The sequence below is a fragment of the Pseudoalteromonas luteoviolacea NCIMB 1944 genome (assembly GCF_001625565.1).
In the GTDB taxonomy this organism is placed as follows: Bacteria; Pseudomonadota; Gammaproteobacteria; order Enterobacterales; family Alteromonadaceae; genus Pseudoalteromonas; species Pseudoalteromonas luteoviolacea_F.
The window spans coordinates 1-57,671 of record NZ_AUXS01000097.1 but is presented as its reverse complement, the minus strand read 5'-3'; the positions used below and the strand labels follow the sequence as shown (position 1 = coordinate 57,671).

Annotated in this window: 51 protein-coding genes (1 of these 51 running past the window's edge); 20 read left to right on the top strand and 31 right to left on the bottom strand. The window is 41.6% G+C overall.

Annotated features, from left to right (window positions below):
- Both trpB and trpA read left to right on the top strand, forming a co-directional pair.
- Positions 1-924, top strand: the 3' portion of a protein-coding gene (gene trpB / locus N483_RS25325; protein ID WP_023400333.1) for a tryptophan synthase subunit beta. Its footprint begins 258 nt before the window's first position; only the last 924 of its 1,182 coding nucleotides appear in the window; its start codon lies off the left edge, out of view; the stop codon is at positions 922-924.
- Positions 921-1,727, top strand: a complete 807-nt coding sequence (trpA, locus tag N483_RS25320) for a tryptophan synthase subunit alpha (protein WP_023400332.1) — start codon at positions 921-923, stop codon at positions 1,725-1,727. The genes trpB and trpA overlap by 4 nt, the downstream gene beginning before the upstream one ends.
- A 6-nt stretch (positions 1,728-1,733) precedes the next feature.
- Here the strand turns inward: trpA and N483_RS25315 are convergent, their stop codons facing one another.
- Positions 1,734-2,009 (bottom strand): HU family DNA-binding protein, encoded by a 276-nt coding sequence (locus N483_RS25315; RefSeq protein ID WP_023400331.1) that lies wholly within the window; start codon positions 2,007-2,009, stop codon positions 1,734-1,736.
- A gap of 122 nt (positions 2,010-2,131) precedes the next feature.
- Between N483_RS25315 and N483_RS25310 the strand changes: the two genes are divergently transcribed.
- Together N483_RS25310 and N483_RS25305 are read left to right on the top strand one after the other, a co-directional pair.
- The gene (locus N483_RS25310; protein WP_023400330.1) at positions 2,132-2,743 is read left to right on the top strand and encodes an inner membrane-spanning protein YciB; all 612 of its coding nucleotides are present in this window, start codon (positions 2,132-2,134) and stop codon (positions 2,741-2,743) included.
- A 131-nt stretch (positions 2,744-2,874) separates the two neighbouring features.
- Positions 2,875-3,519: a CPBP family intramembrane glutamic endopeptidase gene (locus N483_RS25305; RefSeq protein ID WP_036976729.1), complete on the top strand. Its 645-nt coding sequence runs from the start codon at positions 2,875-2,877 to the stop codon at positions 3,517-3,519.
- Positions 3,520-3,552: 33 nt separating this feature from the next.
- Here the strand turns inward: N483_RS25305 and N483_RS25300 are convergent, their stop codons facing one another.
- Positions 3,553-4,977 carry a sodium-dependent transporter gene (locus tag N483_RS25300; protein WP_023400328.1) on the bottom strand — a complete coding sequence of 475 codons (1,425 nt, stop codon included), beginning with the start codon at positions 4,975-4,977 and terminating at the stop codon, positions 3,553-3,555.
- Between the two features lie 176 nt (positions 4,978-5,153).
- Here N483_RS25300 and N483_RS25295 point away from each other — a divergent pair, with 176 nt between their 5' ends.
- The 5 genes from N483_RS25295 (at position 5,154) to N483_RS25275 (ending at position 8,192) form a co-directional block, all read left to right on the top strand.
- Positions 5,154-5,453 carry a YciI family protein gene (locus N483_RS25295; protein ID WP_023400327.1) on the top strand — a complete coding sequence of 100 codons (300 nt, stop codon included), beginning with the start codon at positions 5,154-5,156 and terminating at the stop codon, positions 5,451-5,453.
- Between the two features lie 79 nt (positions 5,454-5,532).
- Positions 5,533-5,781 carry a PepSY domain-containing protein gene (locus N483_RS25290; RefSeq protein WP_023400326.1) on the top strand — a complete coding sequence of 83 codons (249 nt, stop codon included), beginning with the start codon at positions 5,533-5,535 and terminating at the stop codon, positions 5,779-5,781.
- A gap of 2 nt (positions 5,782-5,783) precedes the next feature.
- Entirely contained in the window at positions 5,784-6,458 is a 675-nt protein-coding gene (locus N483_RS25285; RefSeq protein WP_023400325.1) for a response regulator transcription factor, read from the top strand.
- Positions 6,452-7,795: an ATP-binding protein gene (locus N483_RS25280; protein WP_023400324.1), complete on the top strand. Its 1,344-nt coding sequence runs from the start codon at positions 6,452-6,454 to the stop codon at positions 7,793-7,795. The genes N483_RS25285 and N483_RS25280 overlap by 7 nt, the downstream gene beginning before the upstream one ends.
- Positions 7,779-8,192: a hypothetical protein gene (locus N483_RS25275; RefSeq protein WP_023400323.1), complete on the top strand. Its 414-nt coding sequence runs from the start codon at positions 7,779-7,781 to the stop codon at positions 8,190-8,192. Before N483_RS25280 ends, N483_RS25275 begins: the two co-directional genes overlap by 17 nt.
- Here N483_RS25275 and N483_RS25270 read toward each other — a convergent pair.
- A complete protein-coding gene (locus N483_RS25270) occupies positions 8,182-9,213 on the bottom strand; it encodes an AI-2E family transporter (protein ID WP_036976696.1) in 1,032 nt (343 codons plus the stop codon). The two genes, N483_RS25275 and N483_RS25270, sit on opposite strands and share 11 nt — an antisense overlap.
- A gap of 148 nt (positions 9,214-9,361) precedes the next feature.
- On the opposite strand from N483_RS25270, the gene N483_RS25265 reads away from it, so the two are divergent.
- Both N483_RS25265 and N483_RS25260 read left to right on the top strand, forming a co-directional pair.
- Positions 9,362-10,267: a TIGR01777 family oxidoreductase gene (locus N483_RS25265; RefSeq protein ID WP_023400321.1), complete on the top strand. Its 906-nt coding sequence runs from the start codon at positions 9,362-9,364 to the stop codon at positions 10,265-10,267.
- 288 nt (positions 10,268-10,555) lie between these two features.
- Positions 10,556-12,550 (top strand): EAL domain-containing protein, encoded by a 1,995-nt coding sequence (locus N483_RS25260; RefSeq protein WP_052027405.1) that lies wholly within the window; start codon positions 10,556-10,558, stop codon positions 12,548-12,550.
- A 238-nt stretch (positions 12,551-12,788) separates the two neighbouring features.
- Here the strand turns inward: N483_RS25260 and N483_RS25255 are convergent, their stop codons facing one another.
- Positions 12,789-13,070, bottom strand: coding sequence for a hypothetical protein (locus tag N483_RS25255; protein ID WP_023400319.1), 282 nt, complete (start codon positions 13,068-13,070; stop codon positions 12,789-12,791).
- 863 nt (positions 13,071-13,933) lie between these two features.
- Here N483_RS25255 and N483_RS25250 point away from each other — a divergent pair.
- The gene (locus N483_RS25250; RefSeq protein WP_023400318.1) at positions 13,934-15,508 is read left to right on the top strand and encodes a serine hydrolase domain-containing protein; all 1,575 of its coding nucleotides are present in this window, start codon (positions 13,934-13,936) and stop codon (positions 15,506-15,508) included.
- 159 nt (positions 15,509-15,667) lie between these two features.
- On the opposite strand, the gene N483_RS25245 is transcribed toward N483_RS25250, so the two are convergent.
- From N483_RS25245 to N483_RS25210, 8 genes are all read right to left on the bottom strand, one after another.
- Positions 15,668-15,889 carry a hypothetical protein gene (locus tag N483_RS25245; RefSeq protein WP_023400317.1) on the bottom strand — a complete coding sequence of 74 codons (222 nt, stop codon included), beginning with the start codon at positions 15,887-15,889 and terminating at the stop codon, positions 15,668-15,670.
- A gap of 424 nt (positions 15,890-16,313) precedes the next feature.
- Positions 16,314-19,124, bottom strand: coding sequence for a bifunctional aconitate hydratase 2/2-methylisocitrate dehydratase (locus tag N483_RS25240; RefSeq protein ID WP_023400316.1), 2,811 nt, complete (start codon positions 19,122-19,124; stop codon positions 16,314-16,316).
- Between the two features lie 555 nt (positions 19,125-19,679).
- Positions 19,680-22,364 carry a DUF349 domain-containing protein gene (locus N483_RS25235; protein ID WP_023400315.1) on the bottom strand — a complete coding sequence of 895 codons (2,685 nt, stop codon included), beginning with the start codon at positions 22,362-22,364 and terminating at the stop codon, positions 19,680-19,682.
- On the bottom strand, positions 22,354-22,635 hold the full coding sequence (locus tag N483_RS25230) for a YeaC family protein (protein WP_023400314.1): 282 nt from the start codon (positions 22,633-22,635) through the stop codon (positions 22,354-22,356). The genes N483_RS25235 and N483_RS25230 overlap by 11 nt, the downstream gene beginning before the upstream one ends.
- A gap of 2 nt (positions 22,636-22,637) precedes the next feature.
- Positions 22,638-22,964, bottom strand: a complete 327-nt coding sequence (locus tag N483_RS25225; RefSeq protein WP_023400313.1) for a hypothetical protein — start codon at positions 22,962-22,964, stop codon at positions 22,638-22,640.
- Between the two features lie 72 nt (positions 22,965-23,036).
- Positions 23,037-24,749, bottom strand: coding sequence for an alanine/glycine:cation symporter family protein (locus N483_RS25220; RefSeq protein WP_023400312.1), 1,713 nt, complete (start codon positions 24,747-24,749; stop codon positions 23,037-23,039).
- A gap of 66 nt (positions 24,750-24,815) precedes the next feature.
- Positions 24,816-25,943 (bottom strand): M14 family metallopeptidase, encoded by a 1,128-nt coding sequence (locus tag N483_RS25215; RefSeq protein ID WP_023400311.1) that lies wholly within the window; start codon positions 25,941-25,943, stop codon positions 24,816-24,818.
- 182 nt (positions 25,944-26,125) lie between these two features.
- Positions 26,126-27,568, bottom strand: coding sequence for a glyceraldehyde-3-phosphate dehydrogenase (locus N483_RS25210; RefSeq protein ID WP_023400310.1), 1,443 nt, complete (start codon positions 27,566-27,568; stop codon positions 26,126-26,128).
- Positions 27,569-27,899: 331 nt separating this feature from the next.
- Between N483_RS25210 and N483_RS25205 the strand changes: the two genes are divergently transcribed.
- Positions 27,900-28,709: a DUF2989 domain-containing protein gene (locus N483_RS25205; RefSeq protein ID WP_023400309.1), complete on the top strand. Its 810-nt coding sequence runs from the start codon at positions 27,900-27,902 to the stop codon at positions 28,707-28,709.
- 13 nt (positions 28,710-28,722) lie between these two features.
- Here N483_RS25205 and N483_RS25200 read toward each other — a convergent pair whose 3' ends face one another.
- The 3 genes from N483_RS25200 to N483_RS25190 all read right to left on the bottom strand — a co-directional run bounded on the left by N483_RS25200 (position 28,723) and on the right by N483_RS25190 (position 31,615).
- Positions 28,723-29,265, bottom strand: a complete 543-nt coding sequence (locus N483_RS25200) for an ABC transporter substrate-binding protein (protein WP_172642420.1) — start codon at positions 29,263-29,265, stop codon at positions 28,723-28,725.
- Between the two features lie 416 nt (positions 29,266-29,681).
- Positions 29,682-31,286, bottom strand: a complete 1,605-nt coding sequence (locus N483_RS25195) for a putative bifunctional diguanylate cyclase/phosphodiesterase (protein ID WP_231105493.1) — start codon at positions 31,284-31,286, stop codon at positions 29,682-29,684.
- Positions 31,287-31,372: 86 nt separating this feature from the next.
- Positions 31,373-31,615 (bottom strand): YdcH family protein, encoded by a 243-nt coding sequence (locus tag N483_RS25190; RefSeq protein ID WP_023400306.1) that lies wholly within the window; start codon positions 31,613-31,615, stop codon positions 31,373-31,375.
- 352 nt (positions 31,616-31,967) lie between these two features.
- Here N483_RS25190 and purM point away from each other — a divergent pair, with 352 nt between their 5' ends.
- From purM to N483_RS25175, 3 genes are read left to right on the top strand one after another with little or no spacing between them, the layout of a single operon-like run.
- Positions 31,968-33,020: a phosphoribosylformylglycinamidine cyclo-ligase gene (gene purM, locus N483_RS25185; protein WP_023400305.1), complete on the top strand. Its 1,053-nt coding sequence runs from the start codon at positions 31,968-31,970 to the stop codon at positions 33,018-33,020.
- A complete protein-coding gene (gene purN, locus N483_RS25180) occupies positions 33,020-33,664 on the top strand; it encodes a phosphoribosylglycinamide formyltransferase (protein WP_023400304.1) in 645 nt (214 codons plus the stop codon). The genes purM and purN overlap by 1 nt, the downstream gene beginning before the upstream one ends.
- Positions 33,612-34,373 (top strand): DUF3108 domain-containing protein, encoded by a 762-nt coding sequence (locus tag N483_RS25175; protein WP_023400303.1) that lies wholly within the window; start codon positions 33,612-33,614, stop codon positions 34,371-34,373. Before purN ends, N483_RS25175 begins: the two co-directional genes overlap by 53 nt.
- Positions 34,374-34,411: 38 nt before the next feature.
- On the opposite strand, the gene N483_RS25170 is transcribed toward N483_RS25175, so the two are convergent.
- The 3 genes from N483_RS25170 to N483_RS25160 form a co-directional block, all read right to left on the bottom strand.
- Entirely contained in the window at positions 34,412-35,176 is a 765-nt protein-coding gene (locus N483_RS25170; protein WP_023400302.1) for a class II glutamine amidotransferase, read from the bottom strand.
- 322 nt (positions 35,177-35,498) lie between these two features.
- Positions 35,499-35,858 carry a hypothetical protein gene (locus N483_RS25165; RefSeq protein ID WP_023400301.1) on the bottom strand — a complete coding sequence of 120 codons (360 nt, stop codon included), beginning with the start codon at positions 35,856-35,858 and terminating at the stop codon, positions 35,499-35,501.
- 9 nt (positions 35,859-35,867) lie between these two features.
- Positions 35,868-37,709, bottom strand: coding sequence for a methyl-accepting chemotaxis protein (locus tag N483_RS25160; RefSeq protein WP_172642417.1), 1,842 nt, complete (start codon positions 37,707-37,709; stop codon positions 35,868-35,870).
- A gap of 376 nt (positions 37,710-38,085) precedes the next feature.
- Between N483_RS25160 and N483_RS25155 the strand changes: the two genes are divergently transcribed.
- Complete coding sequence (locus tag N483_RS25155; protein ID WP_023400299.1) at positions 38,086-39,678, top strand: ABC-F family ATPase; 1,593 nt, start codon at positions 38,086-38,088, stop codon at positions 39,676-39,678.
- 34 nt (positions 39,679-39,712) lie between these two features.
- Here N483_RS25155 and N483_RS25150 read toward each other — a convergent pair whose 3' ends face one another.
- Both N483_RS25150 and N483_RS25145 read right to left on the bottom strand, forming a co-directional pair.
- Positions 39,713-40,930 (bottom strand): serine hydrolase domain-containing protein, encoded by a 1,218-nt coding sequence (locus N483_RS25150; RefSeq protein WP_023400298.1) that lies wholly within the window; start codon positions 40,928-40,930, stop codon positions 39,713-39,715.
- A gap of 150 nt (positions 40,931-41,080) precedes the next feature.
- The gene (locus N483_RS25145; protein ID WP_023400297.1) at positions 41,081-42,955 is read right to left on the bottom strand and encodes a DUF885 domain-containing protein; all 1,875 of its coding nucleotides are present in this window, start codon (positions 42,953-42,955) and stop codon (positions 41,081-41,083) included.
- Positions 42,956-43,451: 496 nt separating this feature from the next.
- On the opposite strand from N483_RS25145, the gene N483_RS25140 reads away from it, so the two are divergent.
- Positions 43,452-45,044, top strand: coding sequence for a polysaccharide deacetylase family protein (locus N483_RS25140; protein WP_023400296.1), 1,593 nt, complete (start codon positions 43,452-43,454; stop codon positions 45,042-45,044).
- 66 nt (positions 45,045-45,110) lie between these two features.
- Here the strand turns inward: N483_RS25140 and mltG are convergent, their stop codons facing one another.
- From mltG to yceD, 9 genes are all read right to left on the bottom strand, one after another.
- The gene (gene mltG, locus N483_RS25135; RefSeq protein WP_023400295.1) at positions 45,111-46,094 is read right to left on the bottom strand and encodes an endolytic transglycosylase MltG; all 984 of its coding nucleotides are present in this window, start codon (positions 46,092-46,094) and stop codon (positions 45,111-45,113) included.
- A complete protein-coding gene (pabC, locus tag N483_RS25130; RefSeq protein ID WP_023400294.1) occupies positions 46,091-46,855 on the bottom strand; it encodes an aminodeoxychorismate lyase in 765 nt (254 codons plus the stop codon). The genes mltG and pabC overlap by 4 nt, the downstream gene beginning before the upstream one ends.
- Before the next feature lie 59 nt (positions 46,856-46,914).
- Positions 46,915-48,153, bottom strand: a complete 1,239-nt coding sequence (gene fabF / locus N483_RS25125; protein WP_023400293.1) for a beta-ketoacyl-ACP synthase II — start codon at positions 48,151-48,153, stop codon at positions 46,915-46,917.
- Between the two features lie 81 nt (positions 48,154-48,234).
- Positions 48,235-48,471: an acyl carrier protein gene (gene acpP / locus N483_RS25120; protein WP_010374019.1), complete on the bottom strand. Its 237-nt coding sequence runs from the start codon at positions 48,469-48,471 to the stop codon at positions 48,235-48,237.
- 209 nt (positions 48,472-48,680) lie between these two features.
- Entirely contained in the window at positions 48,681-49,427 is a 747-nt protein-coding gene (gene fabG / locus N483_RS25115) for a 3-oxoacyl-ACP reductase FabG (protein WP_023400292.1), read from the bottom strand.
- A 12-nt stretch (positions 49,428-49,439) separates the two neighbouring features.
- Entirely contained in the window at positions 49,440-50,366 is a 927-nt protein-coding gene (gene fabD / locus N483_RS25110) for an ACP S-malonyltransferase (RefSeq protein ID WP_023400291.1), read from the bottom strand.
- Between the two features lie 156 nt (positions 50,367-50,522).
- Positions 50,523-51,563, bottom strand: coding sequence for a phosphate acyltransferase PlsX (gene plsX, locus N483_RS25105; protein WP_023400290.1), 1,041 nt, complete (start codon positions 51,561-51,563; stop codon positions 50,523-50,525).
- A gap of 11 nt (positions 51,564-51,574) precedes the next feature.
- Complete coding sequence (rpmF, locus tag N483_RS25100) at positions 51,575-51,745, bottom strand: 50S ribosomal protein L32 (protein WP_023400289.1); 171 nt, start codon at positions 51,743-51,745, stop codon at positions 51,575-51,577.
- 10 nt (positions 51,746-51,755) lie between these two features.
- Complete coding sequence (gene yceD / locus N483_RS25095; protein WP_023400288.1) at positions 51,756-52,280, bottom strand: 23S rRNA accumulation protein YceD; 525 nt, start codon at positions 52,278-52,280, stop codon at positions 51,756-51,758.
- Positions 52,281-52,401: 121 nt separating this feature from the next.
- Here yceD and N483_RS25090 point away from each other — a divergent pair, with 121 nt between their 5' ends.
- On the top strand, positions 52,402-52,998 hold the full coding sequence (locus N483_RS25090) for a Maf family protein (protein ID WP_023400287.1): 597 nt from the start codon (positions 52,402-52,404) through the stop codon (positions 52,996-52,998).
- Here the strand turns inward: N483_RS25090 and N483_RS25085 are convergent.
- Both N483_RS25085 and rluC read right to left on the bottom strand, forming a co-directional pair.
- Entirely contained in the window at positions 52,978-53,619 is a 642-nt protein-coding gene (locus N483_RS25085) for an HAD-IA family hydrolase (RefSeq protein WP_023400286.1), read from the bottom strand. The genes N483_RS25090 and N483_RS25085 overlap by 21 nt on opposite strands.
- Entirely contained in the window at positions 53,609-54,571 is a 963-nt protein-coding gene (gene rluC, locus N483_RS25080) for a 23S rRNA pseudouridine(955/2504/2580) synthase RluC (RefSeq protein ID WP_023400285.1), read from the bottom strand. The genes N483_RS25085 and rluC overlap by 11 nt, the downstream gene beginning before the upstream one ends.
- Positions 54,572-55,115: 544 nt before the next feature.
- Here rluC and rne point away from each other — a divergent pair.
- A partial coding sequence (gene rne, locus N483_RS25075; RefSeq protein ID WP_063383411.1) for a ribonuclease E occupies positions 55,116-57,671 on the top strand: 2,556 nt, incomplete at its 3' end.

Sequence of the window (57,671 nt, the reverse complement as noted above, 5' to 3'; positions counted from 1 at the left end):
CAAGTATTAGGTCAAGCGCTATTGACCAAGCGCATGGGTAAACAAGAAGTGATTGCTGAAACAGGCGCGGGTCAGCACGGTGTTGCCACAGCCCTTGCATGTGCACTACTGGGATTAAAATGTCGTGTATACATGGGTGCTAAAGACGTCGAGCGTCAACAGCCAAACGTATTTAGAATGCGCTTAATGGGTGCAGAAGTCATTCCAGTGACAGCGGGATCTGGTACCCTTAAAGATGCCGTCAACGAAGCATTACGCGACTGGTCTGCCAATTATAAAACCGCACATTACCTGTTAGGTACTGCCGCTGGTCCACACCCATTCCCTACTATTGTGCGAGATTTCCAACGCATGATCGGTGAAGAAGCTAAACAACAAGTTATCGAAGCTGAAGGTCGTTTGCCTGATATCGTAATGGCTTGTGTTGGTGGCGGTTCAAATGCGATTGGCATGTTTGCAGACTTTATCGATGAAAAAGACGTTAAACTTGTAGGTATAGAGCCTGCTGGTAAAGGTTTAGACAGCGATGAGCACGGTGCAGCGCTGTGTAAAGGCAGTAAAGGTATTCTGCACGGAGCATATACGTACATTATGCAAGATAGCGACGGTCAAATTGAAGAGTCTTATTCCGTATCAGCAGGTCTTGACTACCCTGCAGTGGGACCACAACACGCTTACTTACATGAAACAGGTCGTGCCGAATACGTTGGGATCACGGATACCGAAGCATTAGATGCGTTCCAAGCTCTGGCAAAAAATGAAGGTATTATTCCGGCGCTTGAATCCAGCCATGCCCTTGCTTATGCATTAAAGTATGCAGAACAGCAAACTGAAGAAACCGTAATTGTCGTAAACCTAAGTGGCCGTGGAGACAAAGACCTTGCCCATGTACACAACGTATTAAATGAGCGAGGTGCACTATGAGCCGCTACAGCAACTTATTTACACGCTTGAACGATGCAAGACAAGGTGCATTTGTACCGTTTGTAACACTGGGCGATCCGACTAAAGAAATCAGCGTAAATATCGTTAAGAGCTTAATCGATGGCGGTGCTGATGCATTGGAGCTAGGTATTCCTTTTTCTGACCCAATTGCCGACGGACCAGTTATTCAAGCGGCAAATATTCGTGCACTTGAGAGCAAAATTAATACCCAAGATTGCTTTGATATTATTCGAGAGATAAGAGCGTATAATGCCGATATTCCAATTGGGTTGTTGCTTTATTCAAACTTGATTTTTGCGCAAGGACTTGAGCACTTTTATCAGCAAGCTAAAGAAGCCGGTGTTGACTCTATTCTAGTGGCTGACGTGCCTTTGCATGAATCTAAAATGTTCAGACAAGCCGCTCAGCAAGCCGATATCGAGCCGATATTCATAGCAACACCAAATGCCAGCGATGATACGTTACGTCAATGTGCAAGCTATGGCCGCGGCTATACATATTTGCTTTCTCGTTCTGGCGTAACTGGTACAGAAACAAAAGCAGAAATGCCAGCGGATACCATGATCAATAAACTCCATGACTACAATGCAGCACCTGCATTATTAGGATTTGGTATCTCTGCCCCTGAGCACGTTCAAGCAGCTGTTAAATCTGGTGCGGCAGGTGCGATTTCAGGCTCTGCGGTTGTGAAAATAATTGAAGATAACTTGAATGAGCCAGCACTGATGTGCGAGCGTTTACGTGAGTTTGTTGCAACCATGAAGGCTGCAACAGCGAAGTAATCGTGATTAATCAGCTAGGGCATCTTTAAATGCCTTAGCTGGTTTAAATAACACTTTATTTTGACCTTCGATAATAATCTCTTCCCCTGTCTTAGGGTTTCTTCCTGGTTTGGCTGGATGATAACTTAGTGTCAACGTACCAAAACCAGATAAAGCAACAGGATCGCCTTCTGACAAACGTTTTGTAATGGCATTTAAAATACTGTCCAAAGCAGCTTTTGAATCCTTTTTAGTCAGCTCATTGCGCGCAGACATCGCTGAAACTAATTCACTCTTATTCATTGAGTTCTCAAATTATTTTTAATGTGTGCGGAGGCTAGAAGTTTAGCATCAAAAAGTCAATCTTGAACTTAATTCCATAACTTGCTAAAACGCAATAGAGGCATGTTAATAAGAGTGATTAAATGGCATTTATCCTAGAGTATTTACCCTTAATTTTATTTTTTGCAGTCTATAAGCTTATGGACATATTTTGGGCTACAGGTGTATTGATCATTGCATCGCTGATCCAAATGACCTGGCAGTACATTAAACACGGTACGGTATCTCAACGGCACTGGATATTTTTTGCTATTGCCTTGTTGCTAGGTGGAATGACTATCCTGTTTCAGGATGAAAAGTTCATTATGTGGAAGGCCACAATTATCTACGCATCACTTGGCGCTTCCCTTCTGATATCGCACTACCTGTTAGGAAAAAATCTGACAAAAAAGGCTTTACTTGGGATCCTCGATAGCGCCATGAAGCAAATGCAGCAAACAAATGAAGATGCCGACTCTCTGCCCAAAAGGCAAAAAGCAGAGGATCTCCCTATTCCTACAGCACTGTATGAACGGCTGAACTTAGCATGGTCGATATTATTTTTCTTTATTGCCGTTTTGAATCTCGTAGTCGCTTATTATTTTCCGCTAGACTTTTGGGTGAACTTCAAAGTATTTGGGTTAATGGCAATTACCTTCGTCGCGGTGATGCTGACAATTGCGACAGTTTCAAAGTATCTACCTGAAGATGAGTGATTAGAATAGTTGGAACTGCACCACACATACAGCTGAAGGCCTTTCTCAACTTGGGCCACTAAAAATTTCCAACCAATGTAATAGCCCTTGCTATATTTTAGTCAACAGTGTTTTTGCATTTGGGTGATCTTTTGAACGCACATCAATACCGTTGGTTTGAGTTATTTTCGGTCTTTATTCTACTTCCCTGTATTGCTTATCTTTTTCGCGCGGAGCTCGCAAACTGGCTTTTTCCAGCCCTTATCACACTAATGGTAGTATGTACCTACCTGTTGCTTGCTGATCCGCACTTTAAGCGCTTTCGGCTAACCAGTTTAGGGCAGTTTTCGGCTATAAAAAAGCGGCTGTTTTCGATGTTTTTTATCGGCGCATTATTCTCAGGCATGCTGTATGGCTTAATCAGTCAGGAGGGTTGGTTTGACTTTCCGATCAACTCTACTCTGGATTGGTTGGTGTTGCTCATCGCCTATCCGATTTTATCGGTACTGCCTCAAGAGCTCATTTTCAGAAGTTACTTTTTCCATCGATATAAACGTATCTTGCCTAGCAAAACAGTCAGGGTAGTCCTCAGTGCCAGCCTATTTGCGTTTGCACACTGTGTCTATGATAACTGGATGGCCATTGTATTGTCTTTTCTAGGAGGTCTGTTGTTTTCATATACCTATGCCCATAGCCGCTCTTTAGCAGTATGTGTTTTAGAGCACAGTTTATGGGGGTTGTGGATATTTACCATTGGGGCTGGAAAATATTTGGATGCGGGAGTTACTTTTACGTAGCTGTGAGGCTACAACCTCACAGCTACGTATTTATTAGAAGCCGAACAAACTCACAGCGAAGTACTTAGTCGCTACTGTATTGACGAATATAACTAATAGAATGACTGGAATAAAAGTCGACAGCGAAAAGTTCACATACTTCTCCATAAAGCTCCCTTTATAGTTTTCGCAGCCCTGTGACAATTCGTCTGAAAGACTTGCCTTTCTCCAGCGGTATGTAACAAATAAGCAGAGTAACAAGCCGTTGAACGGTAATATGGTGTCGTAGAATACGTCTGACACAATATCAAAGAAGCTCTTATCAACACCACCGTACTGGGTAAACTTGGTAAGCCATTCAACCATACCGAATGACATTGTGCACATAACAGTTAAAATGCCCGTTGATACCGCTAACACTGTAAGAGACTTCTTACGGCTGTAACCTTTGGCTTCCATTAAGCTCGCAGTCGGAACTTCTACAATCGATACCAATGATGTAATCGCTGCGAAGAAAACTAATAAGAAGAAAATGCCCGCTACAATTGATGCACCTGCATACCCGATATCAGCTTGCATAGTCAGAAATAGCTGAGGCAAGTACACAAAAATCATAGAAACCGATGAATCTGATAACTCTTCAGGATTAACATTAGGGTTAAAACTAAAAATGGCTGGCAGCACCATTAGACCTGCGATAAACGCAACTAGTGAGTCTGTAACAGCAACCATTTTGGAGCTGCCGACAATATCTTCTTTTTTGGAAATATAGGATGCATATGTGATCAAGATACCCATACCCAAAGACAGCGAGAAAAATGCTTGTGACAAAGCACCATTTAAAACACTGGCATCCATTTTTGAAAAATCTGGAACTATGTAGTAACGCACGCCCGCCATCGCATTATCGAGTGTTAGTACATAACCGACTAAACCAATAAGGAGTACGAATAATGCAGGCATCATCAGCTTGGCGGCCTTTTCAATACCCTCTTTAACGCCACCAACTAAGATCAAATTAACCAATACAACAACACCAGCCATGTAGCCAAATACACTGTATTCATTAATGAATATGCCAAAATTATCTGGGTTTGCTAACTGGTCTAGATTACCCGTTACGGTTTGCACTAAATACCCAAATATCCATACCGTAACCACCATATAAAAGACAGCGATCATAAATGGCGTCAGAACCGCCAACGCACCAGCAAGTGACCACTTTTTATCTCCGCCAGTTAAAGAATGGTAAGCACCATAGGGGTCTTTTTGCGCTTTTCGGCCAAGCGCCATTTCAGCGATCATGACAGGCAAACAGATAAATATAACAAATAGAGCGTAAACAATTAAAAACGCGCCGCCACCATTTTTTGCAGCAGATACTGGGAAGCCTACCAGATTTCCGATCCCCACAGCGGACCCTGCCGCTGCTAAAATGAAACCCAGCCGAGAGCTAAACTGCTCGCGATTCGCACTCATTAAAACAACCTTATTATTATTTTTTCACGATAGTCGAAGGACTGTACCAGCCATAGCCTGAGGATTTCAAGTATAAATCTAGATTCTGATCAGATAACGTCATTTCATTTACATTTGGGGACAATCCAGTCTATGATACGAAACACAAAATTAATTACGCATTATTTCTGATTATTATGCTTTACATGATTTACTCAACGGACGTAGAAAACTCTCTCGAAAAACGTATGAATGCGCGACCTGCTCATCTTGAACGTTTAACCGAACTAAAAGAACAAAATAGATTGTTTGCTGCTGGTCCATTACCTGCAGTAGATGATGAGAACCCAGGAGAAGCTGGGTTTACAGGTTCATTGGTAATTGCTGAGTTTCCCTCTTTAGAAGAAGCTCAAGCTTGGGCCAAGGCAGATCCTTATATTGAAGCAGGTGTGTACGCGAGCAGCGTAGTCAAGCCATATAAGAAAGTACTCCCTTAACAAAAGTTCAGCACGGGTTAAGACAAATCTCTTTACCCTGCTGTCCAAGATGTTAAGCAACCCCTACGTGGAGCTTAAAATGCAGTTGCCTTTATGTTTTGCAATGTTCATTTTTGTTTGTTCCCTGATTTTTAATCAGGCACATGCAACACCGCAAGACACCATAAGTAAAAAAGAAGCCGTACAATTGGCAACCACCAAGCAGCCTGGGAAAACACTAAAGATTTCTCTCGAAGGTGATTACTTTGTTGTGCGTATACTTCAAAGCGACGGCAGAATTATTGATGTAAAAGTTCACAAAGTAACGGGTGAAGTGAAGAAGGATTGACGATGCGAATTTTAGTAATTGAAGATGACATTCAGCTAGCCGAAAACCTCCGCAATGTGCTGGAAAAAGAGAAATACAGCGTTGACCTATGTCACGATGGCGAAAACGGCCTTTTTCACCTGACAGAGTATCCGCTGGACTTGGCAGTCGTCGATTTGGGTTTACCTAAGTTAGATGGCATTGAGTTGATTAGACGAGCACGTGCGCAAGATATCAAAATTCCAATTTTGATTTTAACCGCTCGAGATCGTTGGCAAGAAAAAGTCGAAGGTTTAGATGCAGGTGCCGATGACTACCTCACAAAACCATTTCATGTAGAAGAGCTTATAGCTCGCTGCAACGCTTTAATAAGGCGCAGTGCAGGTCAAGCTAACCCTGAAATTAGCATTGGCCCAATCACTTTACATACGCGCTCTCAACAAGTTTTTGTCAATGATAGAGAATTGTCGCTGACCGCTTATGAATACAAGGTGCTTGAGTATTTAATGGTGAATCCGCACAAGGTCATTTCTAAATCAGAGCTTACAGAACATATCTATGACCAAGATTTTGACTTAGATTCCAATGTAATCGAAGTTTTTGTCTTACGTCTGCGTAAAAAGCTTGACCCTGATGGGACACTAAACCCTGTAGAAACCTTACGTGGTAGAGGTTATAGGTTTAAAACCCAGTGGTAAGTAGCGCACAAGTTTCTCTCAAAATAAGACAAGGATTTATCCTTGTCTTTGTCTTAATTGTCGCGCTTCCCGCTTTATTTTTCTCAATTGGACGTGCCTATTACGCCACGTTAGTCGATGCCACTGAAAAAACATTAGAAGCGCACCTTTATTCTTTGATCTCTGAAGTAGAGTTTGTCTCCGATGGCATCTCTATGCCTAGAACCATACTCGCTCCTGAGTTAAATCGTTTAAATTCTGATACGTATGCACTGGTATATCAAGAAAACACGCTTGTTTGGTATTCAGAATCGGCGGTTAGTCTTACCGTTACACCTGATGTGTCACAAACCCAAGCCGGTGCATCTGAATTTAAAAAAGTACGATACAGTGGTGAAGACTTTTGGCAATTAAGTTTAACCGTCATTCTAGGTAATGCCGAGCAATCACAACAAGCCAAATTTATCTTACTCAAGAAAAATTCCGCCCTGCTTGCATTGATGTCAGAATTTAGAAACACCTTGGTCAATTGGATGCTCATTATGGGCATCGTGATTGCGGCACTAATGGCATTTGGTTTTGTCTGGAATGCCCGCCCTCTGCAACGACTGGACAAAGAAATAAAAGAAGTCGAATCAGGTGAACGCGATAAAATATCCGGCCTCTACCCTGTTGAGCTCAATACCATAAAGGCTGACCTCAATTTGCTGCTTGATTCGCAAAGGCGTCAAAAAGAACGCTATAGAGCATCGTTAAGTGATCTTGCCCATGCCTTGAAAACACCACTTGCAGTGCTAAAATCAAGCCCTCTGGCAGCCGATACAGAAGCTCAAGAGCAACTAGATCGCATAAACGCCATGATAGAACACCAGCTGAAACGAGCGGCCACAGGCGCATCTGATACGTGGAAAAAGCAAACTAAGGTCAAACCCGTCCTGGATTCAATTCTCAATGCAATGAGTAAAGTATACTTAGATAAGGGGATCGCGTTTACAACTGACTGTGAGCAAGGTGCAGCTTTTCTAGGCGATAAAACCGATTTGATGGAAATATTGGGTAATATCATCGATAATGCTTGTAAAGCATGTGCGCATAAAGTTGATATTACTGTTAAAACAGACGCCAAAAAAGGCATCGCATTTGTTATTGGTGATGATGGCCCAGGCATTCCTGAGAACAAACGAGATGAGCTTTTACAACGAGGCTCGAGACTAGATACTTATGAAGCAGGACATGGTGTAGGTATGGCAATTGTCTCGGATTTAGTCGCCTCTTACCATGGGCAAATCATTATTGATTACAGTGAGCTTGGTGGCGCCGAATTTACGATAGAGTTTAACTATGATCAAAACCATTAATATTTTTCTATTTTTCACAATAGTATTTAGTTATGAAACGCTGGCTCGTTCAGAAGCGCTAACCGATTGTAGTCACCTAGAGTCAGACCACCCACAAAAAGCAAAAAGATACCTAATGTGCTTAGATGGTAATATTGAATTACTTGAACGCAGCCGTCAAACGTGGATCACCAAGTTGCTCATGGATACTGAAGAACTTGAGAAGAATACTGGTAATACACAATTGATGCCCATCATTAAGCGAAGCCTGCTTAGTCAGAGCCGATATATGGAAGACTCCTGCAAATGGCGTTACCTAAAAGAGCTCCCTAACTCAACAAGAGCAGCTAAAGTGTTTAAGCGCTGTAAGATTTCCTTCTTACAGCAGCATGCGCAAGAGTTACAGGCTAATTTTTAGCGTCTTCATAGCTACCAAGCATGGTCGCCAGCCAGCGGCCATCTTCACTATTTTCCAGACCAATTTTTACAACCATAGTCAACGGCACTGATAGCAACATACCAACAGTCCCTAATAACCAACCCCAAAATATCAGTGAAACAAACACCACAAGAGTCGAGAGACCCACACCTTTACCCATATATTTTGGTTCAATTATATTCCCCATGATAGTGTTAATAGACAAATAGCCCGCCGCGACAAGGCCGCTGATAACAGGTCCATGTGTAACAAGTGCCAATAATACCGGAGGGACAGCCGCTATTATGGATCCAATATTGGGAATATAATTCAATAAGAATGCCAATACGCCCCACAAAACAAAGTAGTCCACATCAAGGAGCCATAATAACAAACCTGCCAGTGTGCCTGTCGCTAATGAAACCACTGTTTTAATTGCTAGATAACTATTAATTGAATTTAAAAAGCGGTCAATTTGCTGCATCTTCATTTGTGGGTCATCCAATGCGACATGCACTTTTTTGCTTAGCATAGGTGCTTCAAAAAGCATAAATACGACAGTTAACAAAATGAGGAAAATATTTGCCATCACACCACCAAACCCCGCAAGCATATTGGTGGCAACGTCGATCATTTTACCGGGGTCAAACAGGGATATTAGCTGTTGCTTATCAATTAATATATTGTACTGCGCCGCTGTATCAACTAGCCAAATAAATTTACCCTGCAATGCTTCCCGGTAGCTCGGCAGCTGCTGTGAAAAGTCATTTAGTGACTGCCCAACCAATCCGGCGAGACTCATGCCTAATAACGCTACAAGTGCAATAATAATGACAATGGCAGCGCCTTTGGGGATCCGGTAGCTGGCAAAGAACTTTAATAATGGGTTACAGATAATCGCAATAAATGCAGCCAAGATAAATGGCACTAAAATATCGTTTGCCAGTTTTATTCCTGCCAATACAATGAATAATGAAGCCATAACAACTAGGCTCTTGTTTATTCCAGTCAATGATGACACTGTTGATCCTTATGCGCAGTCGCAACGTTGAAGATAAAGTTAACACATAACTTTCGAATGTTTCTGCTACTATTGTAATTGAATTTAAATTCAAAGCACTAGGGCACATTAAAAAACATATATAAACCAGAGACTAATTGAGCGTGGAATGAATATACTGATCACGGGTGGAACCGGACTAATTGGGCAAGAACTTTGTAAATTTTTAGTCAATAAGTATAACTTAGTCATACTGACTAGAAATGAGCTAAAAGCAAGGCATCTATTAGGGCAAATAGGACAAAATTCTCGATTTGTTGCATGTTTGTCTGAGGTCGATTTTAACGACATCGATATTATTATCAATTTGGCTGGAGAACCTATTGCTGATAAACGCTGGAGTGATAAACAAAAGCAGGCAATAATTCAAAGCAGAGTTGGCATCACTGAGCAAATCGCAGCCTATGTTAACGCCGCTCACAACCGCCCTCATACGTTTATTTCAGGCAGCGCCATTGGATTTTACGGTAGACAACCCGCTGATGTCGCAGTTGACGAGTCGTACGATAACCCTTACAACGAATTTAGCCATCAGCTCTGCCGTGATTGGGAACAAGCAGCCTTGAAAACTAAAAGTGAGCATACGCGAGTATGTTTACTACGCACTGGTGTCGTACTGTCTCGCCGTGGCGGCGCTTTGAAAAAGATGTTGCCTGCATTTTCTTGGGGGATGGGTGGACCCATGGCTTCTGGAGAGCAGATGATGTCATGGATACATATTGACGATATGATACAACTCATATTGTTTCTTATTCGCCATGATGAACTTGAAGGTGCATTTAATGCAACTGCCCCCAACCCAGTTTCAAACAAAGAATTTTCAGATTGCCTTGCAACAGTACTTAATCGTCCCGCTTTTTTTTGGTTACCAGAAAGCTTTTTGAAATGGGCCTTTGGTGAAATGTCTGACATTTTAATATATGGCCAAAAGGTCATTCCCAAAAAAGCTCTTGATGCCAATTATCGCTTTAGATATCAATCTCTTGAAGAAGCCTTAAAACAAATAATGCACTAATGTAAAACACTTGGCCGTGAAAAGATCGAGTCGCCATATAGTGAATCATGCTTTTGCCAACTGTGTTGCAAAAGCACTGATTAACTAACCTAAAAATAAAAACAGCCGATGATTGGTCGAGGCCATAATAAAATTTAAATAGCGATAGAACAAAACCCCAAATTCATTGCTCAGCATTTTTCTGATCATAGATGCAGATTCAGCCAGCGTGGTTATACTTAAACCTACATCAAACGAAGAGCTTTTTGATTGTTTTACACCCGACTCTCACATGCTATTAAAACCATCATGCACAGCAAGTACTTACTATCGCTGCGCGAAGCTTTTATTTCCCTGCTTCCCTATTTTGTCAGTAGTGCTTTAGCCTTGTTGGTTCTCAACAGTGCAATATACTTCAACCTACTCACACCTACACATACTCTATATCGAATCTTGTTCAATGGCGCGTCGTTGATTTTGGGCCTTTTCCCAGTATTTGTAGCCACTTCAATCGGTTTTTTCATCAGCAAAAATTATGGTCATAGCGGTATTATTGGTGCAATGCTGGCGCTGCTTTGCTTCGCTGTACATGGTCAGTACATTGTCTATAACAATGATGCCTACGAACTAAACCCAACAGGCGCGACACCTTTTGCGATCATTATACCTAGTATCAGTAGTTTATTATTAATTGTTTGTATGGAGTTACAGCCAAGTTTTGAACGTTATCTGTATCAAGTCAGCCATTTTTTAAGTGAAAAGTTACGGACAATTGTGCCTTTTTCTGTGGTATTTTTTAGTTTCTATTTGTTTATGCCACTGCTGTATACAGCCGGTGAAGAAATAGCGTATTGGCTGACACCCGATATGACCAACACTTCCGTGGCTTGGCTCGCCTTCCAAAGAATGCTTATTACCCACGGGTTATGGTTTCTCGGTATCCATGGTGATAACACATTCGATATGTTGCTAAGTTCAGGATTTTTATCACAACCCATTCTGCCCGGAATTTCAGCAAAAACGTTTTACGATACCTTTGTACTAGTGAGTGGAACTGGTTGCTTTGCTGGATTAATTCTTGCTGCTCTTTGCCTACGACGCAGTGGACATGAGCGCAACATTGCCAAACTCTCTATTCCATTTACCGCATTTAACTTTTGCGAAATCATCGTCTTTGCCTTACCGATTTTTTTAAACCCCATCATGTTGTTACCTTTTATGCTGGTTCCTTGCTTAAACTTCGCAGTATCTTACGTTGTTTTAAGCCAAGGCTGGGTTGATGTTAGCAACATTGAAATAAGCTGGATGACGCCAGCCATCATTAGTGGCTACAGAGTGTCTGGAGGGCTTGATGGCGCATTCTTGCAAATTTGTTTAATTGTACTTAGCGCTATCGTTTATTACCCTTTTTTAAGATGGCACAATCGACAAATCAATTTTGAAAACGCCATAAATAAGCTCAGCGACAAACTGAATATTTCGGAACAATTGCGCTCTTCAGGTGAGTTAGCATTTATCTCACATCAAAGAGATATAGAATTTGCCAGTAAGGAGCTCAATCAAGTGCTTACTGATATCAGTACGGGCAAGCTCAAGCTATTTTATCAGCCTCAAATTTGTCAAATTTCAGAAACTATAAACGGACTCGAAGCACTACTGAGGCTTCAAAAGCCAAATGGGTCCCTAGTAGGCCCCTACTTTTTGGACACTTTAATCAAACATGACCAAACGGATATCATAGACAAATGGGTAATCGAACAGGCGCAGCGAGATTTAGAATACTTTAATAAAAAGGGGTTTACGCCAATTATAAGCATCAATGTCAATCCGAAAGTCATGATTGACCATGTCCTCATTAATTACATCTGTGACAAGTTCCAAAAATTCCCAAATCAATTAAAAATTGAAGTCGTTGAGTCAGGTTATTTAAGTGATAAAAATAAAGTCATCCGCAATATCCAAAAACTTCGGGCATTTAATATCATCACTGTCATAGATGATTTTGGTACTGGGTATTCTAGCTTGTCTATGTTAGCTGACTTACCTATTGATATCATAAAATTAGACAAATCACTTCTAGATAACGCACAAGAAGAATCCGGCGCAGATTTCTATACATATGTCGTCGAGCTGCTCCACAAAATGGATAAACACTTAATCGCAGAAGGCGTAGAAACACGTTATCAACTGGAGTTTGTTCGAGCACTTCAAGTTGAAACTGTACAGGGGTGGTATTATCAAAAAGCATTACCAAAACAAGACGTAATTAAATTCACAACTCAATTCAATTCGAATAAACCCTAGCCAACTTAAGATAGCTATCTGATATAGCAATTAATTGCACAAAGTGTTAGCTTTCCATCACGACCTGATAAAAACTACGCTAAATCACAAGCCAAAAAACTCTGAGAACTTCCCAGCCTTAATGTGTGCATTTAATATGGAGGACGCCGATTTTGAGGAAGAGAGTTTATAAAAGAAGCCATGACATAAAATAAAACCTCACAACATTAAGTCGCAAGGTTTACCTTATCAATTAAAATTAACGATATCGGCCATAGGTATGTGTTTGGCTGTCTAATACATATCTGAAACCACTTACATACACGGGTCCTCGGCACTGAATATGCCCTTGATGTGTAAAAGATACCATAGTTCCAGGGAACGAACCGGATTCAGGAAAAGACGAACCAATGTGCTCATATTGGCAAATTGTGATCTTGCCGTAAGCGCTAGAAGTTACTTGATCTTCTTTAACCTCTTGAGATGAAGCTGATGTAAAAAGTGGAGCTAAAAGTAGTACTGCTGCGATATGTTTTTTCATTATATTTCCTTTATATTTGTTAAGTACCGCTAAAAAATATAAACAAACAAAAACAACAGATTAACATTACAAAACAATAAAATTTCAATATATATTAAAAGCTTAATTACTCTATACTTACAAAAACCTCAAACCAGACAAAATAATTCAATCCAACCCACCAGCAATTTCATTATTCACAACAAACAAGACACCGCTTTAACAGCTGCAAAAGTAACACCGCCATAAACCATGAATATAAAAATAAATATTTATGATAAAAATAAAAAAACACAACAAAGTGACCGCGAAAAGGGTAATTTATTGCAGATTTTACAGAAGCAATCCTGGAAGTATTTCAACACTAAATCTTTGACTTTACCTGAGGCAATATTACATTAAATAGCCCCAATGAAGTTTGTGAATTATGAAACAGAGTGGTTTTCACCCAACAGCGATAAGTTAAGCTTTGTTACGAGCTAAACTTATATAAATAAATTGAAATGTTTGGTTGGTACTTAAACTTATTAGTCATATACCTGAAACTGCGCTTGTAGCAAACTTTTAGATGACTCTGCTGCGGCACTCTAGAGGATAATAGTCGATATGTTGTGCCTGTGCTTTGGGGTGCAACCACTAATACCCTAAAAGTTCGATAACCATCATAACACACAACAAACGGAATATTGGCTGAACGCAGGAAAGGATCTCTATAACTTCCAAATTAAATTAAAATTAACCAACACAAAAAACGCAAATTTAAAAGTGCGCCAACAGCCCTACATATCAATATAACCAGCTACAGCTTGATACAGAAGAAAGAACGGCTATTTATTATATTTCAATCGACAAACCTTTATAGTTTTTCGATGAGAATAAATTAAATGATTAGATTAAAAACCAACAAATACAGTCGAACTTCTCTTTTAGTCTTGATTGCGGCAACTTTAGCCGCATGTGGTTCAGAAAGTAAAAATACGGCGCCGAGTATTAAACTAAGCAACAACAAAATATCTGTCGTTCAAAATAGCCGAGGCGTTCTGTCTGCCACTGTAACTGACATTGACAACAACCTAGACTCAATCAGATGGCAACAAATTAGTGGTAATGAGCAAGCCTTGATAGAGCAACTAGACAAGCCTTCAACTCAATTTTTAGCGCCAAAATTACCTGGCCAATATCAATTTCGTATAACTGCTGTGGATAAACTAGGCAGTCATTCAAACGCTGAGATAAATGTCGAGGTTGTACCCATTGAGGAAGTTGCAGGATCAGAGCTGAATAAATTAATGGATACCCTGTACACAATGCACCAACCGCTCATTGCCAACATGGCTTTGTCAGTGACTTTTAACGATCTTGATTACACATGGCAAGGTGCCACCGGGTTTGCAAACGTACAAGCACAGCAAGAAATGACCATTTCCCATCCATTTAGAGTCGCAAGTATTTCAAAAACAATCACAGCAGCTGTGACCATGAAAATGATTGAAATGGGAAATTTCAGCTTGGATACTCAATTGTCTGAATTATTGAGCGACTCAGATTTACCGCAAGGCTTTCGAGTCGCAGATCTACACCAGAGCAATGGAGTCAAGCGAGGAGGACAAATCACTATACGCCAATTGCTCGACCAAAGCACCGGAATTAAAGATTATATATCCTATATGTGTGATCCTGCATCACCTGATTATATAGAGTTGGATAGAGCACTCAGTGGCAAACAACAACAAAATATGCTGTGGGAACCACAAAAAATATTGCAGAATATGCTAGAGAGAGGGCTGACAAACAACCTTAATTCAGCACCTGGTGAGCAGCACCTTTACTCAGACAGTAATGCTGTTTTACTCGGTATTGTACTTGAAAAAGTCGCCAATGCTCCCCTACATCAATTAATGGAACAATTGGTATTTGCTCCATTAGCAATGGACAGCACTTTTATGGACTTTCATGGCAATCACAAAGCCCAAGACCCAGCTGACCACTACTACCTTCTAAGCAAAGACAATCATGAAAAAAGCTATCCAGAGCATTTTTATGCAAACCATAATATAAATGCAATCAATATGAATACTTCATTTGCTTGGGCTGGCGGAGGAATAGTCTCAACACTTGGTGATTTGAACCGCTTTTACCGCGCGATTCATGAAGGTACACTTATTCAAGACCCTGAGTTACGCGCCCAATGGTTATCGTGGAGAATACCTGTCGATGCGCAAGGTTCCGAATTTTATGGCTTGGGCCTACAATCAGCAATTGGCGAACTAAACGCTTCTGATACCCAGATAGAAATGATTGGACACGCAGGCTCTTGGGGAGCGTTAGCCTTTGACTTTCAACCTTACAATATCAGAATAATCGCTTGGGCTAGCCAATTTGATACACAAGCGCATTGGATGTTTGCCGAGTCCGTTCTCACAACACTTGAAGAAATGGGCTATAACAAAGCTTTTTAAATCGATGATGATCGAACCTAGCCGTTCGATCATCTTAAACAATAAACTCACCTCAAGTATGACCGCCAAATTACCTCTAAACGCCCACCCTAAGGCAGTATACGAACAAAGCCTGAAATCGAGAAAACTGTATAAAGTCGTTAACTGATACTACAAGGGCTATGTACTTTGCTCTGCACGAGTAAACCATGCCACTACCTGCTTTAAGTAAGCATCTCCATACTTGGCAGCAAACTCTCGTGTATGAAGGTCATTTGGGTTACTCAACGCATGGATCCGGGCTCTTGCGTATTCTGGTGTTAAATTGATATTGCAACGCACTGTAATTGCATGACGCCACTGTTCATAACTTTGAAAATAAAAACTACTGTGCTCATTCATAATGCCTGAGTCCCTCTGTTTAAGCGTGTATATTAGCGCGGTGTGTAGAGTACTAAGCTGTACCTTGGAAACAGTAGAGCACTCAACTTATGTTACTATATAACGATTCGACAGAGGTAAAGTTTAGACTAGCATGTAAAAATACGCGCCATATTTACGACTCCAATACAAAATAACCAAGTCTATTTTTAAGAACTAATAGCTAGCAGCAACTCGACAGAACAACTGTTATCCCGGCTAATGTGTCATGGTCATGTGTCATGTGTCATGTGTCATGTGTCATGTGTGGCAAGAAGTTGAAGGGAAATATAATTGTGGCGAAAAATAAGTACTAGATATTTAATATTTCGGCTCAAAAGGTCGAAACCAAGCCATAAAAAAAGCGCGTTTTACAACGCGCTTTTTTAGTCAATAATCTTTACGATTAAACAACTTTAACTGGCACGGCTTGCTCAGAACCAAACTTAGTCGTTAGCTCTTCTTCAAGCGGAGTAAATGCTGTTAGGTCAATGCCTTCAACCGCAGCTTTATACTCGTCCATCGTTGGGAAACGGCCAAGTACAGTTGAAAGTACAACTAACGGCGTTGAACCAAGTAGAGACTCACCTTTCTTCTCTGATGTATCTGCTACAACACGGCCTTGGAATAGACGCGTTGAAGTTGCGATTACAGTGTCACCAGGCTCAGCCTTCTCTTGGTTACCCATACATAGGTTACATCCAGGGCGCTCTAGGTAAAGGATGTTTTCGTACTTAGTACGCGCTGCTGTTTTTGGCTTCTCATCGTCAAACTCGAAACCAGCGTACTTAGCTAGAATTTCCCAATCACCTTCTTCTTTAAGCTCATCAACAATATTGTATGTTGGTGGCGCAACAACTAGAGGTGCTTTGAACGCAATTGAACCATTTTGCTTCTCAAGGTTACGTAGCATCTGTGCAATGATCTGCATGTCACCTTTGTGAACCATACAAGAACCAACAAAACCAAGATCTACAGGCTTGTCGTTATAGTATGATACAGGACGAATCACATCGTGCGTGTAACGCTTAGACACATCTTCATTGTTTACGTCAGGGTCTGCAATCATTGGCTCAACGATTTCGTCAAGGTCGATTACTACTTCAGCGTAGTACTTCGCGTTGTCATCTGGTGCAAGCGCTGGTTGCTCGCCAGACTTAACACCTGCGATACGCTCATCAGCAAGATCAATAAGACCTTGTAGTGTCTTCGCTTCGTTTTCCATACCCTTGTTGATCATGATCTGGATACGGCTCTTAGCAAGTTCAATTGACTTGATAAGCGTTTCATTGTTTGAAATACAGATTGACGCTTTCGCCTTCATTTCTGCAGACCAGTCAGTGAATGTGAACGCTTGGTCAGCCATTAGCGTACCAATGTGTACTTCGATAATACGACCTTGGAACACGTTCTCGCCGCCAAATTGCTTAAGCATCTGCGCTTGAGTAGCGTGTACAACGTCACGGAAGTCCATATGCTCAGCCATGCTGCCTTTAAAGGTCACTTTTACAGACTCAGGAATTGGCATTGCCGATTCACCAGTTGCAAGAGCAAGCGCTACAGTACCTGAGTCGGCGCCGAACGCGACACCTTTAGACATACGGGTGTGCGAGTCACCACCGATGATAATAGCGCGGTCATCGATTGTAATGTCATTCAATACTTTGTGGATAACGTCAGTCATTGAATGGTAGATGCCTTTTGGATCACGCGCAGTGATAAGACCGAACTTGTTCATGAATGCCATTAGCTTCGGAATGTTCGCTTGCGCTTTCTTATCCCATACAGACGCTGTATGACAACCAGACTGGTATGCACCGTCAACAAGTGGAGAAATCGTTGAAGCAGCCATCGCTTCAAGTTCTTGCGACGTCATAGGACCCGTTGTATCTTGCGAACCAACAATGTTCACTTTAACACGAACGTTAGAACCTGCATGTAGTGGCGCGTCTGAAGCAACACCTACAGCGTTACGATTAAAGATTTTCTCAACCGCTGTTAGGCCTTGGCCCTCGTGAGAAATTTCTTTTGAAGGTGCATAAACAGTTGGTGCTTCAATACCAAGCGTTTCTGCCGCTAGTGTTTGAAGTTTCTTACCGAATACGACCGCGTAAGAACCACCCGCTTTCATGAATTCTACTTTTTGTGGCGTGAAAGCAGATGAAATATCAGACAGTTCTTCTTCGCCGTTATATAGTTTTTTCGCTTTAGTATCGATAGTAAGCACTGTGCCAGTAGCTACTGAGTATGCTTCTTCTAATACTGGGTCACCGTTTTCATCAGTCACAGTGTTACCGTTAGCATCTACTTTCTTAACCCAGTTTTTAAGGTCAAGACCAATACCACCTGTTACATCAACAGTAGTAAGGAAGATTGGTGCAATACCGTTAGTACCAGCAACAACTGGTGCGATGTTGATGAATGGAACATAAGGGCTTGCTTGAGTACCAGCCCAAAGCGCTACGTTATTCACACCAGACATACGTGAAGAACCTACACCCATTGTGCCTTTCTCAGCGATAAGCATTACTTTTGCGTTAGGGTGCTTCTCTTTAAGCGCAACGATTTCTTGTTGTGCTTCAGGTGTGATCATACATTGGCCGTGAAGTTCACGGTCAGCACGTGAGTGCGCTTGGTGACCAGGAGAAAGCAAGTCAGTAGAGATATCACCTTCACCCGCGATGAAAGTAACAACTTCGATTTTTTCAGCAACATCAGGAAGCTTTGTGAAGAACTCTGCTTTCGCATAGCTTTCTAGGATATCTTTAGCAACTGCGTTGCCTGCTTTGAACGCGTCTTGTAGACGAGCAGTGTCCGCGTCGTATAAGAATACTTGTGTTTTAAGTACTTCAGCAGCTTGCTGTGCAATCGCTTCGTCATTGCCAAGTGCAAGATCAAGAAGTACCGCAATTGAAGGGCCACCTTTCATGTGAGAAAGAAGCTCAAATGCAAAGTCAGCTGTGATTTCAGCAACAGTCTCTTCACCTAAGATAATTTCTTTTAGGAATTGTGCTTTAACACCAGCAGCGCTAGTTGTGCCTGGAAGTGTGTTGTAGATGAAGAATTTAAGCGAATCTTCGCGGTGCTCATGCCCAGCGTCTTTGATTTGGGCAATAATTTCAGATAATAGCTCTGCGCTATCAATTGGTTTTGGATTTAGTCCTTGTTCCGTTTTACGGGTTTGGATCTCTTCCAAGTACTCAGTATACAAACTCATATGAACCTCGTCAGGCAGTAATACGCATAGATAAAACAGGGTTATTTTACCCTAATTTAGTGCGCTAGTAATCATTTAACTAAAAAGCGATTTTAGTTTTAGTTTGCGCCGCAAAATACACTAAATTCACTAGGTTACGCTAATTTATAAAGTTAATGCGCGGTATAAATAAGAATTATGTGATAATGATTATTATTTCCGAGATAAATATTTGTCACTTTCCTACTCAAAAAGTAGATATGTGACTAACCAATATCAAACTCATTACGCAAATAAATAAAACCAAAAAAACAACGTAACCACTTGATATAGAGTTAAAATAAATAACCTTTGTGGCCTCTCCGTGCCAAGATAACTTTTACCCTATAATGAGCGCACACGGTATGTATGAAGGAATCTTTGAGCACCGCTCACAATCGCGTAACTCATCATTGGACTTGCTCAATTTTGTACAGTGAAATGAGGACCTAAAAAACACTGAGTTGGTTCTTATGTAGCTGAAAGTAGATATAAAAAACGGCCATTAAAAAAGGCCCTTAGTAGGGCCTTTTTTATCTATGCATTTAACACGCTTAAAACTCGAGTTGAGTTTAAATCAATCCCTTCAATTTTTGCTTGGGCAAAATAGCTGACTAAGTAAAAGTCCAACTTATGGGAATCACCTTGCAGCTTTTCATCAAGCAATGCAACTTGCTCCGCCATTCTTGCCTGCTGCTCCCCCTCAGGTGAATCAACATTGGTCAAAATTTCAAGCCTTAACAACAATCTTTCAGCACTCAAGCCCAAGGTGTTTTTACCTTGCCAACAAGCTGGGATATCTTGATTATTTTCAACAGCGCTTACTAGCTCTGAAAACTTTTCTCGATTCAGAGTTGAAAACAACTCATTCAACTTTACTTCAACTTGTTCAAGCAATGACTTTTTGATTTTATTCAAACCGCCTAACACTTCCAAGCTACCAATCTGAGCCTGCAACTGCGTTAATTCAGACTGCGTTTTTGCATCGATCACTAAACTGTCCAGATTAGCAAGCTCCTGACGCTGCTGCGTTTCAAGAGCCGCATTCTCGCGTTTTTGTTGTGCTACTATCTCTTCACGTTTAGCAAATACCGCATCATTGTGCTTTCTAAACGATTGCCACAAAACATGTTCATTCTTACTGCCAGCAAATCCAATACCCTGCCACTGCTTCTGCAGTGTCTTTAATACCTCACAGGCTTCAGCCACATTCTCATTGTCAACTTGTGCCAATGCTTCGTCAACCAATGCTTGCTTTTGCTGCGCATTGTTTTGGTGGTGCGCCTTCAGGCGTGCATTTGCTTTTGCATATGCATCGCGATATTGACCATTTAATGATTGGTAAGTTTGGGCATCCAAGCTACCTGCACTGCGCCAAAGTTTATTGATCCGGTTAAACTGGCTTTCAAGCTTGCGCCAACTGCCTTCTTCTTCAACTGAGAAGCTTTCCAATTCTTGCATTTCTGTAATGAGCTTTTTACGATCAACAACGACTTGTTTACGTGCTTCTTCTTGTTCAGCGAAATACGTACGACATGGCGCGAACAACAATTCTATTTTTTCGTCGAACACTTTTGCTTGTTGTTTCTCTTCTTCACTTTCGATACGACCAAGTTCGTTCCAACGAATTCGCAACATTTTAACGTCTGCTGCTCGTACTTTAGGATCAACGTCTGTTTCTGCTAGTTTTTCATCTAACTGTTCAAGGAGCTCTGTACGTTTTGGTGCAGATGCGTATTTTTGCCAATCTTTGAACTCTGCAAGTTGCGCTTGCAATGTATCGTACTGCTTGCTCACTTGCTCTTTGTGCGCTTCAGTAAGTTGCTCATAACTTTCAGATAAACCATTGAACACACCAAACGCAATATTAAAGCGCCCTTGTTCAATCAACCTCTGTACATCACGTGCTTTCTTACGCGATTCTTTAAGTAATTTCTGTTGCTGCTCTACTAGTGGTTTCATCCCATCTAAAAAGGATTTAGACACCTGATTCAACTCACTTTTTGCATTCTGCTTTAACTCACCTGGCAAAGATTTTAACGCCACATTACATGTTTGATATGCACGTTTTTGCTCACCAAGTAACGCATCAAGACGCTCAATATCTTCACTGATCTCAACCTGCTTCAATACATCCAATGCAGTTTGAAACTCTTTCGTTGCAGCAATCATTTCTGGCAAGGTTGTCAGTAAGTCGTTTAATTGCGTAAGTTTTCGCATTAGACCTTTAACTTCCGCCGTTTCATTATATGCAGAATCAGCCAATGTACTGTGTAATTGGCCGAATTGACTTTGTAATGAAGTTTGTGACTCAACATCCAGCTTACTTACTGCCTCATTCAGTACTACTTCAAAAGCACCGATCTGAGACGTGTATTGTGCAATAGTTTGCTGCTTTTCTTGTTGCGCTTTTTGTACCGCTGCTTCAGCTTCAAATTGTGCTTTGAGTTTTTCTATATGCGCGGTCAGTTTGTCCGTTAACTTTTGGTACTTTTCAGACTGTACACCCAGCGTTTCTTCATCTAGCCACTTTAACTCAAGGCTTTGCCACTGTTGACTCAATTCGTTGAACTGGCCACTAACCGTTTCGTAATCAAGTTTTTCTCGCAGTGCATTAAACTTAGCCAAAATCAGTTTTACCTGCTCAGCTACCTGCTTCGGCATAACTTTCGCCAAGTGAGCTTGCTCTATATGCGCATCAATTTGAATTTTAGCTTCGCCTTGCGCACTTTTCGATACCGTTTTTGTTAGTTCATACTGAAAAACCAATTCTAACAAAGCAAGTTGAATAGATTCTTCACCTTCCCTAAAAGCTTTCTCAATAAGACGCGCATTTGCTATCCGCTTTAATAACTTTACACGTTGTGTTTGTGCAATATCTGAGAAAGCAAGCTTTTCTAAGGTCTTCTGCGGAGCATATCTGTCAATATACTCTTCACGGATATCATTGCTTAACATTTGTGAGCCAGACAACACTGCTTGACTGATATGCTGCTCTGCAATTTCTTTGAGTTCTTGGTCTTGTTTGTAGACTTTCCACCACAGACCCAAATCGTCAATTTTATTGAGGACTTTTTTTCTTATTTGAATTGAGTCGTCCTCAAGTGCCAGAGTCGTTAGTGCTTCGACGTCCTTGGTTGTATCTAATTTATCCACCGCCGCTAAGCGCACTTGCGCCTTAGGGTGCTTCCATTTAGGTGTAAATAAGTGTTTAAAGATCATTTTCAGTGAACCTAGCTATTTCGTTTTCTGCTTTAAATTCTTTTTGCAATTCGCGTTTCGATTTTTGAACCATTTCACCACTTTCATTAATCGTAAATTGCTCGTTCGATTTTGCGATTTTTGCCTGATATAACATGACGAGTTGAACAGTTTGTTCTTTTTGTGCTTCAGTTAATTCTGTGCCATCGGGCCAACGCCCTGTAGAAGCACCATACTGTAAGCGTTCAAATACTTCTGGGGTAATGCTACTTACCAAATTATCTACATTCATCGTCACTTTTTCTTTTTCAAAATTACCAAGATCACGCGATTAATTAGGTACCAAACCATACCTATGCCAATTGCGGATTTAGCTGCATACATTTCAATGCTGCCTTCAACTGGGTGGTGCCAATACAAATATAAAAAACCACCCAAAAATAAAATCAGAGCCAGAAATGAGTAATTCATAATACTCTGTTGTTTCTTAATTCGGTTTCTAGCCGAAATTCGACGTATTTCGTCGTCACTTATTTTCCCAATTTCTACACCACAGTGAGGACACTCAGTGTGCTTTGAAGAAATCGATTTACTACAACTCGGGCATTGGGCAATTGCCATACTTTCGCTACTCCGAATAAAAAATAAGGCGCCATATGGCGCCCTATTCTACTTGGTTTGAGTTAGTTTGTCTTATTGGAAATCGCGAGATTTTTCGATTTTATCGCTATCTGAAGCTTGATCTTTTCCATTTTCAAACTTTTCCCAATAATCATCCACGGTTTCTTTCATTTCTTTTCTCAAAACCATGATGCCGAATAAGTTCGGTAAGGTCATCACAACAATACCTACTGCAGCCAACTTCCAAATTAACGTGGTATCTGCAAAGGATGCCCAAAAGAAGCCTGCAACATAAAAGACGCGATACGGCATCACGGAGCGTGGGCCTAGTAGGTATGTCATTGCTCGGTCACCGTAGTAAGACCATGCAATCGCTGTTGAAAATGCAAATAATAGCAGGCCTATTGAAACAATATACTTACCACTGTCGCCAAAGTACCCACGTGTAAAAGCTTTTGTTGTTAATTCTGCTGAGTGAACAAGCGATTTACCTTGAATAGAAATACTCGGGTCAACGGGCATACCACTTTCTATTTCAACGACTCCGGTGTATTGATGCGAATCAGAAATGCCAAAGCGAATATCTTCACCAATCGAGCGAGAATGCAGCACGGTAAAATCTTTGTTTACTGCTATGCCTTGTACGACCTGAATTGTTCCATTGTATTCTTCAACTTTATGATCAGAATACCCATTCAGATATTTATACAGTTCAGATCTGTCTGCGTCATTACTCTCATCATAATTGCCTTTTATAAAAGTCATCGACGATCGTTCAAATTCTGTTTCGAATTTTTCTGTCCATACCCCAGATGATAAAATAACCAACCCAGTTAATGTACAAATAATAATGGTATCAATGAAAGGCTCTAAGATAGACACCATACCTTCTGACACTGGTTCATCAGCTTTTGCTGATGCGTGTGCGATTGGCGCAGAACCTTGACCTGCTTCGTTAGAAAATAGACCTCGGTTTACACCTCGGTTAAATGCATAAGCGAATGAAGCGCCCAAGAAACCACCCGCAGCTGCAGAGCCGGAAAATGCATTTGTAAACACAGCAGCAAATGATGGTGCAATATTTTCAATATTGTAAAAAATAACCGCAAACGCACCTAGGATATAAACAGCCGCCATCACAGGCACTACTTTTGAAGTAATCGCAGCAATACGTTTGATGCCACCTAAGATAACCAATGCCAAAAGAATTGAAAGCACAGCACCAGTTGCCATTCTTTCAAATCCAAATGTCGCTTCCATACCTTGAGCGATGTTGTTAATTTGCGGCAAGCTACCTGTACCAAAAGAACTTATCACAGTTGCGATAGCAAAAAGCACCGCTAACCATTTCATGTTTAAGCGTCTGTCCATATAGTACATAGGACCACCCGCCATTGTGCCATCTTCTGTCTTAACACGGTATTTGTGCGAGAGCGTCACCTCTACAAACTTGGTTGTCATACCAAAAAAAGCGGTCATCCACATCCAAAACAGAGCAGCGGGTCCACCGATTGATATCGCCAAAGCCACACCACCTATGTTACCGGTACCAACGGTACCTGACAGAGCAGTTGATAATGCTTGGAAGTGTGTCGTGTCACCTTCAAGAGACTTTTTGTCATATTTGCCCGTTACAACTCGGCAAGCATGTTTGAAATAGCGAATTTGCGGGAACTTTAAATAAACTGTAAAAAAGAACCCCACCCCAAGCAATACATAAGGAAACCACCACGAGCCTCCTAGCATGGCATCTAAGCTATCAAGAAAACTTCCTAATGCGTCCACGACTTATCCTCTTCTAATTGTTGTTATATAAAAAAAGGCAACCTCAAAGGCTGCCTTAATTACTTATTATCGTAAGTTATCTACAACTTTTACGATTGCTGATAACGTATCCTGTCCAAACTGGTAAGAGCGTTTGTCAGACCAGCCATAATGTGGATCGGGCAGATCCGCATTGTCTTTAAACGGCATTTCGATGGTGTATGAAAGTGCTTTAAATTCTTCACCAACTGCACAAGAAGCAACGGTTAGATTTGCTTGTCCCGGCTCATCTTTAGGATAACCGTAGACATCTTGAAAATCAGGTGTGATAGTCAATAATGCATCTTTAAACTGACTCTCTAGACTTTCAAGGCGTGCATCATAACTTGGAATACCTTCACTGCCCGCGACAAAGTTGTATGGAAGAGCTTCATCACCGTGAATATCCAAATACATGTCTAGACCAACCGCACGCATTTTTTCAAGTACGTAATAAACTTCTGGAGAATTTTCAATACTTGGAGTCTGCCACTCTCGGTTGAGGTTAACGCCATTGGCATTTGTTCTTAAATGACCACGAACACTGCCATCCGGATTCATATTAGGCACAATGTAAAAAACCGCCTTAGATAACAATGCTGCCGCATGAGGGTCTTCATCATCTAGCAATTTATGCAATAAACCTTCGACAAACCATTCCGCCATGGTTTCACCTGGATGTTGACGCGCAGTGATCCAAATTTTCTTTTTGGTTTCACTTGGCTCACCAATAACAAGCAAGCTGATATCTCTACCATCGATAGTTTCACCCAAAGTTTCTATTTGGCATGCATCGTGGCTTTGTGCCCAATAAAGTAAATCCAAATGGCGCTCATAACTGTACGGCGCGAAATAAGCAAAAAATGTATGGCTATATTCAGGCTCAAAGTCGATAACCAACTGACCATCTTTGTACTCTGAAGGCACTCTGAACCAATTTTGTCTATCGTATGAAGCAACAGCATGGTAGTCATCCCATCCTTCAGGGTAAGCAGATGCCTTTAAATTATTGATGTGTAATTTATGTTCTACAAAAGGAGTTGACTCTAGACGGAAGTGAAACCATTGAAAAAAGTCTGAGTTATTGTCTTTGTTGATTTCAAGCTGAATATCACGAGGCTGCTGCGCCGAAATGACCTTGATATTTCCGCTGTCAAAATTACTGGAGATTCTCATATATACCCTAAATTTATTGGCAATCATTCTTGCCGTAATATTGCGTTTTCTTTGCTAAAGAATGAATTGTTATCCATGTTAGCCAGATGTAGCTAAAAACATGGAAAAGCCTATCATACATAACGCCAATCAAAAACTAAAAAAGCCAGCAATTGCTGGCTTTTTTCATCGTCAAAGCGAAATTATGGCAGACTTGGGAAAGCTACTTCCGCCATGTCACGCATTACACGTACTACCTGACAGCTGTAACCAAACTCATTATCGTACCAAACGTATAGTACAACACGATCGCCATCTACAATTGTTGCTTGAGAATCAACAACACCTGCATAGCGGCTACCAACTAAGTCAGTAGATACGATTTCTGTTGATGCTGTGTAGTCGATTTGGTCACGAAGATCTGAGTACAGAGATGTTTCACGTAAGAACTCATTCAGCTCTTCTGCTGTCGTCTCTGCATTTAGATTCAGGTTTAAAATCGCCATCGATACATTTGGCGTAGGAACACGGATTGCGTTGCCTGTTAGTTTACCAGCAAGCTCTGGTAGAGCTTTTGCTACCGCTTTTGCCGCACCAGTTGAAGTGATAACCATGTTCAGTGCCGCACTGCGACCACGACGCTCTGCTTTGTGGTAGTTATCAATTAAGTTTTGGTCATTTGTGTATGAGTGAACAGTTTCAACGTGACCATTCTTAATACCAAACTTATCATTAAGCGCTTTTAGTACAGGTGTAATCGCGTTAGTTGTACAACTTGCCGCAGAAACAATCTTATCTTCATTAAGAATATCAACATTGTTAACACCATATACGATGTTTTTGATGTCGCCTTTTGCTGGTGCTGTAAGTAATACTTTTGAAGCACCTTTTGAAGCAAGGTGTTTGCCCAAACCATCTTCATCTTTCCATACACCTGTGTTATCAACAACAAGTGCATTCTCGATGCCGTACTTAGTGTAATCTACTTCTTCTGGTGAATTAGCGTAGATAACTTGGATGTAGTTACCGTTTGCTTTAATCGCACCCTTTTCGTGGTCAACAGTAATTGAGCCATCGAATGGACCGTGGATAGAGTCACGACGTAGTAAACTTGCACGTTTTTCAAGGTCACCATCACGGCCACCACGTACAACGATTGCACGTAAACGTAAATCAGCGTGAGAGCCGCCGCGCTCGATAAGCAGGCGCGCTAATAAACGTCCAATACGACCAAAACCATATAGTACAACATCGCGAGGTTCAGGGCCTGTGCCTTTATTTAATAAGTCAGCAAGCTCACTATTTAAGTACTCTTCGATAGAGCGGCCTTCACCTGCATTTTTGTAGATGTATGCATAAGCTAACTTACCTAAATCGATACGACCAGGTGCAAGCTCCATTTTGCTGATAGCTTCTAGGAAAGGGAAGCTTTCACGAAGACGCAATTTAGTCTCTTCAAAACGTGCTACTGTTTTATGTGCTTTGATAACGTCAATAGTACTTGTGTTTACAAGTGGACGACCATAAACAGCAATTTCAACACCCAAGTTACGGTACAAACGACCAATGATCGGTTGCATATTTTCAGCGTAATCTTGGCGCTCTTGCCAGCTATTTTGATATTCTTGCTCGTGAGATAAGGTCATTTTTTCTGCCTAATAAACAATTTTTTTGAACGGATAGCCCTATTGGGCACCGCCATTCTAATTTAATCTGCAATTATTCTCCACTCTTACCCATATATTTCCGTTTGTTTTCGTAAAAGGAACGACCAATACACAGAAAAATGTCTTATTTTTTCTTCATATTGGAGAAAATATGCGTATTTATTATTTTTGACATGCGACTAAACTAAGTAATTAGTAGTAAATACTGCGGCTGTAGAACTAAACTTGCTGCACTTCAACTCGTTTAAGCTGTTTCGTAAGGTGCAAAAGTGTTATGTTGTGCCCGATTGAAGATTACGTAGGATAAACAATGGCTAATAGGTGGATGCTTGCTGTCGCTGGCGCTTCTTTTCTGACCTTTCTTAGTGGGTGTGAAGAACCGTTGACATTAGCAAAGGTATGTGAAGAAACTCCAGGTTTTTGCAATGATTTAAATAAAGACAGTCACTGTAAAGAGGAAAGAGCATCATTAATCATAGGCCGCTACATAGAGTACAAAGACCCAACTGACGAAAATAAGTATCAACTGTTAAAGCAGCTAGAGACATATAATGCATGTGTATCACTGGCAGCCCAAATTGAGCACATCAAACTAAAAGAGAAAACAACATCTCGCGTTGAAGGTCACTTAACCAGCCTTAAAGAAATGAATCGCATCTATCAGGATACCAAACAAACTTCTCACCCAGGGTTGCTTTACTATCACTGGTCAAGAAACAACAGCCAATTTGCCATGAATAAACTGTTGCGCCAAGAAGATGAACCGTATGTGCGAGAAAGCCAAGAAATTCAGATGTTCTTAGCAACCTATTATGCGAAGTTTGATGATGACAAAACAATCGACTTTCTGTATCGAGTTCTGGAGTTAAACCAAGCTGGCCAGACACCAGATTTAGAGGTTTACAAAGCGCTGGTTAGTATTTTCTACAAACAAAAGAAATATAAACATGCCTATACATTTGCAAGAATTGCTCAGCTCTCTGGGTTTGAAGAGATTGACATTATTGATATAGAGCATGAACTGACTTCACGGGGTAAGAGTATCGGTGTGCTGGAGCAATTGGCGCTGAAAACCCGAGAAGAAATAGAAACAGGCAAGTTTCTATCTCCTCGTGGCTAACTAAACAAAAGCTTTAAACTTTTTTATTTAGTTCAGATGTGACCTGTGCAAGGCCGACTTGAGAAATGCGCGTAACGATTTCTTTTTGTTTCGCGCTCAGAAGAGATATCCCCTCTGCAACAAGGTCATATACCTTCCATTTGCCATCTTTTCCTTTGCGAAATTTAAAGTGCAAATCAATATCAGGCCCTGCGCTTTCTTTGATCACCGCTTTCACCGTAGCATACTTACTGTCTTTTGGTGCTGGCGCTTGCTCAAAAACAACCTCTTGTCCTTTATATTGCATAAGGGCACTTGCATACGTAACTTCAAGGTAATGTGTTACCGCATTGATAAATTCAATGGCTTCTTGGCGTTTAAGCCCCTTAATATGCTTTCCCAATAACTTTCTCGACACAAACCGCGTGTCGATATGTGGCATTAATCGTTCTTTAACGATACTACGCATTTCCTTTGATGTTGCCTTTCCTCCTGCATTGACTTTTTTTATGTCAGCAAAGAGCCCCTCACCTACTTGATTGATTAGCTGATAAGGTGTCTCATTGGCTACAGCCATCGTTGAGCAAACAAGTAGAAATAAAAAGCTGATGACTTTTTTCAATTTTAATTCCTCTAAAAAGTTTACGCTTCACACGGCTCAAATGTGAGAGCTGGTTAATTTATTCAATTACCGCACCTATTGGCCTGAATAACCTAGTGCGTATATTACGGTTTTATGATCTCAAAAGTTGTCAAAAATTGTATGGGATTTTACAGAATGATACATTCTTCCCAACAGAATGGACCGCACAATACCTGTTTTACGTTCACGACCACTGCTTTATATGCAAAAAGTTCTATACCGTAGATTTTGTACATTGATTTTATTGACTAAAAACTTAACATACTGGTTTCAGGGACAATTGTTACGCTTGCAAAGTTTTGTAATGTTTCAATATGCAAAAAAGGGGCGAGAGGATACAGCTTCTAACCTTAATACTTCCTTAACGCGGTCTGAACCAAACCATTGCTGGAAATCCATCGCTGAATTTCACCCAGTGATAAAGGTTCACTGATATTGTAGCCTTGAATATATTTACATCCCTGATTGGCCAGATACTGAGATGTTTCATCATTCTCAACCCCTTCGGCAACCACTGAACAGCCCAGTCGTTTCGCTAAAAAAAGTGTTGTTTCAATGATGGCACGGTCTTTATCCTGAGATAAACATTGGGTGACAAAAGATTTATCTATTTTGATCTGTGAAATCGGCAACTCTTTAAGAATTGAAAACGATGAGAAGCCGGTTCCAAAATCATCTATGCTCACCGAAAATCCCATATCAATGAGATGCTCGATCAATGTTTTGGTTTGTTCAACGTCTGTCATCACCATACTTTCCGTTAACTCAAATATGATCCTTTTCGGATCTACATTTTTGCTATTGAGCTGTGTATTCAAGACATTAATTAGATTTTTTCCCAATAGATCCTGGCAGGATAAATTTATATGTACCGTCAACTTATCATTTAATTTCAGAAGTAACTCAATATCGCTAAATACTGTGTTTATCACATACGCACTGAGATATTTTATCATGTTGTTCTTTTCAGCTATTGGAATAAAGCGCTCTGGCAAAATATACTCGCCATCCTCAGATGGCCATCTGACTAAAGCCTCTACACCATGCACTGTGGAGTTTTGCGCATCAACAATTGGCTGGTAGAAAACAGTCAGGTCTCCTCGCGCTAGTGCCCCTTTAAAGTCGTTGAGCATGTGAAATTCAGAAACCACCCCTTGATGCAAGGTTTTATCGAACAAGACTAAGCTTTGTTTACTTCTTTTAGCCGCATACATTGCAATATCTGCTCGCTTTAAAAGCTCAGAAGCAGATATATCTTCGCTTACAATATTTAAGATTGCACCGGAGCTATATGTCACATCCACCGCGGTATGCTCTACGACAAGTCCATTGTGTAGAGCACTTAATATGGCGTTGTTTTGAGCAAAAAGCGCAGGCTCATTGCGCGCTTCACTGACAACCACAAATTCATCACCACCGATTCGAAACAGCTCGCTACCTGGTAATAGACTGCTTGAGATAGCTTGTGAAAATGCCACCAGCAACTGGTCGCCAAAGTAATGCCCCATCGCCTCGTTGATCTGTTTCAAGTTATACAAATCGAAAATCACAACAGCAAAGGCATCACAATGCTTTTTTCTCAGCTCTATACACTCAAAGCATCGTGCGCGGTTTTGTAGTTTGGTGAGGTGGTCATGTTGGGCGTTATACTTTTCCAGATCAAGGGCTGCTTGTAGTCGCATTAAACTTACCTTGCCCAAATTGACCACCACAATAACAAACAGTCCACCCAGGGCAAGAATCACAGATAGGGCTAAAACCACTCGCGAACTGTCTACGCTCAAGTAAACATAGGCCGCAAAGCTTGCATAACCTAAAGTAAAAAAGCAAATAAGTGCAAGCAGCAACCACCATCCTTTAGACTGTGCAATGCGACATATTTCTATTGCGGGCTTTACTGAAAGCAACAAAAAAGACAGCCCCATCAATATTAAGCAAAGGCTAATAGTTTCCAAAAAGAGCGCCTGTGAACAAAACCTGACTTTATTATAGTTTAATATTCGTACTCTGCTGGACACTTGCACTTGCATAACGCCTTTGCTCATGGAGCGTGTTTAAGCCGAATATATAGCCGGTCTTTTATCGTTATGCATCGCGTTTTTAAGTCTTTTATATGCAACTCAAAATCGGCGACAGTATTTTGTTCCATCGCTGTAATTTGCTGTTCGAGCGCACAGTAATCAGCTAGCAGTTTGGCAAACTCTTTGTCTGTGAGCTCTAATTCAGCGATTTTGAGCCTAAACTCTGGTAGTTCTTTGATTAAATTACAAGTTTTCTTACACATATTGAGTTCCTGCTTTATTGAAATATTGAAGGTGCTGAATTGAAATCTCACAGCGCTACTTGAACCAATATGTCCTTACCTACTCAGTCACTAACTATTTGCGGTGTTGTGCTCAGCCTGGCAAGCCCACTCCCGACAATTCAAATACTAAGCGGATATCCGTATAGAGTCTTGATCTAACGCAAATTGCACGCTTCTCAACATACTGAAAATCATGATTAAACATCGTGCTCTAAGTCGTAACGCACACTGTGTTGCTCTGACCTCTTATTTCAACTAGCCGCTTGGGCGCAATTGTTGTAAAATGTGCGCGTTTCTAAGCAAATCTATACTGTTATTTTGAGGAAAACCTGTGAGCGAACAAAAACAGTCTCTGAGCTACAAAGACGCAGGCGTTGATATTGATGCGGGTAACGCATTGGTTGAACGCATTAAAGGCGTAGTGAAAAAAACTCGTCGTCCAGAAGTAATGGGTGGCATTGGTGGTTTTGGTGCACTATGTGAACTTCCAACAGGTTACAAAGAGCCTGTGCTAGTTGCCGGTACTGACGGTGTTGGTACTAAGCTTCGTTTGGCCATTGATCTGAAAAAACACGACACGGTTGGTATCGATCTAGTCGCAATGTGTGTTAACGATCTTATTGTACAAGGCGCTGAACCGCTTTTCTTCCTAGATTACTACGCGACAGGCAAGCTGGATGTAGATACTGCTGCTGACGTAGTTAGCGGTATTGGTAAGGGCTGCGAGCTTTCTGGCTGTGCTTTAATCGGTGGTGAAACAGCTGAAATGCCTGGTATGTATGAAGGTGATGATTATGACATGGCTGGTTTCTGTACTGGTGTTGTTGAAAAATCTAAGATCATCGACGGGACTAAAGTTAAAGCTGGCGACCAACTAATCGCACTTGCTTCAAGTGGCCCTCACTCAAACGGCTACTCATTAATCCGTAAAGTATTAGAAGTATCAGGTGCTGATACAAATGAAGAGTATGCGGGTAAACCCCTAGGCGAACATTTACTTGAGCCTACTCGCATTTACGTTAAGCCAATTCTAGAGCTTTTGAAAGACGTTGACGTTCATGCACTTTCACACATCACAGGTGGCGGTTTCTGGGAAAATATCCCGCGCGTACTACCTGAATCTGCAAAAGCAGTGGTTAAAGGCGATAGCTGGGAATGGCCAGCCATTTTTAACTGGCTACAAGAAAACGGTAACATCAGCACTCACGAGATGTATCGTACATTCAACTGCGGTGTTGGTATGATCTTGGTCGTACCTGCTGAGAAGTTAGCGCAAAGCCTAGAAATCTTAACGGCACAAGGCGAAAATGCATGGCACATTGGTGAAATCCAAAATGCAGTTGACGGCGAAGAGCAAGTTGAAATCCTAGGTGGTGCCGAGTAATGGCACCCACTCGGATCGTTGTATTGATCTCTGGTAGTGGCTCTAATTTACAAGCAATTATTGACCACTGCCAAGCTGGTAAAATTAATGGTGAAATTGTTTCCGTCATCAGTAATAAAGACGACGCTTATGGGCTTGTTAGAGCTGAAAAAGCGAACATAAACACTCACCTTTTAAGCCACAAAAACTTTGATAGTCGCGAGGCTTATGATGAACAACTGGCAAAATTAATTGACTCTTGTAATCCAGATTTAGTTGTATTGGCTGGATTTATGCGTATTCTAACCCCTGGCTTAGTGCAAAAATTTAAAGGGAAAATGTTGAACATTCACCCTTCTTTGTTGCCTAAGTACCAAGGGCTGAACACCCACCAAAGAGCAATTGACGCAAATGATGCGTACCATGGCGCTAGTGTTCACTTCGTAACAGAAGAATTAGACGGAGGTCCTGTTGTTGTCCAAGCAAAAGTTACCATTTTGCCTGATGACACAGCAGAGACATTAGCTAAGCGGGTACATGAACAAGAACATGTCATTTATCCTTTGGTGGTCAAGTGGTTCAGTGAACACAGACTAACAATGGAAGCAGACTATGCAGTTTTTGATAAACAACCCCTTCCAGCGCAAGGCGTCGATTACAGCTAAAATAAAAATCCACAGCGCTTTGCTATTTGGCTTAAGCGCTGTTTTATCTTCTTCCCTTCATGCCTCTACGCTCACCGAATACACAGCCGAGTATAATGTACTACGAAAAGGAAAAATTCATGGCAAAGCAACCAGAGAGTTTATGCAGGTTGCCGACAATACTTATGCGCTGAGCTATGAGACCGATGTGAAGTGGATGATATTCACAGAAAAACGCACTGAACAAAGCTTGTTTAAATTTGAAAACGGCCAGACTAAGCCACTCCACTACAGCCTTAACCGAGAAGGCACGCGTCCTGACAAAAGTTTCAAAATTAAATTTGATAGAGAGAACAAGCAACTGTTTTCCAAAGAGCAGGAGTACCCACTTAAAGTCGAGTGGGATGAGTCAAGGCAAGACGTTCTATCCTACCAAAACCAGCTCCGCAATGAGCTGAAATCTGGCAAAACCCAATTTAGCTACCCAATCATAGATAAGAATGGCAACGTTCGTATGTATAACTTTAAAGTAGTGGGAGAGGAAACCATCACACTACCTATTGGCAATGTTAAAACCATCAAAGTAAAACGCCTTTATGACAGCAACAAACGCCATGCAATCGCTTGGTTTGCGCCAAAATATGACTACATGCTGGTGCAAATGCTAAAAGGAAAAGACGGCGTTGAGCAGTTTCAAATTCAAATGACGGCTCAAACCGTTAAGCAATAAATAAAGCAGGCATTAAAGCAGGTGCAACAGCACCTGTTTTATACTTTCTCGCCCAATTTGAATAACACTGACTGCCCAGGTTCCATTTTCGTCCACTCTTCATCATTGGTCAGTGGTCGAGTAGCAATCACAGTTACGATGTCATTGGGCGTGGTTTCTTTTTGAAAATCAACAACCATATCCGCATCGATTAATGTTGCTTTGCCAAAAGGTGCTTTACGCGTGATCCAGTGTAAGTTGTTACTGCAGTATGCCAAAACAAACACGCCGTCTGTCAGCAGCATATTAAACACGCCTTTTTCTCTCAACTGATCAGCTAACTTGGCGGCATAGCGAAATACAGCGGCCATGTTGGAGGGCTTCTTCGGATATTTTTCGCGGATTTTGTCTAAAATCCAGCAAAACGCAAGCTCGCTATCGGTATTGCCGACAGGTTTATAGTACTGCGTTTTCAAATCTTTATAATTCGATAGCTGTCCATTATGCGCATAGGAGATCTCTCTTCCCCATAGCTCTCGTGTAAAGGGATGTGTATTCTCCAAACATGTTCGGCCGCGGTTGCCTTGACGAATGTGGCTAATCACAGAAACACTCTTGATTGGATAGGCTTTGACCAACTTTGCGATTTCAGACTGACAACTTGGTTCAGGATCTTTAAATGTGCGACACCCCTTACCTTCGTAAAATGTTATCCCCCAACCATCTTTATGGGGTCCTGTATTCCCACCTCGCTCCAATAACCCTGAAAAACTAAAACAAATATCTGTCGGCACATTAGCTGACATCCCGAGTAGCTCACACATTCTCTGGCCTTTTTTAAAAATATTTATGAGCTAACATTCAACAACATGTTCGGCTATGACTGCACATAGCCACTAAATCAAATATGTGGTTGCTCTTAAATAAAAAATTAAACTAGGTCGATTATGGCTAATTTTTTACTGTGAAACAATCTGCTACTCGCTTAATTGGTAAGGAATTCTGAAATAGGCAATGTATTGATGGTCACAACCAACATTGACTGCTGCGCAGCAAATTCTTATCAATTAAGACAAAGAATGGTACTTTAGGCATTTACGCAGTTAAATACCTAAAAGTAACCTTTATTAATAACGGAATACACTGCTACCCGCCGCACTTGTTAAACTCTTCCGACGCTTTAGCATACACGGTACAAAAGTCTTCACTGCCATTACTGGCCTTTAACGCCTGTCCATCAAATAATGCATTAATAACTTTTGATTTGGTAATTGTCAGGCGCTTATTTCGACATGACTTAACCGCCATTTCCCCACATTCAGATGCACTTGTCGCCTCTTTAAATTTAGAACAGCGCTGCTTCCCCTTACACTTTTTATAGCTAATTTTTTCCTTGCCTGGGCATGCCGTTCTAACATATTTAATTTCGCATGTGCCAGCTTTAACTTCAGTGGGCATAGCACTAAGTACTAAGGATACGGCCCCAATTGCTAATAGTAGTTTCATCGTCATCTCCTAAGTTTTAAATTGGCTCATCATTAATCTGAGTGTCTCTGCCATTTCAGCCAACTGCTGACTAGCCTGTTTATTTTCCTGTGCATGATTTGAGTTAAGGTTTGTAATTTCATGCATATGTTGGACATTCTCGTATTGGCTCACCGCAGCTAGGCTCTGCTGCTCGGATGCCGCTGCAATCTGTTGGCTCATATCCTTGATGGTTTCGACACTGTTTACAATTGCACTTAAAGTACCTTGCACAGCTTCTATACCACTCACACAATTGTGTGTTTCTCGCTGAGAATTAGACATGGTATTGACTGCACCTTTTGCACCATCTTGTAATCCAGTAATGGCTTTTTCGATTTCTTCCGTTGCATCTTGAGAGCGACTAGCAAGCGTACGCACTTCGTCGGCAACCACTGCAAATCCACGACCTTGCTCCCCAGCTCGTGCTGCTTCAATGGCTGCATTCAACGCAAGTAAATTGGTCTGCTCGGCAATGCTTCTGATCACGGCCAGCACTGTGTTTATATTTTCCAACTCATTACTCAATTGGTTAATCGCATTTGCTGAGGTCTCTATCGAAGATTCAAGCCCCTTGATGTTTTGTACGTTGGTCACTAACAGCTCTTCTCCAGATGCAGCTTCACTACTTGCTTGCTGGACCTGCTCTAATGTGCTGTGAATACTGTCAGTCACTGAACTCACTGTTTCTTTCATTTCTGAAATAGAACTGCTCATGGCGCTCATTTGCTCACTTTGCTGCGACGCACTACTACAGCTTTGTTCTGCAATCATATTGGTTTGTTCAGCCGTTGAAGAGAGTAATTGCGTGTTACTTGTTACCTCCCTCAGCGTACTTGCTAAAGTGTCAATGAGCTTTTGGATATTACCGGCCAAACGACCAAACTCATCCTGTTTAAAATTATTGAGCTGAACGGTTAAGTCCCCCTGTGCGGCTCGATTAATAGAATCGATAATCTGGTGCAGTGGCGTGCGCACACTGTTAATCACAAAATACGCTATCACGATGGACAATATGATAGTGACAACCGTCAATGCCGTTGTCACTTGCAAACTCTCTTCAATCGCTCCTTCAGCTTCTTGTTGCGCATCTTCAGTCAACATGACTATTTTCTCATTCAGCTCCCTTAGCTGTAGTTGTAACTCACCTGCTGAACCTGAAGCTTCTGTAACGAGGCTATTGAGCTGCTTTTTTTCATTTAGCGTATTGATTCTTGACTGCAATGCGCTATTGGAACCGACAACAGATTGTTTAAATTTAAAAAAATTCTCTTCCATTGAATTTAACGCCTCCGAATTCGCAAGTTCCGGAGCGTTTTTTAGCGCAGCGAGTTGCTGCTCCATGTCCGAAATTGACTCTTTGGCAACGCTTGCTACATTCATGATTTCGAACGTAATATTGGAAGCAAGACCACCACTGACCTCATCTACTAAATTTTCAACATTTTCTATCAGTTCATTAACTACATCAGATATGTTTTGGTCATTCGAAATACCTTCAAGGTCATATGCCAAGCTGAGCGTTTCATCCCCCATATCTGTGAACTCACTGGCAAACTCGGCTGTACGCTCTTTAAGTTTGATCACTTGAACCGCTTTATCGAAGGCACTATCGGCGCTCTGAAAAAAAACAGTATTGAGTTTTTTGGAGTTGTCAAAAGGACTGCTGAGATCAGGCTCAGATGCAGTAAGTTCTGATAACTGCATTAAAGCTTGGTCATTGGCTTGTTTTTGTAAATTGTATTGATTGCGGATAGCGCTAATTGCACTGAGTGTTGGCGCTTGATCTAGCTGCGTCAAAGATAGCCTCGACAGCAAGACTGACTGGAGCATGCTATTGCCCGATATTAATGTTGGAACACTTTGTTTAGAAACCTTTTGAACAGATCCACCGATAGTTATGTTCCCTGTCAGCGCTACTATGTAAATAATGCAAGCTAAAACTACAACTGCCGTAAACCCACTCATTACACGAGCCGAAACGGTTAATTGCATGTGATGTTAATCATTTTGTGTCTATGTAGTTAAACTTATAGTCAACAATCCGCAAATTGGCGAATTTGACTGTAATATTGTCTTAGTTCTAATAACCACATGAGTTGTTGTAATTTGATATACTTAATTCTCATTTTTCTGCATATCAATACTTGCAGTTGAGCGCTGCAGCGGGTAACGTTGCGCCGATTTTAATTTATTAAGGTATTAAATTTTGATTTCTACAGCGAATATCACCCAACAGTTTGGCTCTAAGCCGCTTTTTGAAAATATCTCAGTCAAATTTGGCGAAGGTAATCGCTATGGCCTAATTGGGGCGAATGGCTGTGGTAAATCAACCTTTATGAAAATCCTCAGTGGTGAGTTAGAACCTACTGGTGGTAACGTCAGCTACGACCCGCAAGAGCGTGTCGCTAAACTTAATCAGGATCAATTCGCCTACGAAGAATATACGGTAATTGATACTGTTATCATGGGCTACAAAGAACTGTGGGCAGTAAAACAAGAACGTGACCGTATTTACTCATTACCTGAAATGAGCGAAGAAGAAGGTATGATCGTTGCGGACCTTGAAGTTAAGTTTGCCGAAATGGATGGCTACATGGCGGAATCCAAAGCAGGCGAATTACTCCTTGCTGTAGGAATTCCTACCGAACAGCACTTTGGCTTGATGAGCGAGGTTGCTCCGGGCTGGAAACTGCGTGTACTTCTTGCCCAAGTACTCTTTGCTGACCCGCATATTATGCTTCTAGATGAGCCAACCAATAACTTGGATATCGACACCATTCGCTGGCTAGAGCATACCTTAAACGAGCGCAACTGCACCATGATCATTATTTCCCACGACAGACACTTCTTGAACAGTGTTTGTACACATATGGCAGATTTAGACTATGGTGAGCTACGTCTTTACCCGGGTAATTACGATGAATACATGACCGCAGCCTCGCAAGCAAGGGAGCGATTACTCGCTGATAACGCGAAAAAGAAAGCGCAAATTGCTGAACTGCAAACTTTCGTTGCACGATTCTCTGCCAACGCCTCAAAAGCGAAACAAGCGACATCACGAGCAAAGCAAATTGACAAAATTCAATTGGAACAAGTCAAAGCGTCGAGCCGTCAGAACCCCTTCATTCGCTTTGAGCAGTCAAAAGAATTGTTCAGAAATGCACTGGAAGTTGAGGGCTTATCACAAGGCTTTGAGGAAGATTTGTTCAATGACTTCAGTGGTATTTTTGAAGTGGGCGAAAGAGTCGCGATAATCGGTGAAAATGGTGTAGGTAAAACCACTTTATTGAATACCCTCGCCAGTCAATTAACTCCTAGAAACGGCACATTTAAGTGGTCAGAAAACAGTAATATCGGTTATTACGCTCAAGATCACGCAGAAGACTTCGAAAAAGATATGGACCTGATGGAATGGATGGGACAATGGCGACAAGAAGGTGATGATGAGCAAGTATTGCGTAGCTTCTTAGGCCGCATGCTTTTCTCTCAAGACAGCATCAAGAAATCGGTTAAAGTCCTCTCTGGTGGTGAGCAAGGTCGTATGCTGCTCGGCAAGTTAATGATGCACAAGCCAAACATATTGTTAATGGATGAGCCGACTAACCACATGGATATGGAGTCGATTGAGTCATTAAATACAGCTCTTGAACAGTACAAGGGCACACTATTTTTCGTTTCTCACGACCGAGTTTTCGTTGACTCTCTAGCTACGCGTATTCTTGAAATTAAAGACAATAAAATCACGGACTTTAAAGGCACCTATAGTGAGTTCTTAAAGTTCAGAGGTATCGAAGACTAATACAACCTGCGCGGCATACTCGCCGCGCATCTCATCACACCTTGGGCCTTGCCAAAATACTCTCCATTACCGCACGCTCGATTGTTTGAAACGCATCTAAGCATTTATCATTGAGCCCACAGTTAAGAAAATAGACCACACTGGTATTTAGCTCAGGAATGTATAAATTATTAGACACATAGCCATGGTTACCACCATTGTGGTGATAAACAGTATACCCTTGCATATCCTCCTTCCATAAACCTAGAACATATTCAAGGCCCGGAGATACCGAAACACGACTTTTATCACCAATGAGATCTTCTCGCGCTTGGCTCGACAACCACTGCTCATTGTTAAAGATATTGTCCATTAACGTCGATAATTCAGTAACGGTTGACGCTACTGGCGTTGAGGCGGAGGTTACATGGCTTAAAATAGGCCACGTATTAATATATTCGCCGTTTTGCTTTTCATACCCTGGGGTAATCTCACCAAATTGATTTTCAATACCGACCGAAAACGTATTGCCCAATTCTAATCTATCGATTATTTGATCTCGCATTGCATGCGCATTGGGATGTCCTAATACACTATCTAAAATCATGCCTGCCAAAGCATAATTACTATTAGAGTATTCAGCCCCCTTGCCGGGTTTAAAGTAAGCTGGTTGGCCGAGTGCAAATTGAACAAAATCCTGATTGGTGATCCCTTTGTCATAGTTTGCCAGAACAAATTCGACATACGCATCATTGCTTCGTGGATCAGAGTAGTTGTAAACCCCACTGCTATGATTTAATAACTGCCTCAAGGTGATCTCAGTGCCATACTCAATTTGCTCGATGATCTCTGGTGATAACCACGTGTCTATTGTCGCATCCAAGTCTAGAATGCCCGCTTGGTGCAATTGAACAGCCAATAGTGCAGTGAAGACTTTTCCTGTACTGGCGAGGTGATAAACAGCATCAGGTTGTAGTGTCGCTTGTGTGGTTAAATTTGCAGTACCACTGCTTCCTGTGAAAGTACGATTGGGTGTAGAAACATGCAAGATAATGCCATGTATTTCATCTGAAACGAGGTCATCAATTAGTTTTTGATAGTTAAACTCGACCTTTGCTTTGTCCTTAGAGTTAAGTGCAGTTTGATGGGCGGATGTTGGTACATCTTTTTGCATGTTTGAACTGTTACCTCCACCACAAGCGCTCAAGGTGCATATTGCAATCGCTATGGTAAGGCGTTCTTTTAATCTAAAAATCATTGAATTGGTATCCATATTGTTATTTTCCTACAGCATATGGAACCTGCTTACGAAATTACGTATAACTTTTTTTAAAAATGTACCAAGTTGTACCTCTCGCTTTTCTTTTACAATACAAAAAAGGGGCGATACCGCCCCTTGTCATTATTCATAGCCATTACTAATTTACATTGCTTTGCGCTTTTCAACCCAGCGAGCAATATCTTGTTCAACCAGCGCCAGCGGACGTGCGCCTTTTAACAAAATTTCGTCATGAAAAGAAGTCATATCAAATTTGTTACCCAAGGCTTTTTGCGCATCCTTTCTTAGCTCTTCAAACTTCAACATACCCAACTTATAACCTAGAGCTTGACCCGGCCATGCAATATAACGATCAATTGCTGGGACAACATCGCTCATAGCAGAACCTGTTGCCTCTGCAAAATACTCAATGGCCTCTTGGCGAGTCCATTTTTTATAGTGTAAGCCTGTATCTACAACAAGACGGGCAGCTCGGTACGCTTCGGCTTGTAATCGACCTAAGTCACCAAATGGGTCACCTTCGTACATGCCCATTTCGTAAGCAAGTAACTCAGAGTAAAGCGCCCACCCTTCGATATAGCCGTTAAATGACGCATTTTGGCGCATTAAGCCAATATCGGTTTGCAACATATTGAGCGCAATTTGGAAGTGATGCCCAGGTACTGCTTCATGATATGTCAATGTTTTTAAACCAAAGCTTGGCACTGCTTTCATATCTTTGAGGTTTATCGCAAACACACCAGGGCGACTGCCATCTAAAGAAGGGCCATAGTAATAACCACCAGGTGCGCCAGCCTCAACCTCAACTGGAATACGTTTAACTTCTACTTTTTGGGGTGGCAGAGTTGAAAAATATTGTGGTGCTTTTTCATTGATAACTTCAATCTCACCTTTTAAAAAGTCCAGCAGTTCCTGACGACCTTGATCGCTATCAGCAAACAAAAAGCGCGGCTCTTCGTTTAATTGCTTCATACGCTCGCTTACTGATCCCTTGGTATAGCCATTCGCTTTTAAAATTTCATCCATGCGATTTGTGATACGCTTCACTTCCGCTTGACCCACTTCATGGATCTGCTGTGCCGTCATATCTGAATCTGCTAGATACGTGATAGCATGTTGATAAAACGCTTCACCATTAGGTTGTGCCCAAATACCGACCTTATCTGAGGCCTGTTTTTCCAATTCAGTCATTTTAGCGGTGATACGACCAAATGCAGGGTATACCTGCATTGCCATCACAGATGCGGCACTTTCGACTAAACTGGCTTTTGCTCTGTCACTAACACCGTCAAGGTTTTCTAGCTTTGTAGCGAAGGAAGTCACAAGTACATGTTCATTTGCTTTTGGTTCAGTGTATGCATTTAGATAAGACAAAGTATTTGGGAATAATGGCTTAGGTAATATGATGCCGCGCTTTGCATCACTGACAACTTTCTCGTTGACCTGATCTACCATAATCGCAAATGCGGCTAACCGCTCTACATATGCTTTTGCATCAGATATGTTGCTAATTTCATGCTGGTTCTGCAATATGCTTGGCACGTCCATCAGAGGCCCAGATATCTGGTTTACGATATAAGGCAAATGCCCACCCCAAGTATCAATGTATCCAGCAGAAAACACACTGTCGCCCGCATAATACCGTGCTATAACCTCATTAACTTGCACATGTAACCTGTCTTTGTCACTGAGCTGAGCAGATTGCAGCTGCTTGAGCTGCTCTGCCGCGTGGGTCATGTCTATCTGTAACGCTTGCATGCCAGCAACAGAATAGTCGGGTAGCCTATTTTCATAGCGGCCATAATCCTCACTTTCAAGCTTCAATGATGTTGCCAAAGCTGGCTGGTGAGAAATAAACGCTTTGGTATATTTATCAACGACCGTGTCAACTTCAACTCGACTTATTGTCTTTTGCGCTTTAACCAAGTTTTCACTATTTGCTTGATTCGATGTGGACTCTGTCGCACACCCAGTAATGGCAAAAAGTACAGCCGCTGCCAGCACGTTAACCTTTCTCATTATTTATCCCCAAATGTTGTCATCGTAGTGTGTTGGAATACTTAGCCACGTTCGCTTGTATTCTGCGTAATTTCAAATTCAACAGTAATCTACATAAATCGAGTTTATAAGTCACTTACAGAAGTGCTTTTTCTATTTTCATTCGGGTAACTGGGTAAGCTGACAAATCAACAATTACCACTGCGATTTAGCAATTTAAAACGATTTATTCATTGCGGTTACATCGCTTGGATCATGTTCAACCGAATTTGTTTTTTGACACGCTTCCATATTCAATAATAATGAATAATCACAACATATAGGAAAGCTTATCCAACTCATTTAAAAAACAACAACAAAATCACAACGCCATGTATTTTATACTTATTATTTTAAAACACATTAATCAAAGGCACTATCCGTGCTAATTCACGCTCTATTGCACCACCTTTAATTAGCGCTCTTTTGTGTACAATACCCTCATCCCAATATGAAAAACTTTAAGTAAGGATTGATCATGAAGTTTAAAATGTCAGCGCTGTCACTAGGCGTATTCATCGGTATATCTTCCATTGCACACGCAAGCGTATACGACTCAGGAATTGAATCAGTTGAGTTACCAGCTGATGCCAAAATGACTACTACACAAACCAATAATTATGATTACTCAGATAATCAACCTTGGAGCCAAATGCCACCTGCTCAACTGAGACCAGTTCAAGTGCCATTATTTATTTCGATTGGTTTCGACGACAATGGTTCTAAGGCCGGTATGGACTGGATAGTTAACCTTACTCGTCAATTGCAAAACGACAATGGTTCAAATAATGCGGCGACATTTGACGGTGCACCAGTCAGGTTTACGTTCTTTAATACACCCTCTTATATAGAAGCTGCCGCTAACGATGCAGTGGGCGTCAAACACGCTTGGAGAAATGCTTGGCTAGACGGCCACGAGATTGGCAATCACACTTGGAGCCACAAAGATGGTGGGCCAGATACAGGTAACTTCAGTGAAGCACAGTGGGCACAGGAATTGGGCATTACTCAAACGTGGTTAAGTAAGCCGTATGACGCTACAGAGATCATGCACGGTGCAAACGATGCCGCGGGTCCTGGGATCCCAGTTAGTGAGATTATTGGCTTTAGAACCCCTTACTTGAATCACAATAATGCATTGTTTTCAGCTCTTATCAAAGGTAACTTTGTCTACGATACTAGTGTAGAAGAAGGTTGGGGCAGCCAATATAATGGCACCAACAATCCATGGCCTTACACCATGAATAATGGTACGCCGACAACGCGGGTTGGTAAACCAGATGTTGGTAACTTCCCTGGTCTATGGCAGCTACCATCAAACGTGTTTGAAAAGCCGCAGGGCGGTAAAATGGTCGCATTTGACACAAATATGTGGGTTGGCAGCGCAATGAGTAAAAATGACGTGCTTGCTATCTTAAAGCACAACTTGCATTTAAGACTCGAAGGTAATCGCTCTCCTTTATTATATGGCGCACATGCCAATATCTACGCGCCAGAGTATGATACAGGCGGACGCGCGACAACTTATTTGGAGCGCCAACAAGCAATTGAAGAATTCATTCAATATGCACTCAGTTTGAAAGTTAACGGTCAACCTGTAGTACGCATCGTGCCGTTTAAAGATATCGTTGAGTGGATGCGTAACCCGACACCTCTGACTGATGGAAAAGTTGTCACAGTTAAAAGCATTGGCGCAAGCCCGACATATGCACCAGGCAGCATCTACCAAAAGGGTGACCAAGTTTATCATGATGGCAAATACTATGAAGCTAAGTGGTACGCTGACTCAATCCCTGGCGCACTTTCTCCTGACTACGACCCTTGGAAACTCATTACCAGAGAACAAGCGACCAAGGTTTCTCACTTAGGTAGCGTAACACCGACTGGCGATACATTTGGCGACATCTTAATCGCACCAAATAAAGATCAAACCTTCTTCTTTAATGCAGCTGCTGGCGCTCAAGTTAAAAGTGTTACGCTCAACGGTGTGAATCTAGGTTCACTAGAGCAGTACACGTTCAGTAATTTGACAGCGAACCAAACATTGACTGTTGAATTTAGTAAAAAGTAAGTGACCAAATAATAAAGGCTGTACCTAAGTACAGCCTTTTTATGACTTTATATCTAAATACTAAACTCACTGCTCATTTAAAATGTATTTTCGCACAGCCCTATTGTGCTCTTTTAATGACTTCGAAAAATAATGTGCGCCATTCCCTTTTGATACAAAATATAAAAAATCTGTATCAGCTGGTTGAACAGCTGCAAACAATGCATCTTTAGACGGCATTGCAATAGGCGTTGGCGGCAGCCTATCAATACGGTAGGTGTTATAAGGTGTATATTCACGCAAGTGAGATTTTTTTATATCACCACGAAATCGCGCTCCAAGCCCATAAATAACGGTTGGATCTGTCTGTAATCTCATGCCTTTGTTCAATCTATTATGAAAAACCGAAGAAATAATATCTCTTTCGGCAGCATGTCCTGATTCCTTTTCAATAATAGACGCTAAAATAAGTGCTTCATAATCACTTTTTAGCGGCACACCATCGCCTCGTTTTGCCCAGGCTTCACTTAAAACACTTTGCATTTTTGTATGCGCACGCTGCAACAGCGCTGACGCTTTGGTCAAACCTTCATAGTGATATGTATCAGGGAATAGCCACCCTTCTGGGTGTCCGTTGCCAAATTGTATCAAACCTGCTGAAGGCTTATCTGGGATGTCAAATATTAAAAACGCACTACTCTTTAGATTCTCGATAATTGTTTTATAAGTGTCACCTTCAATAATAGTGAAAGTAAAATCGGCCTTGTTACCGCGGTGAACTTTTTCAATGGCCGCCATTACAGTAAGGCCGTTCAGCTCATAAACACCTGCTTTAAGAGTAAACTTTTGTGGCTGCAACTTGCTATAGAGCTTATAAGGAAAGCAGCTCTCTAATGCCTGCTGTGACTGCCATTTGGAGCACAAGCTGTGAAAAGTATCCCCCTGCGACACTTGCGTATATTGCTCTGGTAATTCTAGGGTTTCACTTTGCATCAAACCCAGTAAGTTATACCCACAATATAAGATAATAAGTACGGGCACTGAGGCGGCCCATAATAAAAAACGGATCATAGAGTGGCTTCTATCTTTGACTTCAAATCAAGTGCAGTTTGCAGGTTAAACACCTGTTTGTCTATTGATTTCACTGGAACAAGCCCCATCAAACTGTTACACATGAATACCGCATCTGCCTGCAATACATCATGCAAACACAATGATTTAGACTCTATTTGAGTATGGTCAGACAGCAGTGACAGATACACACCTTTAATGCCACACAGCTTTAAGCTAGGTGTAAACAGCTGGTTATTTTTCATAATGATCAGGTTGCTAGCCGAGCACTCTATGACGTTGTCCTCAATATCCAAAACCAGTACATCATCAGCCGCTTGTTGACTGGCTTGCGCTTTTATCAATACTTGCTCTAGACGGTTAAGCGTTTTCAGACCGGCAAATAGAGGCTGGTGACCAAGTTTAATGCCACTGACGCTCAAACAAACCCCCTGTTCTTGCCATTTAAGATAGTGCGAAGGAAAATCACTTTGTGTAATTATAATCTTGGGCTCAGGCTGCTCTGGTAAGCCATAACCTCGTCCACCAACCCCTCTGGTGATCAAAACCTTGAGCACGCCTAAGCCACATCCTTTTGCGGCTTCTAAACACGCGTTTGTTATTGCTTGCAGGTCTAGCTCAGGAAAGCCTAATACCTGCTGGCACTGCCTGAGCCTCGCTAAGTGGTATTGCCAAAGCTGTAGTTGACCACTTTCAATTTTAATGGTTGTGAAAAAGCCATCGCCATAGTTTAAGCCACGATCTTTATAACTGATTTCCATAAACCTTCCGAAAATAAAAAAGCCTGGCATTGCCAGGCTTTATCAAACTAAAGATAAATTTAAATCTTTTTGAACAGCAATGAGCCGTTGGTACCACCAAAACCAAACGAGTTACAAAGCGCATAATCCAGCTTTGCATCACGGGCTGTGTGCGGAACATAGTCTAGGTCACACCCTTCATCAGGGTTATCCAAATTGATAGTAGGCGATACCTTCTGGTCAACCAAAGACAAGATGCTAATAATTGACTCAACAGAGCCCGCTGCACCTAGTAAATGTCCCATCATTGATTTAGAAGAACTTACCATTACGTCTTTAGCCGCACTGCCAAAAATTGACTTAACTGCAGATGTTTCAGCAATGTCGCCAGCTGGGGTTGATGTACCATGTGCATTGATATAACCAATTTGCTCAGCATTCACACCTGCATCGTTCAGGGCATTTTCCATAGCCAATGCAGCACCTGAACCGTCTTCCGGTGGTGATGTCATATGGTATGCGTCACCACTCATACCGAAACCTACTAGTTCAGCATAGATTTTCGCGCCGCGTGCTTTTGCATGCTCGTATTCTTCTAATACGATAACACCAGCACCATCTGCAAGTACAAAACCATCTCTATCTTTATCCCAAGGGCGAGAGGCCGCTTGAGGATCATCATTTCGAGTCGACAAGGCACGCGCTGCGCTAAAACCACCCATACCAATAGGTGTAGAAGCCTTTTCAGCACCACCGGCGACCATCGCATCTGCATCACCATATGCAATCATACGTGCGGCATGACCAATGTTGTGAAGGCCAGTTGTACAAGCTGTAACAATCGAAATATTCGGACCTCTCAAACCATGCATGATAGACAAGTGTCCTGAGATCATATTAATAATGGTTGAAGGTACGTAGAAAGGCGATAACTTTCGCGGGCCACTCGCGATAAGCTTGTGGTGGTTTTCTTCAATTAGAGTCAATCCACCTATCCCTGAACCTACTGCCACACCAACACGTGCAGCATTTTGTTCAGTGATTTCTAATCCTGAATCCTTTAATGCTTGGACACCAGCTGCAATACCATACTGAATAAACAAGTCCATTTTTTTTGTGTCTTTTTTGGACATGTATTCTGTCGCATCAAAGTCGTTAACTAAGCCAGCAAACTTAGTTCCAAAACTCGATGTATCAAAATGCGTGATGTTTGAAATGCCACTACGACCTTCTAATAGGCCTTGCCAGGTTGACTGAACATCATTACCTAGCGGCGTCAACATACCTAAGCCAGTTACTACGACTCGACGTTTAGCCACGGTTTCCTCCAAAAAGGGATTTGAAATTTTGCGGGGGTAGAATGAATGAGGGCAGCGAGTGCTGCCCTTCAGATCCGTTAATTACTCAGCGTGAGCAGTAACGTAGTCGATCGCAGCCTGAACAGTAGTGATTTTCTCAGCTTCTTCATCAGGGATCTCAGTGTCAAACTCTTCTTCTAGAGCCATTACTAGCTCAACAGTGTCAAGAGAGTCCGCGCCTAGGTCGTCAACGAAAGAAGCTTCTGATTTTACTTCTTCCTCTTTAACACCTAGTTGCTCAACGATGATTTTTTTTACGCGTTCTTGGATGTCGCTCATTCTTCTTTCCTTTATTAAAACGCTTTTTGCGTTAATTTCAGATTGCGGCGTAGTTTACGGCGCATCATGTATTGATTCAAGGATTGACTTAGACTTTTTTGTCTGGTCAAACCTGTTACTAAATATTTTTACTCTTTATCGCCTATTTTCAGGGCAATATCAAGCTAGTTTGCGGCAAGATCACAAAAATTTAAATTATTTTGTAATCTTTACACCATATACATCGCACCATTCACGTGCAACGTTTCTCCGGAGATATATGCAGCCGCATCAGAAGCTAAATATGCAACAGCTGCTGCAATCTCTTCAGGCTGACCTAAACGACCTGCTGGTACGTTTGCAAGTGTCGCCGCTTTTTGCTCGTCAGTTAATTCATCAGTCATATCAGTTTTGATAAAACCTGGTGCAATTACATTCACTGTGATACCACGAGAAGCAACTTCACGTGCAAGTGATTTAGAAAAACCGATAACGCCAGCTTTCGCTGCTGCATAGTTTGCTTGACCTGCATTACCCATAGTGCCAACTACCGAGCCAATATTAATAATGCGGCCTGACTTTTTCTTCATCATAGGACGAAGTACAGCTTTGGATAAACGGTAAATTGCACTTAAGTTAGTGTCAATGATATCTGTCCACTCATCATCTTTCATACGCATAAGTAAATTATCACGAGTAATACCTGCGTTATTTACCAGCACATCGATATCGCCAAAATCAGCTTTAATCTGCTTCAATACAGCATCAATAGACTCAACGTCAGTGACATTGAGTTTATAACCTTTGCCGTTTTCACCCAAATACTCACTGATTTTTTCCGCACCTGAGTCACTTGTTGCTGTACCAAGTACCGTTGCGCCTTGTGCAACCAACGTTTGCGCGACTGATTTACCTATACCGCGACTTGCACCTGTGACCAATACAATTTTATCTTTCAGATCAAATATATTTGACATTTTTCTTCTCTATTATTCTGCACTTTCAACTGATGCTACATCGTTAGCAGCAGCACATTTAACTGATTTATCAATTCGCTTAGCCAAACCTGTAAGCACTTTTCCTGGGCCAAACTCATAAGCCTGAGTAATTTCTTGCGCTGCAAGCTGCTGAACCGTTTCAGTCCAACGTACAGGGCTAAATAGCTGCCTGATCAGCGCATCCTTTATTTCTGTAGCACTTTTAGCTACTGCAACATCGACGTTGTTAATGACTGGATATTTAGGCTCTGAAAATGTTAGGCCTTCAAGATCAGCAGCTAAGCGCTCTGCCGCAGGTTTCATCAACTCGCAATGCGATGGTACGCTTACTGATAAAGGAAGCGCACGCTTTGCGCCAGCTTCTTTACATGCTTCACTTGCTCTATCTACTGCTTCTTTGTGGCCAGCAATTACAACTTGACCAGGCGAATTGTAGTTCACAGGAGATACCACCTGCCCTTGCGCAGACTCAGAACATACTTTGACAATTACCTCATCTTCTAAGCCGATAATTGCGGCCATTGACCCCGTCCCAGCAGGCACAGCTTCTTGCATATATAAGCCACGTTTTTCAACTAGCTTCACAGCTTCAGACAAGGTGATAACACCTGCACATACAAGTGCTGAGTACTCACCTAAACTATGGCCGGCTAATACAAGTTCGGCATCAACATTTTTTGCTTGCCAGTGACGAAAAATAGCAACGCTAGACGTCAATAATGCTGGCTGAGTTTTATGAGTTTGATTTAGCTCTTCTTCAGGACCATTTAACACCAAGGCTTGTAGATCATATCCAAGCGCCTCAGATGCTTCGGCAAAGGTATTTTTTACAACGTCAGATGATTCTATTAACTCTGACAACATACCAACACTCTGAGAGCCCTGGCCTGGGAAAAGTAAAGCAATTTTTTGTGACATAAGATGCTCTTTTACTCGTCTTTAAATTCGTACACCCACAATTAGCGAGACCAACTTGCGCTATTACGCTAATTGATAAAGTATGACTAAAAATATTTATATACAAACAACTTTGCTTAAACGGACGCGAAGTATGCACGAAAAGTGGTGTTTGTGCTAACTAATAGAGGTTTCTTCTACGTCAGTCATTTTTTCAAAAGCTGATTGTATTTTTTCGGGAATGCGTCGATTAACCTCTCTAACAGCTTCATCGATCGCTGCTAAAAATGCCTTATTCGATGCATTTCCGTGACTTTTTACGACAATACCACGCAATCCTACCAGACTTGCTCCGTTATACTGGTCGGGGTTCACCTTTTTATAGAGTTTTTTTATCACCGGGCGTAGTAAAAATGCAAGAGCCTTGTAAAAAAAGTGTTTTTTAAGCGCTTTCGTGAATTTTAGCATGATCAACTTGGCAATTCCTTCGCAAGTTTTCAAAGCAATATTACCCACAAAGCCTTCGCAAACAATAACATCCGACTTCCCAGAAAAAATATCACTGCCTTCACAGTAGCCTTGGTAGTTTAGATGCTCACACTCACACATCAACTTAGCCGCTTGTTTTATTCCTTCATGCCCTTTGATGTCTTCTGCACCAATATTCAAAAGGCTTACCTTGGGGTTTTCTTTATCTAAAGATTCACCAGCAACGATTGAACCCATAATTGCAAATTGAAACAAGGTTTCAGGATCACACAGTACATTAGCACCTAAATCAAGCAAGTAGACAGGCTGTTTTTTTTCTGTAGGCATCGAAGTAATAAGTGCCGGACGCTTAATGCCTGGCAACATTTTTAACACGTAGTGGGCCATTGACAGCAAGGCTCCTGTATTGCCTGAGCTGACACATGCCTGAGCTTGACCCGTCTTAACAAGATCAAGAGCAATTCGCATTGAGGATTTACGCTTGTTTCTAAGCGCATGAGCAGGCTCACAGTTATTTGTCACAACTTGTTCGCAATGCTTTATAACTAGTCTGGGGTGATCGAGTTGGTTTTCTTTACTAAGTGCTTGTCGCAAGACTGCTTCATTACCACAAAGTAATAAAGTTAAATTTGGATATTTTTCAACTGCGAGGATAGCAGCTGGAATAGATGAACGGGGGCCGTAATCGCCCCCCATCATATCTAACGCGATGGTTAGATTGGTTAGCATAAAGTAATCTCTTACTTAGAAATTACTTTAACGCCTTTGTAGTAACCATCTGCAGTTACGTGGTGACGACGATGAGTCTCACCTGAAACTTGGTCTACAGTTAAAGCTGGTCCGCTGATAGCATCGTGTGAACGACGCATGCCACGACGTGAACGAGTCACTTTGCTTTTTTGTACCGCCATTAGCCTTCTCCTAAGAATCTTTCTTAAGTTGTTTTAAAATTTCAAATGGATTTGGTTTACTTTCTTCTGCTTCGATTTCGCCAAAGCTTGCAGGCTTATTTGAAAACGAACATGAAGCTTCATCATGCATAGGAACTATAGGAATCGCTAAAATCAATTCATCTTCGATAATTTGTCGAAGATTGATTTCACCTTCTTCATCTAACTCCACCACATCGTAGCTTTCAGGAAGATCATCCGACTCTGCACCTAATCCGACTGGCGAATACGCAAAGTCTTGAGCCAAATCCAACCCTAATTCATCATTACAACGCTGACACACCAATGTTACTTGTGTTCGAGCTGAGCCTCGAATCACAACTAAACCTTGCTGATCAATATCGCAATGAATAGTTACCGCTATTTCACCTACCTGATCCTGCACAACTTGCTGCAGTCGAGAAAGTTCTTCAAGCGACACAATGCCGTCATAAGTAGCTCGACGTTGCGCTGCCCTGCCTGGATCAAGAGTGATGGGAATTTTCACCTTTTGCATAGGGGCTGCATCATATAGATTGTTAGTGGTTTAGTCAAAGTAAAAATAAACTTTCCTATTGTTTTTCGCCTACTAACGCTTATCCTTGTGTCAAATCCTCAATTTAAACACCAATAGACTCATGAAAACACCTATTATATTAGCCTCAAGCTCGCCATTTAGGCAGCAAATTTTGAAAAAAATTGGCCTTTCTTTTACAACTTTTTCTCCAGAGATTGATGAGTCGCTACTATCCGGTGAAACGCCGCAAGCTCTGGTGCAGCGCTTAAGCGAAAACAAAGCTAAAGTGGCGATACAACACTTCCAAAAAGGTCTGGTCATCGGCTCAGACCAAGTTGCGGTATTCGATGACCAAATTCTTGGAAAGCCTCACAATAAAGAAAACGCAATTAAACAACTCACATTATTTAGCAGTCAATGTGTTACCTTTTATACAGGATTGAGTGTCTATTCTATTGAAGAAGATAAATGTATTACTAAAGTTGTGCCGTTTAACGTTTATTTTAGAGCGTTGACAGCTAAACAAATATCAAATTATTTAGAGATAGAACAGCCATACAACTGCGCAGGCAGTTTCAAAAGTGAGGGGCTAGGCATATGCTTATTTGATAAGCTTGAAGGCGAAGACCCAAATACGTTGGTGGGCCTTCCGCTTATAGAGCTGACAAAATCATTTGCGAGTTTTGGTTTAGATGTACTAAGTCAAGTACGTCAGTAGCTGCTCAAACTCATCTACTATCTGCACAGGAGAGAATGGTTGTAGTTCTTCTCGCGTGGCAACGCCAAAAGTCACCCCGATGGCATCTACACCCGCATTAGATGCCATCTCCATATCGATTGTTGTGTCCCCTATCATCACCGCATCTTTTGCTGCAACACCTAATTCAACCAGCACTTGATGCAACATATCTGGATGTGGCTTAGACTGTGCCTCATCAGCAGTTCTCGTTACTTGAAAGTACTTTTGCAACCCGGATTCACTCAGCAACCTATTCAGACCTTGACGACTCTTCCCAGTTGCAATGGCTATTTTAATTCCACTTTCTGTCAATTGTTTAAGAACGGCCTCTACACCGCAAAACAACTCAGTGGGGGTTGTATCGACATCTCGATAGATGACTTTATAAGCATCAGCCAATTCAGCACTGCGATAGGCTTGTGCAGGAAATAAAGTAGCTAAAGCCTTTTCAAGCGATAGACCAATAATGCTTTTAGTTCTTTGTTCTGACTCTCTAGGGATTGCGTATTGGTCGGCAACCAAGTTAATCGTGTTAACAATTTTAGGCACGGTATCCATAACCGTGCCATCCCAATCAAATATGACCAGTTTATAGCCCATTATCTTCTCGTAATGTTTTAATACATGCTGTCAAAGCGTCATCCAAAGGAGCCTCTACATGCAAAGTGGTTTCTGTTTTTGGGTGCAAGAAGCGTAGCTCTCTAGCATGTAAAAATAAACGACCAAGGCCTTTTTTACGCATTTGTGCATCAAATGCTTGGTCGCCATATTTATCATCACATGCAATAGGGTGTCCCTTACATTGAGTATGCACACGAATTTGGTGTGTACGACCTGTAACTGGAGATGCTTGTACCAAAGTTGCACCATTGAAACGCTCTAAAACACGAAAGCGCGTATGTGATGCTTTGCCCTCTTCTGGGTCGACTCGCACTACACGCTCACCTGATTTTAACGTGTTCTTTCTCAGCGGTTCGGTCACATTTTTGTGCTTAGAAGACCACTCACCGGCAACCAATGCCCAATAGTTTTTCTCCATGGTTTTTTCTCTTAGTTGTTCGTGCAAGCCTTTCAAGACTGCTCGGCGTTTAGATATGAGCAAACAACCTGAAGTATCTCTGTCCAGTCGGTGTACCAACTCAAGTGATTTTTCTTGCGGTCTAAGGGCGCGAATCGCCTCTATCAAACCATAACTAAGACCGCTGCCGCCATGCACTGCCATTCCAGAAGGTTTATTTATAACAATCAAATATTTATCTTCATATATTATGCAATCTTCTAAACTTGCTACCCGGTCCAAGTTTTTAGGGACAAATTCTGTTTTTTCCGCAGTTTTAACTGGAGGGATCCGAACTACATCGTCAATTTGTAGCTTATATACTGGCTTGACACGCTTTTTATTGACGCGAACTTCACCCTTTCTCAAAATTTTATAGACAGCACTTTTTGGCACACCTTTTAAATGTGTAACTAAAAAGTTATCAATACGCTGTCCTAACTGATCTTCGGTGATAGTTACAAAGGTAACTTGTAAACCATTCTTTTCTGACATTGCCTAATCACTGATTTGAGTAATAATTTAGTTGCTATCACACAGTTAATAGTGGGATAATCGACTCGCAAATTTTGCGAGCATTGCTTTTTATCGCAAATAAACTGTCGTGATGCACATCTTGGGTGGAGGATCATACAGATCAGAGCTAAGATTTCCAAAGCTTTTATCTCCGACCCAAGACAATTATTACGTGTAATTGGCATAAGATGAAGCGCGTAACAGTTCATCTTTTAATCGCCAGACATGACATACGAGTAAATAAAAGCAAAATTATCGTGTCTTGTGTAAATTTGTGGGTTTGTTTAACCCGAGCGAGTTCTGTAGCAAAAAGTAAAAGCTATTTTTTAACCCGTCGACAATATGAATCAGGCATAAGTGTTAAAACAGACTAAGTTCCCTTCTCCCCAGTCGTGAGACTGCATCAGTAACAGGAACATTTAAACTGCCTGCAATGGCGCACAAGAATAGTATAAGTAGAGTTTTACCACCCGATGCAAAGTAGATGCGGGAAGGTAAAAAAGTAAATAGAGTACATAAGAATATGAAACGCATGCTAATCAATGCGACGCAGCAAGAAGAAATGCGCGTTGCACTGGTTGATGGCCAGCGTCTATATGATTTAGATATAGAAAGCCCAGGTCACGAACAAAAGAAAGCCAATATATACAAAGGCAAAATAACCCGTATTGAACCCTCACTTGAAGCTGCATTTGTCGATTATGGCGCAGAGCGTCACGGCTTCCTCCCTCTTAAAGAAATTGCCAAAACATACTTCCCTGAAGGCTATACATTTAATGGCCGCCCTAACATTAAAGATGTTATCAAAGAAGGTCAGGAAGTAATTGTTCAGGTTGACAAAGAAGAGCGTGGACAAAAAGGCGCTGCACTAACAACCTTTATCAGTGTTGCTGGTAGCTATTTAGTTTTAATGCCAAATAACCCTCGTGCTGGCGGTATTTCACGTCGTATCGAAGGCGATGAGCGTATTGAACTTAAAGAAGCTTTAAGCCGTCTTAAACTGCCCAAAGGCATGGGGCTTATCGTTCGTACGGCCGGTGTAGGTAAATCTTTCGAAGAACTTGAATATGACTTGAAAGCACTACTTGTGCACTGGCAAGCTATTCAAGAAGCTGCCGACAGCCGTAAAGCGCCATTTTTAATCCATCAAGAAAGTAACGTTATCTTCCGAGCTATCCGCGACTATCTTCGTCGTGATATCGGTGAGATATTGATTGATAAGCAAAAAGTTTTTGATGAAGCAAGAGCACATATTGAACGCTTCAGACCTGATTTTATCAATCGCGTGAAGCTATACAAAAATGATGTGCCTCTATTCACTCACTATCAGATAGAGAGTCAAATTGAATCTGCATTTCAGCGCGAAGTAAGACTGCCATCTGGCGGCTCGATTGTTATCGACCCGACTGAAGCGCTTACCTCTATTGATATCAACTCGTCTAAAGCAACCAAAGGCGGCGATATCGAAGAAACGGCACTTAATACCAATTTAGAAGCCGCTGACGAAATAGCAAGGCAGTTAAGACTTCGTGACTTAGGTGGCCTGATCGTAATCGACTTTATTGATATGACTCCTCCGCGCCATCAGCGTGAAGTTGAAAACCGCTTAAAAGAAGCTGTGAGAGCAGATAGAGCTCGCGTTCAAATCGGTAAGATATCAAGGTTTGGCCTTTTAGAAATGTCTCGTCAACGTTTACGTCCTTCTCTGGGCGAGGCGAGCCAGCATTCTTGCCCACGTTGTAATGGACAAGGCACAATCCGCTCTAATGAATCAATTGCCCTGTCTATTTTACGATTGATTGAAGAGGAAGCAATCAAAGAAAATACTGCTCAAGTGAATGCTCAGGTGCCTGTAAAGGTCGGTTCATTCTTATTGAATGAAAAGCGCAGAGCGGTGCAGCGAATTGAAAAAAGACATAACTGCCACGTTGTCATTATTCCTAACCAGCACCTTGAAACGCCTCATTATGAAGTAGTTCGTTTGCGTAAAGACGATGTGCCAGAGTTAGCAAGTTATGAGCAAGTAGCAGAGCCGGAAGCTGATATCGTTGAAGTACAAATGACTCAGGCGACGCCAAAAGAAGAGCCTGTGTTAAAAGGCGTGGTAATGCCCTCTTCACCAGCCCCAGCGTCACAACCTGCTTCTCCACAAGCAGCTACAACCGCGACAGAGCAAGCTCAAGAACAAAAGCCGGGTCTGCTAGCACGCGTTAGCAAATGGCTTAAGAGCCTATTCTCTTCTGAGGAAGAGCAACCGAAAGAAGAAGAGAAAAAGCAGCAGCCAAAACGCCGCGGAAAGCAAGACAACCGTCGCCGTAATCAACGACGCAAAGGCCGTGGTCGTGGCGATGCACAAAAAGATGCCGCAACTTCTAACGACACTGTAGCTAAAGGCGAAGACAAAGAACGTACTGATAATCAAGAGCGTTCGGAAAACCGTAACAAACGTCGTCGTCAAAACAATCGTAAACGTACTGATTCAGATAAAACCAAGAACACCAATACGGATAACGAAAATCAAAAACAGGACTCTCAGCAAGAGCAGCGAGAAAAGCCTGTAAAACAGCGTCGTCAACGTAGAAACCTGCGCAAAAAAGTACGTATTGAAAACCAAGCTGAAGTAGCACAAGAATCTTCACAAACTGATATGTCACCAGCTCCTGTCAAACCGGAAAAACAGGAAAAAGTACATGCACCAGTAGAAGAGCCTACCGTTACAGAGGAAAACAATACTGTAGTGGAAACGGTAGAAAGCGCTGAAGTAAGAGTTCAAAATGAAAATATCGTTGAACAAGATACGGCAGACATCACAGAAGTACCTGTGATCAGTGATGAGCAAGATGACGAAGTTGATGGAGAAAAGCGCGAAGCGAAAACTCGCTCAAGACGCTCACCTCGCCATTTAAGAGCTGCAGGTCAAAGACGTAAGCGTGGCGAGTCCACTAACCGTCAATCAGCTCCCGCCTTTGTACCTGTTGCTGACCAAGCTGCTGCTGAGTTTGAAGCTCAGCTACGCTCAGGCGAAGCTGTTACTGCTGAAGAAGCTTCTATTGCTGAGCAAGCACCTGTTGCTGAACAA

Coding starts and splice junctions, on each gene's coding strand:
- trpA (WP_023400332.1), top strand. CDS start 921: ATGAGCCGCTACAGCAACTTATTTACACGCTTGAACGATGCAAGACAA.
- N483_RS25315 (WP_023400331.1), bottom strand. CDS start 2,009: ATGAATAAGAGTGAATTAGTTTCAGCGATGTCTGCGCGCAATGAGCTG.
- N483_RS25310 (WP_023400330.1), top strand. CDS start 2,132: ATGGCATTTATCCTAGAGTATTTACCCTTAATTTTATTTTTTGCAGTC.
- N483_RS25300 (WP_023400328.1), bottom strand. CDS start 4,977: ATGAGTGCGAATCGCGAGCAGTTTAGCTCTCGGCTGGGTTTCATTTTA.
- N483_RS25295 (WP_023400327.1), top strand. CDS start 5,154: ATGCTTTACATGATTTACTCAACGGACGTAGAAAACTCTCTCGAAAAA.
- N483_RS25290 (WP_023400326.1), top strand. CDS start 5,533: ATGCAGTTGCCTTTATGTTTTGCAATGTTCATTTTTGTTTGTTCCCTG.
- N483_RS25285 (WP_023400325.1), top strand. CDS start 5,784: ATGCGAATTTTAGTAATTGAAGATGACATTCAGCTAGCCGAAAACCTC.
- N483_RS25275 (WP_023400323.1), top strand. CDS start 7,779: ATGATCAAAACCATTAATATTTTTCTATTTTTCACAATAGTATTTAGT.
- N483_RS25265 (WP_023400321.1), top strand. CDS start 9,362: ATGAATATACTGATCACGGGTGGAACCGGACTAATTGGGCAAGAACTT.
- N483_RS25260 (WP_052027405.1), top strand. CDS start 10,556: ATGCACAGCAAGTACTTACTATCGCTGCGCGAAGCTTTTATTTCCCTG.
- N483_RS25255 (WP_023400319.1), bottom strand. CDS start 13,070: ATGAAAAAACATATCGCAGCAGTACTACTTTTAGCTCCACTTTTTACA.
- N483_RS25250 (WP_023400318.1), top strand. CDS start 13,934: ATGATTAGATTAAAAACCAACAAATACAGTCGAACTTCTCTTTTAGTC.
- N483_RS25245 (WP_023400317.1), bottom strand. CDS start 15,889: ATGAATGAGCACAGTAGTTTTTATTTTCAAAGTTATGAACAGTGGCGT.
- N483_RS25240 (WP_023400316.1), bottom strand. CDS start 19,124: ATGAGTTTGTATACTGAGTACTTGGAAGAGATCCAAACCCGTAAAACG.
- N483_RS25235 (WP_023400315.1), bottom strand. CDS start 22,364: ATGATCTTTAAACACTTATTTACACCTAAATGGAAGCACCCTAAGGCG.
- N483_RS25230 (WP_023400314.1), bottom strand. CDS start 22,635: ATGAATGTAGATAATTTGGTAAGTAGCATTACCCCAGAAGTATTTGAA.
- N483_RS25225 (WP_023400313.1), bottom strand. CDS start 22,964: ATGGCAATTGCCCAATGCCCGAGTTGTAGTAAATCGATTTCTTCAAAG.
- N483_RS25215 (WP_023400311.1), bottom strand. CDS start 25,943: ATGAGAATCTCCAGTAATTTTGACAGCGGAAATATCAAGGTCATTTCG.
- N483_RS25210 (WP_023400310.1), bottom strand. CDS start 27,568: ATGACCTTATCTCACGAGCAAGAATATCAAAATAGCTGGCAAGAGCGC.
- N483_RS25205 (WP_023400309.1), top strand. CDS start 27,900: ATGGCTAATAGGTGGATGCTTGCTGTCGCTGGCGCTTCTTTTCTGACC.
- N483_RS25200 (WP_172642420.1), bottom strand. CDS start 29,265: ATGGCTGTAGCCAATGAGACACCTTATCAGCTAATCAATCAAGTAGGT.
- N483_RS25190 (WP_023400306.1), bottom strand. CDS start 31,615: ATGTGTAAGAAAACTTGTAATTTAATCAAAGAACTACCAGAGTTTAGG.
- purN (WP_023400304.1), top strand. CDS start 33,020: ATGGCACCCACTCGGATCGTTGTATTGATCTCTGGTAGTGGCTCTAAT.
- N483_RS25175 (WP_023400303.1), top strand. CDS start 33,612: ATGCAGTTTTTGATAAACAACCCCTTCCAGCGCAAGGCGTCGATTACA.
- N483_RS25170 (WP_023400302.1), bottom strand. CDS start 35,176: ATGTGTGAGCTACTCGGGATGTCAGCTAATGTGCCGACAGATATTTGT.
- N483_RS25165 (WP_023400301.1), bottom strand. CDS start 35,858: ATGAAACTACTATTAGCAATTGGGGCCGTATCCTTAGTACTTAGTGCT.
- N483_RS25160 (WP_172642417.1), bottom strand. CDS start 37,709: ATGCTCCAGTCAGTCTTGCTGTCGAGGCTATCTTTGACGCAGCTAGAT.
- N483_RS25150 (WP_023400298.1), bottom strand. CDS start 40,930: ATGGATACCAATTCAATGATTTTTAGATTAAAAGAACGCCTTACCATA.
- N483_RS25145 (WP_023400297.1), bottom strand. CDS start 42,955: ATGAGAAAGGTTAACGTGCTGGCAGCGGCTGTACTTTTTGCCATTACT.
- N483_RS25140 (WP_023400296.1), top strand. CDS start 43,452: ATGAAGTTTAAAATGTCAGCGCTGTCACTAGGCGTATTCATCGGTATA.
- mltG (WP_023400295.1), bottom strand. CDS start 46,094: ATGATCCGTTTTTTATTATGGGCCGCCTCAGTGCCCGTACTTATTATC.
- pabC (WP_023400294.1), bottom strand. CDS start 46,855: ATGGAAATCAGTTATAAAGATCGTGGCTTAAACTATGGCGATGGCTTT.
- acpP (WP_010374019.1), bottom strand. CDS start 48,471: ATGAGCGACATCCAAGAACGCGTAAAAAAAATCATCGTTGAGCAACTA.
- fabG (WP_023400292.1), bottom strand. CDS start 49,427: ATGTCAAATATATTTGATCTGAAAGATAAAATTGTATTGGTCACAGGT.
- fabD (WP_023400291.1), bottom strand. CDS start 50,366: ATGTCACAAAAAATTGCTTTACTTTTCCCAGGCCAGGGCTCTCAGAGT.
- plsX (WP_023400290.1), bottom strand. CDS start 51,563: ATGCTAACCAATCTAACCATCGCGTTAGATATGATGGGGGGCGATTAC.
- rpmF (WP_023400289.1), bottom strand. CDS start 51,745: ATGGCGGTACAAAAAAGCAAAGTGACTCGTTCACGTCGTGGCATGCGT.
- yceD (WP_023400288.1), bottom strand. CDS start 52,280: ATGCAAAAGGTGAAAATTCCCATCACTCTTGATCCAGGCAGGGCAGCG.
- N483_RS25090 (WP_023400287.1), top strand. CDS start 52,402: ATGAAAACACCTATTATATTAGCCTCAAGCTCGCCATTTAGGCAGCAA.
- N483_RS25085 (WP_023400286.1), bottom strand. CDS start 53,619: ATGGGCTATAAACTGGTCATATTTGATTGGGATGGCACGGTTATGGAT.
- rluC (WP_023400285.1), bottom strand. CDS start 54,571: ATGTCAGAAAAGAATGGTTTACAAGTTACCTTTGTAACTATCACCGAA.